Genomic DNA, 57,671 nt, shown 5'->3' with positions numbered 1-57,671 from the left:
AGAAGTCGGTAGCATTAAAACCCCTGTCGTTGATGGTTATGCCGCTGGTGATCTGGTTGGCTATAGTATCAGTGATGATGGCTCAATTTATGGCGTCTATTCTAACCAACAAACGATGTTATTAGGCCAAATTGCCATGGCTGATTTTGCCAATGTTAATGGCTTAGAATCAGCCGGTAACAATAACTGGCGGGCGACCCTTAAATCTGGTGGTGAAGTATTAGGCTCAGCTAATACTGGTACTTTTGGTTTACTAACCAGTGGTGCAGTTGAATCATCCAATGTCGATATGAGCCAAGAGTTAGTCAATATGATTGTTGCCCAACGTAATTATCAATCTAATTCACAAACCATCAAAACTCAGGATCAAATTCTTAATACATTGGTTAATTTAAGATAATTTAAGGAGTATTTATGGATCGCGTTATTTATACTGCTATGTCTGGCGCAAGCCAAACATTAAATCAACAGTCCATAACTAGTCATAATTTAGCTAATGTATCGACAGTTGGCTTTCGGGCGCAATTAACAGCAATGAAAGCCGTTCCCATTGTCGGTAGTAGTATGCCGACAAGAACTATGGTAACGGCAACTACGCCAACCTATGATTCAACAATCGGTGCCTTTAATTACACTGGACGCAATTTAGATGTTGCTTTATCCCAAGACGATTGGCTAGCAGTACAGTTAGCTGATGGCAGTGAAGGATATACCCGTAATGGTGCGATTCAAATCGATGAAAACGGCACACTTAACATTCAAGGCTTTCCGTTACTTGGTGATAATGGCGTATTAACAGTACCTCAGCGTTCACAAGTTAGTGTCAGTACTGATGGGACTTTATCAGCTTTAGGTGCTGGCGATAAACGCACCACCATTGCCCAAGTAGGAAAAATAAAAAAAGTTCACCTTGAACGCAATGAATTGGTACGTGGTGATGATGGATTTTTCCATGCAACTGAGACAACCATAAATAATCGTGGTGCCGTGTTACAAGATAACCCTAATGCAAAATTGATGTCTGGAGTACTCGAAGGCAGTAATGTTAATCCGGTAACGGCAATGGTGAATCTAATTAGCCATTCACGTCAATTTGAAATGCAGATGAAACAAATTACCACTGCCGACGAAAATGCCCAAAAAGCCAACCAAATATTATCGTTAACTTAACTAAAATAGGAAACAGCAATGATTAAATCATTATGGATTGCAAAAACCGGTTTAACTGCGCAACAAATGAATATGGATATTATTTCCAATAATTTAGCCAACGTTAGTACAGGGGGTTTTAAACGCCAACGCGCCGTTTTTGAAGATCTGTTATACCAAACAGTTCGCCAACCAGGAGCGCAATCTTCAGAACAAACAACATTACCATCAGGATTACAAATTGGTACTGGTGTAAGGCCAGTTGCAACCGAACGAATTCATAGCCAAGGTAATTTAGAATTAACCGATAACAGTAGTGATATTGCCATTAATGGACAAGGATTTTTCCAAGTTCTTATGCCTGATGGAACGCAAGCCTATACCCGCAGTGGCGCTTTTCAAGTTAATCAAAATGGTCAGTTAGTAACAGCTGCTGGTTATGAAATTCAACCAACAATCAACATTCCATCCAATGCTATAAAAATGACCGTAGCACGTGATGGCATCGTCAATGTCACCTTAGCTAATCAATCAACTCAAGTACAAGTTGGTCAATTAACATTACACACTTTTATCAATGACACCGGATTAGAAAGCGTTGGTGAAAATCTATATCTAGAAACCGAAAGTTCTGGTGCACCAACTGAAAATACACCGGGACTGAATGGTGCTGGACTGCTATACCAAGGTTATATTGAAACGTCGAATGTGAATGTGGCCGAAGAGTTGGTTAATATGATTCAAGTACAACGTGCTTACGAAATTAATAGTAAAGCAATATCGGCATCTGACCAAATGTTGCAACGTTTAAATCAATTATAAATCTAACAAAATGATAGCGGTAATGAGATATCTTTATATTTTAATAACTTTGTCGTTAGTTGGTTGTAGTCAATTACCTAAAAAAGCATTAGTTGAAGGCGACACCAGTATTGTTCCAAAAATGCCAGAAATTGTGAACAGCAGTGGTTCCATTTATCAAGCTTCACAACCAAGTAGTTTTGGTTATCAACCGATGTTTGAAGATCGTCGACCACGCAATATTGGTGATGTATTAACGATTGTTTTACAAGAAAACGTTAGCGCAAGTAAAAGTTCATCCATTAATGCCGGCCGTAATGGTGGAGTCAATTTAGGGGTAAAAACCGTACCGCACTTTTTAGATGGGCTGGTTGGTCGAGGCAAAGTAGATACAGATATCTCAGGTAGCAATGATTTTAAAGGTTCTGGTGGTGCTAATGCTAAAAATACCTTTAGCGGTACCATTACCGTCACCGTTCAAGATGTCATGATTAATGGTAATTTAAAAGTGATTGGTGAAAAACAAATTGCAATAAATCAGGGCACAGAATTTATTCGATTTTCAGGTGTTGTTAACCCTCGGACAATAAGTGGTAGTAATACCGTTATATCAACTCAGGTCGCTGATGCTCGTATTGAATATGTAGGTAATGGCTACATCGATGAAGCACAAACAATGGGTTGGTTACAGCGCCTGTTTTTTAATCTTTCGCCATTTTAATGAGTATCATTATGCTAAATAAATTACGTACTTTTATCTGTTTTGTTTTGCTAATAGTGATTGTCCCTTCTAGTTATGCCGAGCGAATAAGAGATTTGGTGACAATACAAGGCGTTCGCGAAAATGCCTTAGTCGGCTATGGTATCGTGGTAGGGCTTGACGGTACCGGTGACCAAACTTCACAGACACCATTTACGATACAAAGTATCACCAATATGCTCTCACAATTAGGTATTACCGTGCCATCAGGAAGCAACATGCAGTTAAAAAATGTGGCAGCGGTAATGGTCACGGCTAAATTACCGTCTTATGCGCGTGTTGGCCAACAAATTGATGTGGTTGTTTCGTCATTAGGCAACGCCAAAAGCCTGCGTGGTGGTACATTGATTATGACACCATTAAAAGGCGCCGATAACCAAGTTTATGCGATTGCACAAGGTAATCTTTTTGTTGGTGGTATGGGGGCAAGCAGTAGAAGCAGTAGTGTAACGGTTAACCAAATGGCTGGTGCCACCATTCCTAGCGGTGCAACCATCGAAAGAGAATTAGTTACACGCTTAGATGAAAACAGCACTATTCATTTACATCTTAACTATTTTGATTTTACTGTGGCTACAAAAATTGCTGATGCTATTAACAAAGTGCAAAAAAATATCGCCATTGCTTTAGATGGCATGACCGTAAAATTGACTATGCCACAAGACAGTCAAGCAAGAGTTAAATTATTATCTACAATTCAAAATCTCCAAATTAGTGCTAGCCCTATTTCCGCTAAAGTGGTGATTAATACACGTACTGGTGTCGTGGTCATGAATCAAAAAGTACAATTAGACAATTGTGCCGTTGCACATGGCAATTTATCCGTGGTGGTAAATAACAAATTGAAAGTTAGCCAACCCAATACACCACTCGCCGGTGGCAACACAGCAGTGGTTCCAGATGATGAAGTAACTATCGAGCAAGATGGTGGCGCACTACAGAATTTAGCGTCTGGCGCCGATTTAAATCGAGTTATTCATTCACTTAACTTATTAGGTGCCAATCCTACTGAGTTAATGTCAATACTAGAAGCATTAAAAACCGCGGGTTGTTTGCATGCCGCATTGGAAACTATTTAAAGCAGAACTATTGAAATGAAAAACCTAATAAATCAGTCTATAAATCGTTTTGCTTATGATTTTTCTAGCATTAATCAATTGAAACGTAATGCTGTTAGTGGATCAACTGACAGCATCAAACAAGTTGCCGATCAGTTTGAAACACTATTTGTAAATATGATGATGCAATCTATGCGCAAAGCGGTACCCAATGGCGGTTTATTTAATCAATCAGCAATGCAATTATTTACCTCTATGTTTGATCAACAAATTGCTCAACAAGCGGCAGGTAAAGGTTTGGGGCTATCTAATGTTATTGTTAAACAATTAACTAATCAGCCACATTCTACGCTTAATATTCATTCACAAGCTCAAGCGAATAATAATCAAACTAATATGCGATTGGCACAATCTTTATTTAGTGATAATTCATCCAATTTATCGCCAGCAGCATTAGGGCAAATGCTTTATCAACAGCATAAAGCCAACAATTTAACCAAAGCCAATGTTAATGAATCAACCTTGCCAACTTCGCTCAACAAAGTTGATAAAGACCATATTAGCCAATTTGTCGTCGAATGGTTTGAGCCAGCAAAGCAGGCATCGAAAATATCTGGCATCCCTTATGAAGTCATTATTGCTCAAGCAGCTTTAGAAACCGGTTGGGGTAAAAAACAGATAAAAACGGCTGATAATAAGCCGAGTTATAACTATTTCGGTATAAAAGCAACCTCATCATGGCAAGGTAATTCAACTCGGTTAACGACTCAAGAATTCCTAAATAACAATATGGTTAAAATTAAAGATGAATTTAGGGTGTACAACAGTAAACAACATGCATTAACTGATTACCTTAATTTATTAACCAAAAGCCCACGTTATCGTGCCGTGGTTAATGCTCCCGATGCTAGAACAGCAGCCAAAGCACTACAAGACGCACACTATGCAACTGATCCTAACTATAGCGAGAAACTGATCCAAATTATTGGTCGGATCGAGCAAATTGCCAAAAATACACCGCAAAAATCAATATCTGGATTTAGACAAATTGCCTTTAAATAGTGCTTAAATAAATATAGCTGTTAAATAAATTACATTATCATCACAGCCAAAAAGTAGACCAAACTCTACGCTATAGTCAATAAATAACCAATAATGCGTTAGTTGCACATATCGAGATCACCTATAATCACGTTTCTCACCCTTTGGCAAATAGCTGGTCATCAGCATAGCAATATAAAAAACAGTATGACAATAAAATGATAATAGTAAGAAATTTGATAATCAGGAGGTTGTAACCCCCTGTTTGTTAGATGAATAGTCATGTTTAGGATGTGTAAAAATTAATAATAGATTATTTCATTTGAAATAATGACATGTTTTGCATGTTCATAAATGTATATTGTGCTGCTTGTAAATTTGCTTGTAGCATCACATAATCTGAAATCGCTTCATACCAATCAACATCTTCAATTTGACTAATTTGCGTTTCAAAATCAATATCTAAGGTTTTACCCAGTGCGGTTAATCTTTCGACTTCAGCCAATACATTTCCGCCTGCAGCTCTAACAGTCGAGATATTTTCAAATGAGTTATCAACACCTTGACTGGCTTTAGATAAACCTAATCGAAACTGTTCAATAGCTTCAGGATCATTATCATCTAAACCAATTTGCAATGCCGCTATGGCATAATCGATACTCGCAAAGACATCACTTTCTACTTCTGTATTGGCGCCTGTCATAAAAATCTGTTGACCAGTAAAACTTAGCGATACTTCACGGGTATCATCGATGAAAACATTAATCGTAGTTGAACCACCAACATAATTCACTTTACCGCTTTCATCGACCACAAAAGGAGGGGTATCATTTTTATTACCAGCAAACAGATAATTACCATTGGTATCCTTAGCATTGGCTAACGAAATTAACTGATCTTTTAATCCTTGTAGCTTATTGGCTAAATCTTGTCTGTTTTCATCATTTAACGTCTCATTACCGGCATAAACTAAAGTTTCTTGGATTGATTGAATCACAGTATTCGCTTCTTTTAATACTGTATCTTGCCGACTTAATGATTTATCAACACTATCTCGTGCTGCTTGAAATTGGTTATTTCTTGATTGAGCTTGCTTTAAAATTAATGTTTGTGAAGCACCCATTGGATCATCTGAAGGTGATAATATTTTCTTGCCAGTTGCCAAATGTAATCCTGACTTTTGCCACTTGGTATTGGTATTTAAAATACTATTTAGATTTTTTTGATACATTGAATGAGTACTAAGTCGCATGTTTAAATCCTTTTATTATTTGGCCAAACCTAAAATGGTATCAAATATTGTCGTTGCTGCATCAATAACCTTGGCATTTGCTTGGTAATATTGCATATAAACTTGCATAGAAATATATTCTTCTTCGATATTCACACCAGAGATAGATTGATTCTGCTCATAAATTTCTTGAGTGATATTTTGACTCGATTGCGCTGAAATTTTAGCTGTCTGCGTCTCACTACCTATATAACTAACTAATGATGTATACGCACTATTTAAGGTTTTAGTACCATTAACTAGTTTTTCATTTTGTATATCAAGTAGTTTTGCCACATTTCGATTATCACCACTACCATTTTCATCATCGTTAATACCGGTAGCGAGTTTATTCACATCTTTAACCAGTAACTGTAATGATGAGGCTACATCGGCAACAGGTTTAAGTAAAAAGCTATCACCAGCAACCGCATTGCCAGTAATTTCAATCGATAAGCCGTCAAAAACTAACTTACCATCGCTAACTTGTGGGGTAATTTGTTGATTATCAGATAATCTGGTTACTACCCAATCGCTGCCATTGAACTCTATTTTATAATCAGAAGCGTTGACTTCAGTTACTGAGTTATAATCCATTTTAACGGTAGCATTACCTTGATTTTGGCTATTAGCAATACTAGTCGGTTTATGATAATCAAATAGTTTTTCGCCAGGATCGCCATTAATATCAACGCCAGACGTATGAACTTCATTAAAGCGCTCAGCTAAATTTAACGCCAGCAACCCTAATTGATTGCGAGCTTCAAGGAGTGGTCCATCACGAAAAGCTAATAATCCATTTAATCGACCTGATGCGATATTTTGACTTGTCAGTTCTTGTGTCGCACCAGAATTATGGGTGTAAATAATCGTATTTAAGGCAGGATCAGAGGCCGAAGGCTGCACCGCTAACTGATTTGTCGATGCGCCTTGTACTAAGCTTAAACCATTGCTAAGCGAAATATTATATTGGCCATTTTGCTCGGTAACAGTTATACCAATCAGTTCGCTTAATTCAGTTACCAATTGATCTCGTTCATCTAGTAAAGAATTAGGTTCATGACCACCACTGACAGCCTGTAATTTGGCAATTTTTTGATTAAGATCGGCAATTTGTTGGGTATAAGTATTAACTTTATCTATGTTATTTGTCAGTTCAGTATTGATATTGGCAATCTGATTTTTTAAATTCAATTCCGTTTTATTGAACTGGCTGACTAAAGAGGTAAGATCGCTAATCACTGTCTGTTTCGTTGCTGCATCACCCGCATTGGAAGAGAGCTTATTTAAGCTAGCAAACAGATTATTTAATTGTGAGGAAATACTGTTTTCGTTTTCAGCTAGTAAATTATCGACTTTTGATAACTCATTGTAATAGGCTTTTATCGAACCATTTTGCGATTGTGATTGACGTAATTGACCAACCACAAAACTGTTATATGCGCGGTTAACTGATGATACCGCAACACCATTACCTACAAAGCCAAAATTATACTTAGTACCGTTTGCTTGACGCAAAATTTGCTGCTGGCGGTTATAACCAACTGTATGTGCATTACTAATATTATTACTAATCACATTAAGCATATTTTGTGCTGTATTTAATCCACTAATACCGGTATTCATCAATGAATTTGACATAAAGGCTCCTAAATATAATCTCAGTTAATAATAAAATTATTAAACTAAAGTGTTATTATTTATATCGGCCTACAATTTAAAAACTTTAGTTATTTTTAGATAAAAATGGATTTTTTTTGATTTTAATTTTTTAACCAGCTTAATCTGAGTATTTATGTTGATATTATTCTGATTTAATTTGTTTGGCCTGTTTTAAAAAATCGATGCCAGTCATGGTATTTTCATCTTCAATATACTGCTGTGCTGATTTGTTCAAAATTAAAATACTAATACGACGATTAGCATCTTTGCTGTAATTTGGGTTATTTAATCCCACCGTATCGGCTAAACCAATAATACGAATGATTTTATTGGAATCTAATCCACCAGCGATCAACTCTCTTCTTGATGAATTTGCTCTATCTGCGGATAACTCCCAGTTACTATAACCACGATCGCCGGTTATATACTGACGCTCATCAGTATGACCAGATAACGTCATTTTATTAGGTAACGAATTTATGATTGGTGCTAAAGCATACAAAATTTCTTGCATATTAGGATGAATAACCGCACTACCAACATCAAACATCGGTTTATCATCGGTGGCTAAAATCTGAATTCTTAGCCCCATTTCTGTTAGTTCAACAATAAGATTAGCGGCTAATTTTTGCAGTCGAGGATCTAGTTCAAATACTTCATATATTTTATTCGCTGTATCAATTAATTGCTTTTTTTCATCTTGATTCAAATCAGACTCGACAGGATGATCATTCAATATGGTATTTTTATCTTCACCTACATTTTTAGATACATCATCGCCACCACCCGGTATCGGACTTTCACTATCACTGATATTTTTGCCACCATTTTGACCTAATATCAATGGTGTTCTAAAGTATTCAGCAATGCCTTGTAACTCTTGTGGACTGGACTTAGCAATTAACCACATGACGAGAAATAGCGCCATCATCGCCGTCATAAAGTCAGCATAAGCAATCTTCCATGATCCACCATGATGGCCACCGCCATGACCGGATTTCTTTTTAGAAATAATTATTCTTACTGACTTCTTTTTCATTATTCATTATTTTCTGTTGGGTTAGCGTTTTTATCTTTCACTTCTTGAATATATTTTTCTAATTCAAAGAAAGATGGCCGTTCGTGGGAAAAAATTGTTTTGCGACCAAACTCAATACAAATTTGCGGAGCATAATCATGCATACTGGCAATAAGAATCACTTTAGTACATTCTAAAATTTTTACTGTATCGGCATTTTTTTGCCTTAATAAGGCTGCTAAAGGCGACACAAAACCATAAGCAAGTAAAATACCTAAAAAGGTACCAACCATAGCATGGGCAATAAGCTCACCCAATTCGCTAGCTGGGCGGTCAGCTTGTGCTAAGGTGTTAATTACCCCCATAACTGCTGCCACAATACCAAAAGCAGGTAAACCATCACCGACGCTAGCAATAGCATCAGCTGGTTTTTCAAGTTCATGAGTATAGGTTTCTATTTCCTCATTCATTAGTGCTTCGATTTCATATACTTCCATATTGCCACTGATCATCAAACGTAAATAATCAGTGATAAAATCACAAACTTGCGGATTGGCTAAAATAAGTGGGTATTTTTTAAATAACTCACTCTCCTTGGGATTATCGATATCTTCTTCAATCGATAAGCCACCACTTTGACGCACTTTAGTTAATATGGTGTACATTAAATTAATTAATGTTAAATAAAGTGTTTTATTATATTTTGAGGTTTTAAATAAATTACCTAGCGATTTAAGTGTCGCTTTGATAACTTTCTTTTCATTACTGACAATGAAAGCACCAATAGCTGTCCCACCAATAATGAGAAACTCTAATGGCTGAAAAAGTACCGCCAAATACCCGCCACTTAGCACATAGCCTACTAAGGCTGAAGCGATAACCACAATATATCCTATAATTATTAGCATTGGCTTTCCTTTATCTCCATAAAATATAACTAACTCTGTTTTACAGCTTAATGTTTACTTAAATTGTTACCTGATTTGCTGTGACTAAATTAAATGCATTTGGTATTGATAAAACTTGTAAACATTTGGCATGACTCTCTTTATGTGTTTTATTATTTTTTTCTGCTCTTGATGGTGGCTGGCATAAACTGCACACAAAGCTATTATGCGGTTGATAAGCATGGGTAATAAATCGCCCTTTGCACTCCTTGCAACTTGACTGCTGCATAACATTACTTTCAACAAATTTAACTAAAATCCATGCTCGGGTTAATCCTAAAATAGGCTCTTCATCTTGAGGAAAGGAACACTGTTCTAAATAGAGTTGATAGGCTTTTAAAATGGCCTGAACACCAGGTTTAATGCCATGTTTAACTAAAAAATGGTAAGCATTATAAAACATACTTGAGTGAATATTGGGCTCCCAAGTCATAAACCACGTAGTTGAAAAGGGAAGTAAACCTTTAGGAGGAGGACATCCTTGAATTTCTTTATATAATTTAATTAATTTACCACGGCTTAAATTGGTTTCACTTTCTAACATTTGGATTCTAGCGCCGAGTGAAATTAATCGAATAGCTAATTGAACTTCTTTATACTTTTGAATAATACTTGTGCTACTCATCTTTATCATCTACCTACTTATTAATTGAATCTAAAAGTAAGCTTGATAGAAGGATCCCTGTATGCATCTGCTTTATATCACTAACGCGAGATTCCTCAGTTAATTTTTCCATCATTGCCGAATTTTTAAATCTAAATTGAAATGTTAATTGATTGGTTTCAGATAGAACCAACATTTGAGAAGCACTTAAATTACTCAAGATATCAGCTGTTTTTTCATCAATTCCTAATCGATACATCGCCATCACTTTATCTTTTTCAATCATCTTTTGACTTAATAAAAGCGTTGAAAGATTTAAATGATGAATACATTTCAAAATATCGTCATCTTGTATATTTCCCAATTTAACCACCACAATCCATATCTGCTTGCGTTCGTATAAAAAAACGCAAAATTAATAAAATACAACTAACACCACTTTTTTAAACTTAAAGTTACATTTTTAAATTCGAAAGGTCAATAAAAAAATCATTTCAATTTATTTTCGATTTATTTTTCCATGTTTTACTGTTTTAACTCTTTTTTTTATAAAACAATTTTACTTTGTATTCGTTTAATTGCTTGGCTATGTAATTGACTTACTCGAGATTCGCTAATATCCAACACTTTTCCAATCTCTTTTAAATTTAATTCTTCTTGATAATAGAGAGCTAAAACCATTTTTTCTTTTTCTGGTAAGTTACTAATTTGTTGAACAATAATATTGCGAATTTCATCATTAATAATGGAAGCAAAAGGATTGTTATCTGCGTCAGGCTCAATTAACGCATCCAAATTATCGCCGAGTTTTTTGTGAATCTCATCATAAGAACAGATTTGGCTATAATTTGAATCTAATAATACTTTGTGATATTCAGTAAGAGATAATTGCAGATGTGCAGCTATCTGCTGATCATTGGGAGGTATGCCTAATTTTTGTTCTAATTCATTAATAGCATTAGTGACATCTTTAATTTTTTTCCGTGTTTGCCGTGGTAACCAATCTCGACTACGCAATTCATCTAGCATAGCCCCTTTTATTCTCGGAGTAGCAAAGGTAGTAAAAGTATAACCTTGAGATGCATCATAGCGTTTTATAGACTCTAATAAACCTATATAACCAACTTGCAGTAAGTCATCAAGTTCAATCGTTGTTGGCAATCGAACAGCTAATTTCAACGCTTCATTACGAACTAAATATAGATATTGTTGCCAATCGATTTGATTCACTACACCTTGAGAGTTATACAGGCTATCACTCATTTTTCTGAACCAATGTAAAAAAATGCTAATGATTATTATGACGATAATTGATTGAATTAATGGCAAGAATAAGATATTAAAAAATAGGTAATTAACATTATTAACAATAGTGGTATTAAAAAATACCACTATTGTTATCGTACAAAATTAGAGTGACCGAAATTCTAGTTATGTACTTGTATTGTTTTATTGTAATAAAGACAATACTGATTGTGGTACTTGGTTAGCTTGTGCTAATACTGAAGTACCTGCTTGTTGTAAGATTTGACCACGAGTCATATTTGATACTTCTTCAGCATAATCTGCATCTTCAATACGGCTACGTGCTGAACTTAAGTTATTTACAGTATTATTGATGTTAGTTACGGTTGATTCAAAACGATTTTGTACCGCACCAAGCTCACCACGTAATTCATCAATTTTTGATAATGCTTCATCGATTGTTTTTAATGGATCTGCGGTTGGCGCATCAGATACATTAAAACCAGATAAACCTAATTTATCACTGTCAATTTGTTTTAAATTGATAGCAATGATTTCACCATCATTTGCACCAACTTGAATGTTCAGTGTTTTGTCTTCTGATAATACTTTAGTACCATTGAAGTCGGTTTGTGCTGATACACGGTCGATCTCTTGTAAACGTTGATCGATTTCATTTTGGATTGATACAAGATCGCTTTCAGAGTTAGTACCGTTTGCTGCTTGAACAGTTAATTCACGAATACGTTGTACGTTATTATTGATTTCGTTTAATGCACCTTCTGTAGTTTGTGCAATTGAAATACCGTCATTGGCATTACGTGCAGCTTGAGTTAAACCACGAATACTAGAAGAAAAACGGTTAGCGATTGCTTGACCAGCCGCATCGTCTTTAGCACTGTTGATACGCATACCAGATGATAGACGCTCAATTGCAGTTCCAAGCACGCTTTGAGAATGATTAAGGTTGTTTCTTGCCATTAAAGACATAGTATTAGTATTAATTACTTGTGCCATTTTTATCTCCTTTAATATGATTAGTTAGATCAACGAGATATTGAAAAACAATTCAATATATATGCTGATGGTTTAGTTATCGGTATTAAAAAAGGAAACTTTAATATTTTTTTGAATTTTTATTTATTGAGGTTAAATAAAGCGGAATAACTAAGTTGTTTGATGAACATGATTAAAGGGCATCATAGATGTTTATATGTGTAGTAATTGAAGTTATGTATCGCTGAATCGACTGGTTGATAGCCTTCTTTAAGAAAATTTGTGGCAACAAAACTTAAGTTTGTCCCCTTTTAATTCATGGCAATATATTTTCTATATCAATCAATAGTAATAATATTGGATGTATCACTACACAATCTTAATGTTAGACAACATAAAGGAGAGGTGACATCACTATTGATTAAGAGAACTAACTCATTTTTTAATAGATAAAACCGATTATCAATATTCTCATTGCCAAAACCGACTTATTTATTAGTAAAGATAAAAAACTAAAAACAGCTAAACTTTTTACGGTATTGGTCGATAAAACAAGGGATGAAAGAATTTATATTAGGATAATCAATCATGGCAATGAGTATATTAGGAATTGGTTCTGGTATTGATTTAAATGAAGTATTAGATCAATTAGAAGCCGTTGAGAAAAATCGTCTTACACCGATAAAGGCCCAACAAAAAGCAGTTAATAACAAAATAAGCGGTTTTGGCAAATTAAAAAGTGCATTATCAACATTCAACAGCGCAACAGCAAAACTGCAAAAAAAAGAGCTGTTTCAAGCGCGTTTTGCATCTGGTAATGACAACTATTTTACTACTAATGTAAATAGCAAGGCCCAATTAGGTAATTATGCAGTTAGCGTCGAACAACTTGCCACTGCGCATAGTGTTGCTACGAATGCTATAAATGATAAAACATCAACGTTAGGTAATGATAATGAAACCCGTACCCTCACAATAGAACAAGCTAATGGCCAAAAATTAAATATCACGTTAGGCAAAGATGATACATCGCTCGAATCGATTGCCAATGCAATCAATCAAGCTAAGGTGATTAATGAAGATGGTTCAACCAGTGACACAACGGTAAATGCAACTATTGTCCGTTCTGGAACTGATAGCTATCAACTGGTTATCACATCGAAAGAAACTGGTGAACAACAAGCCATTACCTCTATATCATCCGATGATGATAAGCTTAATTCACTAATTGGCTTTAATGCTAATCAAGCTGATTCATCAGCTATGAGTGAAGTAGCTAAAGCGCAAGATGCTAAATTTAGCTTTAATGGTATAACGATTAATAGTTCATCAAATACCGTCAAAGAGGTTATTCCAGGTGTCGATATCACATTAAAAGCAGTCACTACAACAGCGCAAAATTTAACCATCAGTGCTGACAATGACAAAGCTCAAGAAGCCCTTAAAGAGTGGGTTGATGCCTTTAATCAATTACAATCAACCATATCAAGCTTAACGCAATTTACCGCTGGTGATGCCAATTCAGATGAATTAAATAATAGTAATGGCCCACTGATTGGTGATTCAACACTACGTAATATTGATCAAAGTATTCGCTCTATATTTTCTAAAGGTCAAACTGGAGAATTATCGGTACTAGCACAAATTGGTATCAATATGGATAGTAATGGCAAGCTAGTGATTAAAGAAAACGAATTAGAAAAAGCCCTTAAAGAAAACAGTGACGCAGTCGCCATTTTATTTACTGGTGATGGTGAAACAACTGGCATTGCCAACGAAGTCTTTGCCAAAGTAAGTAGCTTTATTGATAACGATGGCATGATTGATACGGCAACTAACGGTTTAAATTCTACCTTAAAATCATTAGATAAACGCTATGACCAAGTTAATAACTCTATTGACCAAACTATCGAGCGTTATCGGGTACAATTCACAAAACTAGATATCTTAATCAATGAATTAAATGGTATGAGTAATTACCTTACCACCCAATTTGAAATGATGGCGAATTTGAAAAAATAAGGCATAACAATGTATAAAATGGGATCTCAAGCTTATAAACAAGTTAATTTAGAAACCAGCGTTAGTCAGGCTTCACCTCATCAGCTTATTGTTTTGTTATTTGATGGCGCATTAAATGCTATTCGCTTAGCTGAGTTATATATACAAAAGGGTAATATTGCTGGTAAAGGAAAAGCCATTTCTAAAGCTATCAATATCATTGATAATGGGCTTAAAAGTTGCCTTGATTTAGAGCAAGGCGGTGAAATTGCTGAAAATTTAGATCAATTATATCAATACATCAGTCAGCAACTGGTTTTCGCTAATCTACATAATGATGCGCAAATACTGCAAACTTGTTTTGATCTGCTTAATAATATTGCCCAAGCTTGGCGAGAGATAGCATAGTTATGGATGTAGCAACATTGAATACCAGTCTAGTACTAGAACAATACGAGCAACTCAATTATGTTGTTGAGCAAATGCTAATTAATGCACAACAAGAAAATTGGGAATTATTAATTAGTTGGCAAACTCAGTATCAGCAGTTAGCACGTGATATTCAACTCAAAAATGGGTTAACTACTATTGATAATATACCATTATCACAACAAGATATTCTTCAAATGTATATCAATAATATTCTTAGTTATCATGAGCAATTAAAGCAATTAATCCATCTTCGACATAATGAATTAAGCCAATTAATTGGTGAGCAGGTTGATTATCAAGCCAAAATAGATAGCTACCAAACAATCGCCAATTTAGTTTAGATTATTCACAGAGTAGTTAAAAAAAAAAATAAAAATAATTGAGGAACGGGGTTTTTTAGCTATTTTTATCTGCCAAAAACCCCACTCCGCAAACTTTTTTTTATTAATTTTACATCGTTAATGTATACACTTTGCTTGTACTGGTGACTAGCTCACTTCGCAATAACTAAAGCATTTTTAACTTCAAAAATAATCTTATAGCGAGTATCTCGATAGTCGTTGTAATAACAATAGTGGTGAGGTTAAGCCAATTTAGGATAAAAATTGGTGATTAATTAATACTATTTTTTAAACCAAAATATTATCATCTAGTCGATAAGTAACCATCCGATAAAGGTTTAAACATTCATATTCATAATTTCTTGATATGCTGCGACTAATTTATTGCGAACTTGAATACCAAATTGTAAAGAAACTGAAGACTTTTGCATGCTAACCATCACCTCATTTAATGCGATATTGGCTTCACCCATCTCAAATGCTTTGGCTTGCTGGCTAGCGTCTATTTGTGTTTGACTGATTTTATCTAATGCCATTTTTAATTCAGCCATAAAATTTTGTTCACTATTATTAATAGATTGCTTATGTGAAAAATCAAGTTGGGTTAATGTTGTACTATTGAAGGCATCAATACTATTCATAATAAAGGTCACGGTTATTCGTCTTAATCAAGTTATAACGTAAATTATCATAAAGATAACAATCTAAAAGCGATAACTAAAGGGTAAAGCATATGCTTTTTTAGCTATTGATTTTTTTAAATACACAGATAATAAACCCTAGAATTAATCTAGTCAGTTTAGTGTTAGGATACATATGGATAGCCAGGCAGTTGGTAACAAAGGCGAATCAATATTGAGTAAGTTACCTTTTATTAATCAATTAAAAATAAATCGTAAAATGCTACTCCTTATTGTAGGAGTAATTGTAATAGCAATTAGTAGTATTACTTACTTATGGCTTAAAGACGATAATTATGGCGTATTATTTAGTAATTTGAATGATAAGGATGGCGGTGAAATCATTAGCCAACTTGATAAGTTAAATATTCCCTACAAATTTTCATCCTCTGGCACAACTATCTTAATTCCCCAAAATCAAATTTATCATACTCGTTTACGAATAGCACAGCAGGGTTTGCCTAAAGGTGGTGCAATTGGTTTTGAACTACTCGACAAAGAAAGTTTTGGCATGAGTCAGTTTAATGAACAAATCAACTATCAACGAGCATTAGAAGGCGAACTATCGAGAACCATTGCAATTATTAGTAGTGTAGATGATGCCAGAGTGCATTTAGCGATGCCTAAACCCTCTTTATTTGTTCGAGAAAGAAAATTCCCTTCCGCCTCTGTTGCACTAACTTTATTACCAGGTCGAGCTTTATCTCAAGGTCAAATTGACGCCATCATTCATTTAATTTCGAGTAGTGTTCCAGAATTACAAGCGGATAAGGTGACGATTATTGATCAAAAAGGCAATTTATTAACCGGTGAAAGATACCGTGACAGTAACGTTAATATTGCCCAATTAGAATATAGTGAACGCATTGAAAATCTAATTCGAGAACGAGTAGAAAAAATTATTATCCCTATTTTGGGACAACAAAATGTTAAGGTACAAGTGAATGCGGATATCGATTTTAGTCGGCAAGAGTCAACATCAGAAATTTATGATCCCAATAGCGATGCCAGCAACCAAACTATTCGTAGTAAGCAACAAATTGAAAATAGCCAATTAGCATCAAGCAATATTATCGGTGGTGTGCCGGGCGCATTATCTAATCAACCGGTACCAACGCCTAGTGCACCAATTGATGGTGAGAGCGATAGCAAAGATAAAGACGATAAACAAAAAATGTATCATTTACAGTCAAATAAAACATTGAACTTTGAAGTTAATCGTCAAGTTATTCATAGCAAAATCCCTGAAGGTCGTATCAAGCGTTTATCTGTCGCTGTTTTAGTTAATTATAAATTTATTTCAGCCGATGAAATCACATCGGCAAATGAAGAAAATTCAGAACAGGAAGCTGTTGAAAAATGGGTAAAACTAGATCAAGAGGAACTGACCCATATTGAAGCGCTTGCCCGTCAAGCAATGGGGTTTTCTGACTTGCGTGGTGATTCATTAACAGTGGCTAATTTGAAATTTACCGATCAAATTGAAGATGAAAATGCCGCCATGGTCTTTTTACAAAAACATGAAGTTTTCGACATGCTGAAAGTCGCAATTAAATATCTGATTTATATTTTAATAATCTGGTTTGCATGGCGCAAAGTATTACGCTCGATATGGATTAAAATTCAAAGACAATATCTTAATACTGATAACAGATCATCTGATGGCACAATGGCTAGTGAAGATAAGCTTGATTACAAAGCACACAGTAAACTGCAACAGAAGATTTTTGAAGATAATATGCAACAACAGCAATACATCCGCAAAATTGTCGAGAAAGATCCTCGTGTAATGGCTCTGATTATACGTGGTTGGATGAACAAAAAGGACACCGAGTAATGAATTTAACTGAAGCGCAAAAAGCAGCGACAATTTTAATGATTTTAGGTGAAGAATTAGCAGCCAAAGTAATGCAATTTTTAAACCACAAAGAGGTACAAAAAATTAGTAGTGCCATGATGGGATTGCCACAATTAACTCAAGAACAACTGAAAAATATTCTTAATGAGTGTCAAAATACTCTTGATGATTGTGCAGTATTAAATACAGATACCAATGGCTATTTAAGAAAAGTTCTAGAAAAATCAATTGGTAGTGATAAAGCTAACCGATTACTTGATGAACTATTAGATACCGATATCGAAGATACCACTGATGGTTTAAAAATGCTTAACTTTGTCGATGCTGCACGCGCGGTTGATTTAGTTAAAAAAGAACATCCACAAATTATCGCCACCATTTTAGTACATTTAAATCGCGATTTAGCTGCTGAGATTTTAAATTTATTTGATGACCAATTACGTAATGACGTCATGCTACGTATTGCAACTTTCGGTGGTGTAGAGCCATCAGCATTAGAAGTATTATCGACATCATTATCAACCTTACTACATGGACAAAATATTAAACTTAATAACATGGGTGGCATCCGCACCGCAGCAGAAATTATCAATCTGATGAAATCACAACAAGAAGAATTGGTTATCAATGCATTACGAGATTATGACAATGAGCTTGCTCAAAAAATCATTGATGAAATGTTCCTATTTGAAAATCTGATTGATGTCGATGATAGAAGTATCCAACGTCTACTCAAAGAGGTGGATAATGAAACCTTAATCATCGCTATGAAAGGGGCAACAGAAACGCTACGCGACAAGCTATTAGCAAATATGTCACAACGAGCTGCCTCAATATTACGAGAAGATTTAGAAAACAGACCACCAGTTCGCTTGTCGCAAGTCGAAACCGAACAGAAGAAAATTTTGGTTATTGCACGGCGCTTAGCAGAAACTGGTGAGATGATCTTAACGAGTGGTGATGATGAATATGTATAATCATACTAATAGTGTAAGTTGGAAACCATTGCATTTCCAAGATTTGGCACTTAGCGAATTGTCACCATTAACCAGCCAACAACAGCCAGAAGAGTTGGAAGAATTTGCGCCACCATTAGAGCCAGATAGCCAAGATGATCAAAATGAAGACTCTTTTGATATTAATAGCCCAGCAATATTGCTAGAACTCGAAAATATTAAACAACAAGCAAGAGATGAAGCATACCAAGAAGGCTTTAATTTAGGTAAAGAAGAAGGTTTTAATATTGGCAAACAGACTGGCTATGAGCAAGGATTCACTCTCGGTCACCAAGAAGGGCTGGACACAATGGAACAACAGTTAACGGCAGAAAAATTAACTAGCATAAATGCCATCAAAAATTTAGCAATCAGCTTTCAACAATCGATTAGCCAAATTGATGAGAAAATTGTACCAAAGCTATTTGACTTAGCTTTACTTGCTGCCGAAAAAACAGTTGGTTCATTATCAAAAGTAAAACAAAAACAATTATTACATATTATAAAATCATTAATTGAACAAAATACAATTGTTAACCCACCAATTGTGGTACGAATTAATCCAACAGACTTGTTATGGCTTGAACCACAACTAAATAATGAGTTGCAACCACAGCAATGGCAGTTTATAGCCGATGCCAATATCGAATTAGGGGGTTGCAAAATATTTACCCAAACCAATGAGATCGACGCCAGTGTAACCCATCATTGGCAAATCATCTCAGATAATGTACATGGAGTTGAACATTAAGGTGGACTTTTGTAGGCAATGGATGACTAAAATTGATTGTGCGCAACAAAAATTACAGTCAATATCGTTAATCCGTCAATATGGTCGCTTAGTTAAAGCTTCGGGCTTAGTTTTAGAGGCCGTGGGTTTAAAATTACCTTTAGGTTCTAACTGCTTTGTCGAACGGCAATTAGATGGAAAAGTACAAGCTGTTGAGTGTGAAGTTATTGGTTTTAATGGTAAAACCTTATATCTGATGCCATTTGAATCAACCGATGGCATATTACTTGATGCCAGAGTATATACCTCACAATATGATTTAACCCATTTTAGCCATAAAGTTTTACCTATTGGTACGGGCTTATTAGGACGAATAGTTGATGCAATGGGCAAACCATTGGATGGCAAACCTTTACCAGAAAATATTGAATATGAAGGATTAATCAATAAATCACTAAACCCTCTGACTCGCACACCTATTCATCAAGTATTAGATGTCGGTATTCGTGCTATCAATGCATTATTAACCGTTGGCCAAGGTCAACGAATGGGGCTTTTTGCCGGTTCTGGTGTTGGTAAAAGTGTCCTACTTGGCATGATGGCTAGGTATACCAAAGCTGATATTATTGTGGTTGGTCTGATTGGCGAACGAGGCAGGGAAGTAAAAGATTTTATCGAAAATATACTTGGTGAAGAAGGCTTAGCGCGTTCAGTAGTTGTCGCGGCACCAGCCGATGTATCGCCATTATTACGTCTACAAGGTGCAGCTTATGCCACAAAAATTGCCGAAAATTTTCGTGATCAAGGGTTTAATGTATTACTGATCATGGATTCACTAACCCGTTATGCCATGGCACAACGGGAAATAGCCTTAGCCATCGGTGAACCGCCGGCAACCAAAGGTTATCCACCATCAGTATTTGCAAAATTGCCAGCATTAGTTGAAAGAGCAGGTAATGATGCCAAAGGAAAAGGGGCAATTACTGCTTTTTATACTGTATTAACCGAAGGTGACGACCAACAAGATCCTATTGCGGATTCAGCAAGGGCAATTCTTGATGGTCATATAGTGTTATCACGTTCACTAGCTGAATCGGGGCATTATCCAGCCATTGATATCGAAGCGTCAATCAGTCGTGTAATGACCGATCTTACCCCACCAGAAGATGAAAAAAAATCACGGTTATTTAAACAATTATTTTCAAGTTTCCAGCGCAATCGGGACTTGATTAATGTTGGTGCTTACGTAGCTGGAACCGATCCATTATTAGATAAAGCTATCTCACTTTTTCCAGCTATGCAGCAATTTTTACAACAAGGAATCAATGAGCATTGTAGTTATCAAGACGCTTATCAACAATTAATCAATATTGTTGCTGCTTGCTGATAAATTAGGAAACAATTATGGCCAATCAACATCATGGTAAATTTGCATTTATAACGTTAAAAAAGCTCGCTGAAAAAGCAGTTGATGACAAATTGATTAAATTAAAACATGCACACGAAAATAAACGTAATGCACAATCACAACTAAATGTATTAAATGATTATTATCACGAGTACCAACAACGGCTAAATAATGCTTTATCCAGTGGCATTAAGGGAGCGGAATTAAATAATTTTAATGCTTTTATTACAGCGATTGAACAAGGTATAGCGCAACAAAAAAAACTACTATTAACTTTAGATATAAAACAAAAGCAGATCACCAATGAGCTTAATCAATCACAAAAAAGCCTAAATACTTATACTACATTATTAGATAAACAACATAAAAAACTGTTACTACAACAGAGTCGTTTACAACAAAAATTAACCGATGAATTTGCTCAGCAGCAGATAGCAAGGAGAACATTGAATGAATATTAATCAGTTTAGCGATATTCCATTAATCTCATCTCAACAATTTGAATTAAACGACAACCAGTTATCTATTCTTGATGATGATTTTTTCCAAAAATTATTACAACTTACCGAAAAACAACAATGGCTAAGTGATAATAATAATCACGTTAATGCTACAAACTTAAAAGACAATGAGTTAGAGCAGAAAGAACGAATGGAAAGTGAAGAGTTGTTCATACTATTTTCTATGCCATTCAATCAGCAAGAGGATATACAGCAAAATAGGCAATCGGATGCTCAACCAAAAAATCAACCAATATATGAAACTAAACTATTATTAGAAGCTAATCCAACCATGATTGATCCAAAGTTGGATACACAATGTACTGATGATATCAAACAGCGTATCAATATTGATGAAAAAGCTGCCGAAATTATTGCCTCAATTAATTACAGTGAGCAATTAATCAACAAAACCAATCAACCAAACCCTAGTCATTTATTGGCTTGGGAAAATAATCAGCCACAAACGACAAAAAATGCACATTTGAGTATTAATCAAACACAGTCAACAGATACGCTGATAAATAATCATAGCAATGATCATCAAACTGATTTAGCGTCAACTCTGACAGATAAATTGTTTACTACTAATTTGGCTAATACACCATCAGAAATGGCTTTATCAATAGATCTAAATGGCCAATCATCGTCATTTAATCCGCCAACCTCTACAGCAAATCCAACCACATTAAACTTAAATTTACCGATGCCCATGGATATTAGTAAGTGGCAAGCGTCTTTAAACGAACAAATTTGTTTGATCAGTAGACAAGGTATTCAAAATGCCGAAATAAAATTAAATCCACAAGAACTAGGCTCATTACATATTAAATTAGCCATGATTGATGACAAAATCGATCTGCACATGGCGGTTGCGCATAATATGGTTAAGGGTGTGTTAGAATCAGCTCTCCCCATGTTAAGAAGCTCATTAGAACAACAAGGTATCACTTTACAACACACTAACATTAGTGATTTTTCAATGATGAATGATTCTAAACAGTCATCTTCTTATCAACAACCACAACAATTCGAAACAGAACAACTATTAGATGATATCAATCCAATTCAACAAAAAATTGATCATCATGTTGAGGTTGTTCAATCAGGATTAAGTATTTTTGCCTAAATAACGGTTATGGCAATATTTATAAAATGATTGATATCTAAGCTTATCACTGTGTTTAACTTTGATAACTTAATATTAAAAAGGTTGAATAGATAATATTTTTATTGCCTATTCTTCCGATTAATTCTTACGGCATGATTTATTATTTTGGTAATTTTTGGTTATTTAAATAGCTACAAATCTTTCGTTAATTTTCATTGAGACAATAATAAATATGCAAACCACCAATAAAAAAGTAAGAATTTTAAACCTAATACTTATTCTAATTACCTTACTCGCAATAGGTTCAGCAGCTTATTTATGGTTCGAAAATCAAGCTAAAAATACGACGCACACTCATCAAGAACCTCAAGTTTCATCACCAGTTTTTTTAACCTTAAAACCATTTACCATTACATTACCACCTTCTGAAGATAATTTAGATATCAATAAAATTCTATATGTTGGTATGGTGTTACGTGTCGAAGATGAAGATCAAAAAACGGTATTATTAGAATATTTGCCTGAAGTAAGAAGTGATGTATTGCTGTTAACCTCAAAACAATATGTCAATAATTTGAAAAAAGAATCTGGCAAACTCGAATTACAAGAGCAAATAAAAACAGCATTATCACGTCAATACGATGCCAAACATTCAGTAAAAATTGATGAAGTGTTATTCACTGATTTCATTATAAGGTAATTATCATGTTTGATAAGCTTCAATCTACTAGCGATAAAAGTGAATCTTTAGCTAAACATTCACCGAATAATGCTGCCAGTATTGAAAAAAATATTGTGCAAAATTATCAATCACAGCAAAGTAAACGGACTGAAGTAAAACCTTATGATATATCAGTTAAACATAGTTTTATCCCTGAAAGACTAACAGCATTAGAAATCATTAATGAACGCTTTGCTCGTCAATTTCGAATTGGTTTATTTAATTTATTACGTCGTAACACGGATGTTATTACCTCGCCAATTGAGCCAAAAACATTTAAAGAGTTTTCGCATATTTCGGCAACTTACCATTTAAATTTAGTTCATCTTAATCCTTTACGAGGAAGCTGCTTATTTTCTTTTTCACCAGAACTGGTATTTATTGTTGTTGATACGCTTTTTGGCGGTGATGGACATACCTCCAATATGGAAAAGGAAGGACGTGAATTTACTCATACCGAACAAGAAATTATTAGACGAGTATTAGATCTTGCTTTAACTACATATCAAAATTCATGGATTGACGTATACAGTATTGAAACTGAATATATTCGTTCTGAAGTTGAGAGTAAATTTACCAATATCACCAGTTCTCCCGATGATGTTGTGTTAACGTCCACCTTTTTAATTGAAATTGGAAGCTTTAAAGCAACTTTCTGCATATGCATTCCATATACAATGGTTGAACCTATCAAAGAGCTATTAATTAAACCACCGATCGAAAGTCAAACCCATCAAGATGATAATGTCTGGATGAGTTCCCTCACTAGCGGTATTAAACAATCAACGGTTGAGTTAGTCGCTAATTTTACAAATATTCAAACAACTGTTGCCAAATTATTAGCATTAAAAGTAAACGACATTTTAGATATTGAAAAACCAACCAGCCTAGATGCCACTATTGGTGGCGTACCGGTTTTAAAAGGCCAATATGGTAGTGTAAATAAACAATATGCAATTCAAGTAGAGCAAATAAGCAACCCTGTATTAGAACAATTGAATGAAGGAGTGTTCAATGAGTGATATGCCAAATAACAGTGATGATAGCCAAGCAACTAACTTAACTGATGAAGAATCGGTAACGACAGAAGCTATTTTTGAAACCCTTTCTCCCCAACCGTCAAATGTAAAAGAACAAGATATTAATCTTATTTTAGATATTCCGGTTAATTTAAGTGTTGAACTTGGCCGCACCAAAATGGCCATTAAAGATCTATTAAATTTAACTCAAGGCTCAGTTATCGCCTTAGATGGTTTAGCTGGTGAGCCATTAGATATTTTAATTAACGGTTACTTAATTGCGCAAGGCGAGATAGTGGTGGTGGGTGACAATTATGGTGTACGAATTACCGATATTATTACCCCATCAGAACGGGTACGTAGATTAAGTCGTTAATAAACATTAATGAGATAACCATGAGCGAATCAACTATCAACTCCGGTATACAAAACTTTTCGTCTATTCCTGCTGAATCAAGTTTATATAGCCAAATAGGAATAGCCTTTTTTAGTGTCATCACCATTATTTTCGTTTTAATCTGGCTAATAAAACGGTTAGGTTGGCAAAAATCTACTAAGCAATTCATTGATGTTAAAGCAACTTACAATATAAATGCCAAAGATCGCATTATGCTGGTTTATGTTGATCATCAATTACTGGTGGTCGGGGTTACAGCACAACAAATGACTTTACTCCATACTATCAATGAACAACGTACTGAAATGTTATTCGCAGAGCCAGCTGACGTTGAACAACAGTCAAAAAATAATCTGTTCAATCAGATATTAAGATCTGTGTTAAACAGTAAAAAGGTGTGATTAATTGTGCGGTTAAAACTTGTTATTTTATTTAGCTTATTGCTGGCCAGCCAATATAGTTATGCTGAATTATCACCGTTAACAATTGTTACTCAAACCTCACTACCAGAAGGGCAAACTTGGTCATTACCAGTTGAAACTTTAGTTTTTTTAACCCTACTAACTTTTATCCCAATTATATTATTATTAATGACGAGTTTTACTCGTATTATTATTGTGTTAGGGCTATTACGTAGTGCTCTTGGTACCCAATCAGCACCACCTAATCAATTAATTTTGGGTATTGCACTATTTATGACATTTTTTATTATGTCACCAACATTGGATAAAATATATCAAGATGCTTATCTTCCCTATTCACAACAACAAATCACTATGCAACAAAGTTTGACGCAGGCAAGCAAACCACTGCGTGAATTTATGTTGAGTCAAACTCGTGAAAGTGATTTAACGCTATTTGTTAATATGTCCCATACTGATGATATTCAAACCCGTGAAGATACCCCGCTACGAGTTTTAGTCCCCGCTTTTGTGGTTAGTGAACTTAAAACCGCTTTTCAAATTGGCTTTACTCTGTTTATTCCTTTTTTAGTCATTGATTTAGTTGTTGCCAGTACATTAATGGCATTAGGGATGATGATGGTACCACCAGCAACAGTATCACTACCTTTTAAAATTATGTTGTTTGTATTAGCTGATGGCTGGCATTTATTGTTAGGTTCATTAGCACAAAGCTTTTTCAGTTAACACCAACAGTATAAGGGATTATATGCCTTCTGAATATATTAGCCATTTTGCCATTCAAGCAATCAAAGTTGCCGCATCACTTGCAGGTCCTTTACTACTCGCAGCATTAGTCACTGGGCTAATTATCAGTTTGTTACAAGCTGCAACCCAAATTAATGAAATGACCTTATCTTTTATTCCTAAGATTTTAGCGGTGGTGTTAGTATTAATCATTTTAGGCCCCTCAATGCTGACGACTATGATCGATTATATCCGTCTGGTTATTACTGATATTCCTAACTTAACTAGTTAACCTTAATGGACGCCACGATTCACGATCTGTTTAATATTGATTTTTTTGCTTGGGTTCGATCAAGTTTTCTGCCTTTTACCCGTATTTTAGCGCTAATTATGGTCGCACCTATTGTCGGTGAAAAAGAGGTGCCAAATCGGTTAAAGATTGGTTTAGCAATGCTGATCGTCATTTTATTACCTTTACCAAAGTTAGACGACAACCTTACCCTTTATTCATTACTCGGTATCTGGGTTATTGCCCAGCAAATCATGATTGGCATCATAATCGGTTTTACCGTACAACTTACTTTTTTAACGGTAAGATTTGCAGGTGAATTAATTGGTATGCAAATGGGGTTAGGCATGGCGACCTTTTATGATCCTATTGGTGGACCATCTACTTCTGTACTGTCACGTTTCATTAACATTATTGCCTTGTTGATATTTCTCAGCTTAGATGGCCATCTATGGCTACTATATGGGTTAGCTAACAGCTTTGAGATTATCCCTATTAGCGTTTCACCTTTAAAAGCCAACGGTCACTTAGCCTTAATCGAAACAACCAGTCTATTATTTAGTAATGGCGTTATGTTGGCATTACCATTAATGACGTTATTGCTGATTATTAATTTGTCGTTAGGGCTATTAAATAGAATTACCCCTCAGTTATCAATTTTTGTAGTGGGCTATCCACTTACCTTATTATGTGGCTTGATGATGTTAAGTTATTTATTTTCCACCTTGCCTTCATTTGTGGAATTTATTTTAGAACAGATATTTTCAACTACTTCGCAAATTTTAATCTATCTTGCTGCCACCAATAATTAAGCCAATTAAGCTTAATAAAATTCAGGGGTATTTTTTAACAAAAAATTTTGAGGAACGGGGTTTTTTAGCCTTAACATTAAAGGTTATTAACCATGTATATAACTAATGGTTGCTTATACGAGATAATAAAAAAAACCGCTGTGTAGCTTTGTGTTACACAACGGTTCAAGTTAATTATAAATTAAAAATTAATTAAATAATTTATGGAATTGTAAGCTTATCCAATCCCAAATATTTCCAAAGAAGCCTGCTTCTTCAACATTTTCAAGGGCAACTAAAGGTTGTTCGTTGATCACTTTATCATCTAATAAAAATTGAATTTTACCAACCGCAGCACCTTTGATAATTGGCGCATAGATGTAATCATCAATGGTGTATTGTACTTTAACATCAGCTGAACGGCCTTTTGGCACAGTAATATAAGCACCATTAATAGCCCCTAAATTTACTTTGTTTTGATCGCCATACCAAACTGACTCTGTCACTAATGGCGCATTAGGCTTAACTGGATTAGCCGTTTCAAAGAATCGGAATCCCCAAGTGAGTAATTTTTTACTCTCTTCTTCACGACCTTTAAAGGTTCGGCCACCAAGCACGGCTGAAATTAAACGGGTATTACCATCAACCGCTGATGCAACAAGGTTATAACCAGCAGCATTCGTATGACCAGTTTTAATACCATCTACATTTAAAGTTGTATCCCAAAGTAAACCATTACGATTTAATTGTGGTTTTGACAGGTTATAGGTGAACTCTTTTTCTTTATAGATAGCATATTCAGTTGGTAAGTCACGAATCAAAGCTTGACCTAATAGTGCCATATCTTTAGCTGTTGTATACTGTCCTGGCGCATCAAGACCATGTACCGTTTCAAAATGGGTATGTTGCAAACCTATTTTTTTTGCATATTCATTCATTAAATTAACGAAAGCACCTTGACTACCAGCAACATGTTCAGCCATAGCGATACATGCATCATTACCCGATTGAATAATGATACCTTTATTCAAATCAGCAACCGAAACTGTTTTACCAACCTCTAAAAACATCAATGATGAACCTTTTAAAACCGGATTACCGGTTGCCCATGCATCTTTACTCACCAGTACCATATCATCATTTTTAATACGGCCTGATTCTAATGCTTGACCAACAACATAACTTGTCATCATTTTAGTTAAGCTTGCTGGATCACGTTGTTGTTCAGCATTATATTGTGCTAGGATTTCGCCTGATTTGGCATCGATTAAAATATAGGCTTCCGCATCTAATTGAGGGATAGCAGGAATAGGAAATGCCATCTCTGCAGAGGCAGAAGAACATATTGCAAGCGCCAACAAGCCAAAAGATAATTTTAATTTCTTTTTCATTTATAAAAATTCCGTTAAATGTTTTTAGATAACATGTATCGATGAGTGTGAATAGACATCATAATGCCAAAACTTGCCATTAAAACGACCAGAGAAGAGCCACCATAACTTATTAGAGGTAATGGTACACCAACTACTGGTAAGATTCCACTGACCATACCGATATTAATAAATACATAGACAAAAAATACCAAAATCAAACCACCAGACAGTATTCGTCCAAACGTCGTTTGTGCCTGAGCAGCAATAATTAATCCACGTATAATTAAGCATAAAAACAAGACTAACAAAACAATAGAGCCAATAAAGCCAAACTCTTCAGCGATAACTGAAAAGATAAAGTCAGTATGTCTTTCCGGTAAAAATTCTAGCTGAGATTGCGTACCTTCAAGCCAACCTTTACCCCATATTCCCCCCGATCCTATCGCGGTTTTCGATTGCAAGATATGATAGCCAGCACCATTAGGATCACGCTCAGGATTAAATAATGTTAATACTCGTTCACGTTGATAATCATGCATTAAATAAAACCACATAATCGGTAAAAATATGGCTATCAATATCAAAGCAACAAGAATAAATCGCCAGTTAATCCCAGCTAAAAATATAATAAAAATACCCGACATAATAATTAAAATAGCCGTTCCTAAATCGGGTTGCATTGCTACTAATAAGGTAGGTACACCAATAATAGCTAAAGTTTGCAAAGTTGTTTTAACCGGTGGTGGGCAGCCGTCACGATGAATAAACTTAGCTACCATTAATGGTACAGCAATTTTAGCAATTTCTGACGGTTGAAAACGAATGACGCCTAAATCTAACCAACGTTGAGCGCCTTTACTGGTATAACCGAAAATATCAACTAATAGTAATATAATAATACAGGCAATATAGAGATAAGGTGCCCACTGTTCATAGCTTCGCGGTGAAATTTGGGCAAAAACAATCATCACAAAAAAACCAAGAATTATTTGGATTACTCGTTTTTGCATCATATCTACATTTTGGCCACTAGCACTCCATAAAATATAAAGGCTATAACCAAGTAGTAAGGTTATAAATAAGCAAAAAAGGGGATCGATATGTATCTTTTGCCAAAAAGATTTCTTAATATTGTTCATAATTAATCTTCATGTCCTGTCGTCGATGATGATGCATCATCTAATTCTGTTGAGTTATCACCCTCAAGATAATAATCCAATATTTTACGGGCTACTGCACCGCCATTGGAGCTACCACCGCCACCATTTTCAAGGACTATAGCTAGCGCTATTTTCGGTTTATCATAAGGTGCATAAGCGATAAATAAGGCATGGTCACGTAAATGTTCGGGTATTTTATGGGCATTATAAGTTTCGTTTTCTTTTAAACCATAAACTTGAGCGGTACCTGACTTACCTGCCGCTTGATATTTAGCACCAGCATAAACTTTACGTGCAGTACCTCGAGCACCAAACATAACTCGATGCATACCTTCTTTAGCTAATGCCCAATAAGCTGGATTAACATCAACTAGGCTATTAGGTTCAACATATTTTTCGGGATCAATAGTTGGCTGATTCTGATTAGTATTAATAATGTCACTTTTTTTATAGAGTAAAAAGTGCGGCGTAAAAGTTTTACCATTATTAATTAATGTGGTTAAGGCTTTAGCCATTTGCATAGGTGTGGCAGTCCAATAACCTTGACCTATACCAACTGGAATGGTGTCACCTTGTAACCAAGATTTTTTATGGCGCTTCAATTTCCATTCCCGACTTGGCATAACCGCACGAGTCTCTTCATTAGCCGAAATATCAATGCCGGTACGCTCACCATAACCAAACTTAGTCATCCATAAATTTAGGCGATCAATACCCATATCATAAGCAACTTGGTAAAAATAGGTATCTACCGATTCTTCAATTGCTCGTAATACATCAACATGGCCGTGCCCCCATTTTAGCCAATCTCGATAACGTCTTTCTGTACCGGGTAATTGCCACCAGCCAGGATCATTAACCACACTTTTCGGTGAAACGACACCTTCACTTAAAGCGGCTATCGAAATAAATGGTTTTACCGTTGAAGCAGGAGGGTAAGCACCAAGTAAAGCTCGGTTAAATAGTGGTTTACTTGGATCATTAAGTAACTCACTATATTTTTTACTGGAAATACCACCAACAAAATCATTTGAGTCATAACTAGGGCTAGACACCATTGCTAATACTTCACCATTATTGGGATCAATAGCAACAACTGATGCTTTTCGTCCAGTAAGTAGTGATTCAATATAGAGTTGTAATTTAAGGTTGATGGATAAATAGATATCTTCACCAGCTTGTGGTGGATGTTGTTCAAGTAAGCGAACAATACGACCTCGGCTATTTACTTCAACTTTTTCATTACCAGCCGTACCATGTAAGACATCTTCGTAATACCGTTCAATCCCCATTTTACCAATATTGAAAGTAGCCACATAATCGCTGGCTTTATTTTCTTCTTCTAAACGTTGTTTATCTTGAGTATTTATTTTAGAGATATAGCCAAGAATATGGGTAAGTGAAGCGCCATATGGATAATATCGATGTTGAATTTTAACAATCGACACAAATGGAAAACGATGCTGATCAACAATAAAACGTGCTATTTGTTTTTCTGTTAAATTTTCTTTTAGTGGCACAGGTCGATGAGCCCGATAATTACGGCGTTCCTTTTGGAAATTCTCAATATCTTCATCAGTTAAATCAACAATCATTTTTAACTGTTCAAACTGTTCATTAAGGTTTTTGGTTTTATCAGGAACAATATTAAGTTGATAGGTAATATTATTTATCGCCAATGGTGTACCATTACGATCATAAATCATACCGCGACTAGGAGGAATAGGGATAATTTCAATACGATTGTTGTTTGATTTGGTACTGTAATAACTAAAGTTTGAAATTTGTAGATCAGCTAAATTGGCTAATAACACAAAAATTAATAGAATAATTACCACAAATGCAAACAACGCCCTACGCAAAAATAAGTTTGTTTCTGCTGAGTGATCGCGAATATTGCCCTTTTTTGTTTTACCTGAAATAGAGATAATATAGCTCCTCTAAATTCTGTTTATGACTGTTGTTGCTTGTGTTCTTGTTGTTCCCATTTTTCATAAGCATTAACAATTCTAGCTACGACAGGATGGCGAACTACATCTTCACTCTTGAAAAAATTAAAACTAATATCATCAACTTCGCTTAATACTTCGATGGCATGGCGTAATCCTGATTTTTGGTGACGAGGTAAATCAATTTGCGTAATATCACCAGTGATGACCGCTTTAGAATTAAAACCAATACGCGTTAAAAACATCTTCATTTGCTCAATTGTGGTATTTTGGCTTTCATCAAGAATAATAAAGGCATCATTAAGAGTACGCCCACGCATATAGGCTAATGGAGCAACTTCAATAACACTTTTTTCGATTAGTTTTTCAACTTTTTCAAAACCAAGCATTTCAAACAATGCATCATAAAGTGGACGTAAATAAGGATCGACTTTTTGACTTAAATCACCAGGTAAAAAACCTAGTTTTTCGCCGGCTTCAACCGCAGGGCGAGTTAAAACGATACGTCTAATTTGCTGTTTTTCTAGTGCATCAACCGCTGCGGCTACCGCTAAATAGGTTTTTCCGGTACCAGCCGGACCAATACCAAAAGAAATATCATAATCTAATACATGAGCAATATATTGAGCCTGATTAGGTGTACGTGGTTTTATTACTCCACGTTTGGTTTTTATCATGACTTGCTTACTACCATGCAGATCAACATACGCAGGAAGATGCTCTTTAGCTTTTTCTAAAGCACCAGATTCTTTAATAGCTAAATGTATCTGCTCTGGCTCAATATCGATAATATTATCTTTTTGTTTAGTTTGCTTATAAAGCGATTGTAATATTTCTGATGCAGCTTTTACACAAATGGTATCACCAGTGATGGCAAAGAGATTACCACGGTGATTTATTTCAATCCCTAAACGACGTTCAAGTTGTTTAATATTGTCATCATAAGGACCACAAAGACTATTAAGTCGCTGATTATCTGCTGGCTCTAGCACGGTTTCATGGGTCGTAATATTCAATGATAAGTCCTCTAATTATTCAGGTTAATGATCAAATACGCTCTTCACATAAAGAACATTTTTCAACACCTTTTAAAAAATCCATATGGCAATGATGACAAGTCACTATGTTGTCACCAACTACATTATTCACAGCACTAGTTGCTTGATTATTATCGAGCCCTTGGCTTTTCAACTTATTGATAACCATCGTGATAGGTGTACCACTTTTTAACTCTTGCTCGACATAAGATGCTACTTGCTGTTCAAATGTAGGTGGAATATAAGTTAAAACATTTTCATTAAAATCAGAATTACAGTGTTGGCATTTAATATATCGACCTAAAGTTTGAAAACTAAAAATAGGAATAAAAAATAGCGTAAAATATTTGGCTACCTTTATTTGCGTATACTGATGTTGTTTTTTATCACCAGCAATATTTTGCTGTGCACAACAGTTCGGGCAATTAAATGGTCCTGTATGTTCATTAACTTCACGTCCTTTTGTACCAAATATAATAAACACTTAATATTCCTTATTTATAAATTACCATCTTTATTATTAATTAAATTACACCACTATTTGTATAATTATGGTTGATAAATACCAACGCCTAAATTATTTTCTTTACGAGTTCGGGAAATAACTGATATTGGTGATTCACTAACCCGTAGATCCATCTGATCTTCAGTTCTTACTACTTTACCACGCAATGAGTTAGGATAAACATCGGTAATTTCAACATCAACAAATTTACCAATCATATCTGGATGTCCAGCAAAATTAACAATTCGATTGTTTTCAGTTCGGCCGGTTAATTCCATAAGATCCTTTTTAGATGGACCTTCAACTAAAATACGTTGTACGGTATTTAACATGCGACGACTAAATTGCATAGCTTGTTGATTGATTCGCTCTTGAAGAATATAGAGCCGTTGTTTTTTCTCTTCTTCAGAAACATTATCTTCCATTTCTGCAGCAGGCGTACCTGGACGAGCTGAATAGACAAAACTATAACTTAAGTCAAAATTAACATCAGCGATTAATTTCATAGTTTGTTCAAAATCTTCTTGAGTTTCACCAGGGAAACCAACAATAAAATCAGAACTGATTTGAATATCTGGGCGAACTTTACGTAATTTACGAATAATTGATTTATATTCAATTGCAGTATGAGTTCGTTTCATCAAATTCAATACGCGATCAGAACCACTTTGTACAGGTAAATGTAAAAAATTAACCAGTTCAGGCGTATCACGATAAACATCGATAATGTCATCTGTAAATTCAATTGGATGGCTAGTGGTAAAACGAATACGATCAATACCATCAATAGCAGCAACTAAACGTAATAATTCAGCAAAAGAACAGATATCACCATCAAAGGTTGGTCCGCGATAGGCATTTACGTTTTGCCCTAATAAATTCACTTCACGAACACCTTGTTCTGCTAACTGAGCAATTTCATAAATTACATCATCACAAGGTCTACTTACCTCTTCACCACGAGTGTAAGGTACCACACAATAAGTACAGTATTTGTTACATCCTTCCATTATGGATACAAATGCCGTTGGGCCTTCACTACGTGGTTCAGGTAGACGGTCAAATTTTTCAATTTCAGGAAAACTAACATCAACAACATGCTGACCATTACCACTGCGGATCTGTTCAATCATATCTGGCAAACGGTGAAAAGTTTGTGGTCCAAAAATAATATCAACAAAAGGCGCTCGTTTACGAATATGGGCACCTTCTTGTGACGCTACACAACCACCAACACCAATAATAATATTAGGATTATGTTGTTTTAAATTTTTCCAACGACCTAGTTGGTGAAAAACTTTTTCTTGGGCTTTTTCTCGAATAGAACAGGTATTTAATAATAAAATATCTGCTTCTTCGGCATTTTCTGTTAAGGTTAAACCATGGGTGGATTCAAGGAGATCTGCCATTTTAGTTGAATCATATTCGTTCATTTGGCAGCCCCAAGTTTTGATATGTAATTTTTTGCTCATCAATAACTCAGCTATATTTAATTGTTAAAATGAAAACGGGTTTAAATCCGCGATTTTAGCGAGCCATATTGTAATCCTTTGTGATTGTAGGGTCTATAATAAATATAAAAAACTATATTTATTACTTTATATATAAAAAATAAACAATTAGTAATTAATTTATCGAAAAAACAACTAATTATAATAATCATTCTAATTATTTTATGTTATTATTCTTAGCCTATTAATATTATTAACAATATAAGTGTTTAGGTATGTCAAAAACATTTAGTCCAACAAAGCGCTTTTTGATTAAAGGCATTATGGCAACTTGTTTATTGTCGGTCACACGGGTTGGTTTTGCTGCATCAATGGCTCAGATTATTGCTGTGCGTGTTTGGCCATCATCAACTTATACACGAATAACGTTAGAATCGAACGCAAAACTTAACTATAAACATGCAAAGTTACACAACCCCGATCGTATTGTTATTGATATTGATAATCTCAATTTAAATCCAACGTTAAAAACGATTTCAACAAAAGTACTAAGTCGAGATCCTTTTATTAAATCTATTCGGACATTGCAGTTAGATCCCAAAACTGTTCGTTTGATGATTGAACTAAAACAAGGTATCGATCCAAATACATTTACATTACCACCGATTGCTGAATTCAAACATCGATTAGTCGTTGATCTTTATCCTTCTAAACCAACTGTAACTGATGATGATCCCCTTTTAGCACTCTTAGAAGAGTATCAAAAAGGCGAGCTAAATAAAAAACAATCACAAATAAAATCATCTAATAAGAAGAAAAATTCACCTATTATCGTTATGCTTGATCCTGGCCATGGAGGTGAAGATCCTGGCGCTATTGGTTATAAGAAAACTCGGGAAAAAGATATAGTGTTGCAAATTGCACGCCGTACTTACAATTTGCTCAAAAAAGAACCTAATGTAAAAGCCTATATGACCCGTAAGGAAGATGTGTTTATACCTTTAAATGTTCGTGTAGCGAAGGCAAGATCTTTACATGCAGATCTATTTATTTCTATCCATGCTGATGCTTTTGCTAATCGCTCAGTTAAAGGATCATCAGTATTTGCTTTATCAACCCGTGGAGCTAGTAGTTCAGCAGCCAGTTATTTAGCTCAAACCCAAAATGATGCCGACCAAATAGGTGGCGTAAGTAGAAGTGGTGATAAATATTTAGATAATACGATTTTAGATTTAGTACAAAAAACAACGTTGTCTAATGGGGTATTATTAGGTACAGCTATTTTAAACCGAATGAAGAAAGTAAATAAACTGCACAAACCATCTATTGAAAAAGCAGGTTTTGCAGTATTAAAAGCACCGGATATCCCATCAGTTTTAGTTGAAACAGCCTTTATTAGTAATATTAATGAAGAGCAAAAACTTAAGACTGCTTCCTTCCAAAATCAAGTATCTAAAGCAATTGTTGATGGTATTAAAGATTATTTAAAACGTCGTAAAAATTGATCTAATCATTTTTTAGATCAATTTTACCTTTACTGAATGATCATTAATCGTCGTTCAGCATTTAACTCCGGAATAGTCAGTTTAATATTTTGTTTAAGAGTAAACCCTTCAGGGATCACATCAAGATCGCTACCTTTTAATGCGTAAAATGATCCTTTCTGGTTAGGAAGATGTTTACACCAAGTTAGCATATCTTGCAAAGAAGCAAATGCTCGGCTAATAACTCCATCAAATTTTTTCTCATTATATTCTTCTATACGACTTTGAATAGGTTGAATATTAGTTAATTTTAATTCAAATTGAACTTGTTTTAAAAAACGAATTCTTTTACCTAAACTATCCACCAGATCAAATTGTTTATCAGGATTTATTATTGCTAAAGGGATCCCTGGTAATCCAGGGCCTGTTCCCACATCAATAAAAGTATTGCCAACTAAATAAGGCGAAACAACTAAACTATCCATAATATGTTTAATTAACATTTCACTAGGATCGCGCACTGCGGTTAAATTGTAAGCTTTATTCCATTTATTAAGCATTTCAACATAATCGATCAATAGATCAATTTGTTGAGAAGTGATCGAAAGATCCGTTTGATCAATAAGATTAATGAGTTTCTTTTTTAACATAGTTTTTCTTTTTTAAATAAACTAATAACATTGAAATTGCCGCAGGTGTAATGCCAGAAATACGTGAAGCTTGGCCAATTGAAACAGGTTTATGCTGTTTTAATTTAGCAACGACTTCATTAGATAACCCTGATATTTCAGCATAATCAATGTGCTCAGGAATAAGGGTTTCTTCATTTCTTTTTTGTCTTTCAATTTCTTCAATCTGTAATTTTATATAACCATCATATTTTACTTGTATCTCAACTTGTTCAGCAGCTTGAGTATCAGTTAAACCAGGCGCAAAAAGCGATAATGATTGTAGTGTTTTATAGCTCATTTCAGGGCGTTTAAGTAACTCTTCACCATTGGCCTCTTTGGTGAGATTAGCACTTAAAACAGCATTCACTTCGTCAATGGTTTCAATATGAGGATGAACCCAGATATCACGAAGACGGGCTCTTTCTTGTTCAATAGCTTCAAATTTTTCATTAAATCGTTGCCAACGATAATCATCAACCATGCCTAATTGTCGGCCTATTTCAGTCAAACGAATATCGGCATTATCTTCACGTAACATTAAGCGATATTCAGCACGCGAAGTAAACATACGGTAAGGTTCGTTGGTGCCTAAAGTACAAAGATCATCAACTAATACCCCTAAATAAGCTTGATCACGAGTAGGGAACCATTGATCTTGATCATATACAAATCTTGCTGCATTTAAACCTGCTAACAGACCTTGAGAAGCTGCTTCTTCATAGCCTGTAGTGCCATTTATTTGACCAGCTAAAAATAAACCTTTGATCACTTTACTTTCTAAAGTTGGTTTAAGATCACGCGGATCAAAATAATCATATTCAATCGCATAACCAGGTCTTACGATATTCGCGTTTTCTAGTCCTTTCATACTACGAACAAAAGCTAATTGTGTGTCAAAAGGTAAACTGGTCGAGATCCCATTAGGATAAATCTCATTACTATCTAACCCTTCTGGTTCTAAATAGATCTGATGAGAATTACGATCAGCAAAACGCATTATTTTATCTTCAATAGACGGACAATATCGCGGGCCAACACCTTCAATCACACCTGTGTACATAGGACTTCGATCTAAGCTATTGCGAATGATCTCATGGGTTGTTTCATTAGTATTTGTTATATAACAAGGGATCTGTCTAGGATGCTGTTTCGCATCGCCTAAAAATGAAAATACTGGCACTGGATCATCACCATATTGAGTGCCTAATTTAGAAAAGTCTATTGTTCTTGCATCAATACGTGGTGGTGTTCCTGTCTTTAATCGTCCCATTCTAAATGGATATTGATGTAAAGATTTAGACAAACCGATAGAAGCGGGATCGCCAGTTCTACCACCACTATAGTTATCTAAACCTATATGGATCTTACCATCTAAAAAGGTACCTGTTGTAAGTACTACAGCTTTTGCTTTAAAAGAGACACCCATTTGGGTAACAACACCGGTGATCTGATCGTTTTCAATGATCACATCTTCAACAGATTGTTGAAACAACATTAGGTTTTCTTGGTTTCCCAGTGTAGTTCTTATTACTTTACGATATAAGGATCGATCCGCTTGAGCACGTGTTGCTCTTACCGCTGGCCCCTTACTGCTATTTAAGATCCGAAACTGGATCCCTGCAAGATCTATAGCTTGCGCCATTAATCCGCCCATAGCATCAATCTCTTTTACTAAGTGACCTTTACCAATACCACCAATAGCTGGATTACAAGACATTTGTCCTAATGTATTGATATTATGCGTTAAAAGTAATGTTTTTCGGCCCATTCTTGCTGATGCCATTGCAGCTTCAGTTCCGGCATGACCTCCACCAACAATGATGACATCAAAAAGATCTGGATAAAACATATAAAGCCTCGTTTTTTATATTACTGATAGATGATCACTATTTTTGATCAGGTGATTTGGTTTTATTTAGTGTTACGAATTTTACGCATCTTTTTTATTACGTCAAATGATCTATTTTGATCGGGATCTAAATTAAATAAGATCTTTTATATGATCTTTTTATTTTTACTATTATTAGTTTGGATCATTTTTGTTGATAACTGGTTTTTATTTTTATTTTATATGATCTTATTGATCAGTTAATTCTGTTAATTGATCGGATCTTTTTTTAATTAAACTTGTTTATAACTCTCTTATTTATCCACAACATTGACTTCAATTAAGGTTATTAATGCGATCATAACAGCTTATGATCGTTGTTTGTCACAGAGTTATCCACAAAAAATAAATTTGTTTGCTTAAATTTTTATCTTTTATTGCTCATAAATTAAGCTAGCTAATTTAAGTTAATTAGAGGATTTTAGTTAAAAACAATTTATAATAGCAGAAGTTGTATAGATAAATATGTTGTTATGAGTATTAAACAGTTCTACAAAATTCAAAATAAGATCGTCAGTCGTTCTTGGCGCCATAAACCAACTTATCCTGTTCTACCGAGCTGGGAGACTGAATTTGTCTGCATTAAAGGAATAATTGAGCGTATAGATTTACAAGAAGAGTATAATTATTTTGAATTCGTACCTAAAAGCGAACTTAAAAATAGGATAATTAATACTTATATTAATGATTTATCTCCTGAGTATAATTTTGAGGAATTAAAAAAAGATTTCTTAGCAAAAGAAGTTAATTCTTCTATTGATACAGCATCTCTTGAGTTTGATTTTAAGGAATTTAAAAAAAGCTTATTAGCAAAAGAGCCTTCTATTAATGCTGCATCTCTTGAATTTGATTTTGAGAAATTTAAAAAAAGCTTCTTAGCAGAAAAAGTTAATCCTTTTTTAATTAAGGCTAATTTTGTTAATGTTCAAATTGATGGTGTTATTTATCGAGGTTGGATAGGTGATTGCCCTTTTCAAGCGGGTGAAAAAGTTGCTGTTATAGCGCAGTGGCAAGAAGATCATTATGAACTTTATGCTTTAACTAAACCTGACGAAAGGATTATTAGTATATGTCCTAATTGCAGTAAAGGACGAATAGCTTATTTAATACATCAAGCTAAAGCGACATTATTTCTGATCCTTTTTTTTATGATTCTTTTTAATGTTTTTTATATTTTAGTTTGGGGTAGTCTCTATCAATTACTTCATTTAACAGCTGAATATATCTCTTTTATGAAACCTATATTCTTTGGTAGTAGTATTTTTTGCAGTATTGGTATGATTATTGAATCTATACCTAATGTTAATAAAAAAGCAAAAATAGCCGAGAAAATTTTTAAAACTTTAAATCTGCCGAAAATAGCTAGAATGGATTTAAGACGTTTTACTAATAAAAAAGTCGCTAAATTAAAACAAAAAAAGCAGCATAATAGTGTGAAACCTTCTAAAAGGTTCTTTCTTGGAAAAAATGAAAATAATTTATTTTATTATTAATGAATAATAATAAGTTAAAGTTTATAACTAAATAGCATTTTAGTTATGTTATTATTTGTTTTTTTGTAGGTTAACTAGTTTTTGTATATCGATTTTTAATAGCTGCTTTTGCTAACTTATTTTGTTCTCTATAAAAGTAATTGATTTTTGTGAAAGCAAATTTATACTTAGTATGATTGTATTTTTATTGTGAGGTCATTTTATTACTCTTTCACAGTTGCCTTTACCTTTTATATTACCTAATAACGAAACATTTGATAGTTTCTATGTGGGTGATAATCAGCTATTGTTTGATTCTTTGCAAACCTTACTTGATAGGGAAGGTTTTAATGTCTTTTATATATGGTCAGCAAGCGCAGCTGGTCGTACGCATCTATTGCATGCTTCAAGCCAAAATAAATTAGCTAGTTATATTCCATTAAAGCAACATGTTTTATTGGTTCCTGAAATTTTACAAGGTTTAGATAATTATGATTTGGTTTGTTTAGATGACATTGATGCCATAGCTGGTCATCGAGATTGGGAAGAGGCAATATTTGATTTATTTAACCGTTTAACTGAAAAAAATGTTAGTAAACTTTTAATAACTGCTTGTGCTCCGCCTAAACAAATTCCTTTTATCTTGCCTGATTTAGCTTCAAGATTGACTTGGGGACAGGTTTATCAGCTAAAAGAATTAAGTGATGAAGATAAACTAAAAGCTCTGCAACTTAGAGCGCAATTAAGTGGCTTTGAGTTATCAACTGAAGTTGGTTTGTTTTTGTTAAAACGTGTTAATCGCGATATGCGAACATTGTTTTCTTTAATGGAAAAATTTGAGGTTGCAACATTAGCTCAACAACGCAAATTAACTATTCCTTTTATTAAAAATATTTTGGATTTGTAAAAATGACTAAAAAACCTGATGCTATCGTTTTTTTCGATTTAGATGGTACTTTATTTGATAGTAATATAGAAGTGTTGCCAAGTTCTTATGCTGCAATTGAAAGATTAAAGCAAAATAATATTATACCTATGCTCGCAACAGGCCGAACCCCTATGGAAGCCGCTAAATTGATGAAAGAGACGGGCATAAATTCGATTATAGCAATGAATGGCCAAGCTGTTATTTATGAAAAAGAAGTCGTATTTACCAATAATATTGATAAAAATGTTATTACTAGATTATATGAATTTTCAAGGGAAAAAATGAATATTCCTTTGTCTTTTTATAATTATAATAAGATGAGAGTCAGTGAAATTAATCAAGCTACCGAACAGTTTTATCGTTCTTTAAAACTAGAAATTCCTCCGGTTGATGATCAAATTTATTTAAAAGAACAGATTCAGATGTTGTTATTGCTTTGTGAGCAAGGCGAATCGCCTTATCGAGAAGCTTTTCCTGAATTAACTTTTATTCGTAATACTCATTATTGTGTTGATGTCTTTAACCATGGTGGATCGAAAGGTAACGGCATTAATGAATTATTAAAAACCAAAGGTTTTGATAATGTACCTACTTATGCATTTGGTGATGGTATGAATGATTTAGAAATGTTCTTAACCGTTGATCATCCAATTGCTATGGCTAATGCAGTTGATGATTTGAAAGATAAAGCTGAGTATATAACCGATAATAATGATAATGATGGTATTGCTAAAGCGTTGCAAAAATTTGGTTTAATTTAAATTTAGATATAAAAAAAATCATCTAATCTTATCAATTAGATGATTTTTTATTTAATTATAAATCGTTATTTTGGATTATGTTGTTTAAAACCAACATTATTGTTACCAAAACAGTTATCATAATCAAAGCCAGTTAGTTCTTTAACTAAGCTTCTTATTTCTGGTGTTGCATCTTCTTTTTTACCACCAGTTTTTAATCTATCAAGTTCTTGAATAATAAGTGCATGAGTAGATTTGTCTAATTTCATTCGGTAAGTAAAGAAAATACCTAATAATGCCATTCCACACACGCCAAAGATAAGAACTAAGTTAATTGCAGTCACTGCACTATCTGGTTGAACGGTATTTACACCAGAGACAAAACCTGAGTATTTCAATACAATTCCTAGAATAAATACAATGGTCGCTCGCATTAGTTTTCCAGCCATAGTCATTGCACCTGCATAGATACCTTCACGACGTCTTCCGGTTAATACTTCATCGATATCAGCTAAGAAGGTGTATACACTCCACGGAATGTAATAAACCCCACCAGTTCCTAAACCAAACCAAATTGTAATACCAATAACAATCCAAGTAACATGAGGCATGTTAAAATAATAGACTCCGATATAACCAATTACTGAAGATATTACGATTAGTATTGCAATAACAAATGGTCTTTTGAATCCTCGTTTTACACACCAAGCCATAAAGAATGCCGTTGAAATTAACTGACATATACTACTTAAACTATTCATTTGTGAAACAAAAGTTTTAGGTTGGCCTAAGTTAAATACTACAAAATAGGTAAATGTTGCCGCGAATAGCCATTCAGCACCAAAACCAAATAGATACATACCTAAATGGTTTCTAAATGTTTTTAAACGGAAGGTTGAAAACACATCTGAGAATAATTTAACAATGCTTTCCCAAAGACCAGAAGTTGTTTCATCTTCAATTTCATCAATTGATTTTTCCCAACTATTTAGGTAAAGCAAGATTAATGCAATAGCCATAATAGTTGCATAAGTAATACCTGTTAGTAAGAACGGTAATGGGGAGTCTTTACCATCAAATAGATAGAAAAATACCCCTGGAATTGCTGCAGCTAAGAAATTAGCAACTTTACCAAACATTGCTTTAGAACCGGCTAAGTAAGTTCTTTGATCAAAGTTTTTGGTCATCTCTACCGGTAAAGTATTATATGGAATCATAATCATGGTATAGATGAATTCAAATAAAATATAGGTAGTTAAGTAGTACCAAAAATTCATGCCATCAACCCAAAGTAATGGGTAAATAATCATACATGGAACAGCAAATAAAATGAAAAATCGGCGACGGCCAAATCGACGGCCAAGTTTTGTGTGGTTAAAATTATCAGTAATAAATCCCATTAATGGATTTAGAATGACATCTAAATAAGTAGCGATTGAAAAAATTAATGTTGCTTGAAATGCAGAAAGACCACAGAATGTTGTATAAAAATATAGTAACCAAGCAGCACTAATTGCTAGCGCCCCACTTCCTATCAAATTACCACTACCATACGAAAATCGAGTTAGTGTGGTTATTTTCTTTTGATTGTCAGCCATAAATTTATTTCCTTTAATAATTATGAAATACCGTTTTAAAAATATTATTAGAATAATACTAAATTTATACAAATTTATTTCAAAATTTTTTAAGAAATGTGACGTTGGTAACAATTTATTTAATTTGAAAAGTTAATATATTGATATTATTATAAATTAAATTGATAAATATCATAGAGTTATTGTTTTTCTGAAATTGTTTTCTGAAATTGTGATCTTATTAACAGAAAACATTAAAAAAATAATAAAAAATATAAAACAGTATTTCAAAAAATATATTAAAAATAGGAAAACAATAATGAGTCATTTTAAATTAAAAAAAATACCGCTTTTAATGTTTCTATCCACCTTTCCTATCTATTCTTTTGCTGGTTCAAGTCAAACAACCTTTCAATATGAACATAACTGGAAATCAATGGATCGAATTCACGGTGATACTATTAAGTTAATTCATAAAACTGATGATAATTGGCAGTATGAATTTAAATTTGGTGTCAATGAAGGAGGTGGAAATAAACGTGATGTTTTATATGATGATATGTATGGTGGTTCCGGTGGTGTAGTTATTCAAAAAACTTATACCCTTGATAACAACTGGGGAGCAATTATTCCGTCATTAGAATTAGGTTTTTCCAAAGATTCAACGCTTTACCAACCGGGTTTAAAATATAGTTATAAAATTAATAGTGATTGGGCAACTAGTTTACGTTATCGCTATGAATGGAAAAAAATATCTCATGCTGAACGTTATAAAACAGCTAAAGTATCTGGTGAACAAGTTAAATATGTTGCTAGCAGTAATGCTGGGCGGAACCGTATAGATTGGGCATTAATGTACTCAGGCATTAAGGCATTTAATTTTGCTTATACATTCAACTATTATATTGGTGATTTTACTAACAATTCTTATAAAGTAGAAAAAAAAGTTTTTGTTAAAAATAAATATAAAGTTTATAACAATAAAAAAACAGATTATGAGCAAGAATTTAAAATTACCTATAATTATTCAAAATTATTCCGTCCTTATTTTTCTATTTCTGATGTATCAAAAAATAAAACGACTGATACTAGACAAGCTAAGTTTAAAGTTGGTTTCAATTATGCTTTTGGTCAATCGAATAGTAAAAACTCTGATTTTGCTTACAACACCTATTTTAAATATGCACATCATTATGGTTTAAGTTCGCATTATCATGGTGATAGCTTTGGTTTATATACTGATTTTGATAAAAAAGGCTATGTTGGTCTTAGTGTAAATACCTATAACCAATTAAAAAATAGATTATTCTTTGATGATGTTGTTTCAAGCCATTATCAAATATATGGCGGTTACAATTTTTATTTAGCTGATCAGTGGGTACTGACTCCAAATATGGAAGTTAGGTTCTATTCTGGTGGTGGTTATAAAGCTAAAAGTAAAGAAAACTTACCTTATTATCAATTAGGTGATGTAAGTGACTCACAACGACCAGGTGTTCGTTATTCCCCTGCTTTAAAATTGACTTGGTTACAAAGTGATGATGTATCGTTTTATAGCCAATATCGGTTTGAATATCGAAAGGTTTCAAGAAGTAAACGTGAAGATAGTGTCCAAGGCTATGTTGATAACCGATCACGTAACCGTTTTGATATAGGTACCGATATCAACTTGTCTGATGATTGGAATATTGGCTATCGCTTTTCATACTTAAAAGGAAATTATGTACTACACAATGATAAACGGCACGATTATCAACAAGAATTGGATATAAACTGGCAAGCAACTAAAGCTTGGCAAGTGAATTTTGCTGCTGAAGACGTAGCAAAAAGTGTTCATTCTGACGCAAGGGAAGCTAAATTAGCACTAGGATTATCATATTTGTTTTAATTTTAGCTAGTTAATAAAGCGATGTGTTAAAAAAACGGTTAGTGGTGAAAAGATGATAAAGAAAACCTTTTTTGGACTGTTATTGATTACAACTTCAATCAGCCAAGTGTTAGCAAGTACTGAAATACAAGGTTATATTTATGTGAATAAACCAATTAGTTCATCGGTAATTATTCGTGATGCTAATAATAAAATTTTGCAAACAACCAGTAATAAAGCAGGATTTTATCAGCAGGATGTATCAAATCTAACGCCACCACTAATTGTTTTTACTAATGAAAACTCTCTTGCCCGAAAAGCGGATGACAACCTAATTTGTAGTGGTAATTGTTTAGTTTCATATGTCCATAGTTTACAAAAAGATCGGAAAAATACGGTTAATATTAATCCATTAACTGATTTTTTAGCTAGTGAATTAGCTAAAAAAGTAAATCTTTTAGGTTCAGAAGATTTGGTTAATAATCAATCATCTTTTCCAATAGATGATGCTGCATTAAGCTCTACTTATAATAAATTTAATCTATTATTTGATAAAGCATTACATCAAATAGGTATTGAAGATAAATCTTTTGATCCTATTACGAATATAAATCAAGATATTACTAAACTACTGGATGTGCTGTTATTTAATCGAGGATATAGTTCGGCAACAGGTAAAGTAACTGAAACAATATTGTTCGATATGCGTTTAGTACCAATTAGCCAAGATGCCCCTTTAGATTACTATCAAGCAGCTAAGCAAAAAGAAAAAAATATAAATGCTAAAAAGCGTATTTTTATCTTAGGTGACTCGACAGCTTCTAATTATGATAAAAAAGTTTATCCGCGAATGGGGTGGGGACAAGTTTTTGATCAGTATATTGATGATAAAACAGATACCATTGTTATTAATGGCGCACAATCCGGTCGTTCAAGTCGTAGTTTTAAAACCGAAGGTTGGTTTGATTTAATTAAACCTTTTATGAAAAACGGTGATTATATGATCATCGTTTTTGGTCATAATGATGAAAAATGTGACAGTAGCAACCCTAAACGAGGTAAAGTGGATGTTGCTAATTTGTGTACTTATCCTAATGATGCTAATAACCAAAAACAGTATCCATCAAATCAAGAAAATATGTCGTTTCAAGCTTCATTAGAAAGTTACCTTGCTGTGGCGAAAGAGTTAGATATGACGCCAATTTTAATGACTCCTGTCACTCGTTATAAAGATAAAAATAATAAAATAGCTTATCAAGATCAGAATAAAAATCCTGTTAGTCATCTGCATTACACCACCAATAAATCAGGTTTTGCTTATTGGGGAGATTATTCTAGTACCATTAAACATACAGCTAAAGTTAACCAAGTCGCTTTAATTGATTTGGAATCATTAAGTATTGATTTCGCTAATCAACATAAAGATGACTGGCAGTCTTATTGGTTGGTAGTTGATCCTAATGATCCTAACTATCCCTATTACAAAACCCAATCATCTGGTGTGATTGGCAATCCTGATGCTACGCATTTTCAAGAAAAGGGTGCGCATGCGATAGCTAAAATTATTGCGACAGCAATTAGCAACCATCCGCAATTAAAACAGAATCTTGTTGATGTAAAAAAATTTATCAATAAAAATTAAGGTATTAAATTAAAATGAAAAAATTACTAATCGCAATGTTAATTCCACTGACTATTAACTCATATAGTTTAACTTGTCATGCTTTATCGCCTGCTCCGGTGAAAGTTTCACAGGCTCTGGATGTTGCTCCACAAAATGGTTTTGCTGGAGTTGATATAGCTAATAATAGTGGTACAACGGGGGGATCTAAAGCTAAAAAAAACATGATCTTTTTGGTTAACAATAAGAAGGATCTTTTAGATGCCATTGCGATCAATAAAGATCAACCGCGGATTATTCAAATATCAGGGATAATTGATATTAGTGAAAATAAACCTTATAAAAATTTTGATGACCAGAAAGCTCGCTCCTTGATCAAAATTCCTAGTAACACAACGTTAATTGGTGTTGGTGATAACGCAGGTTTTATCAATGGCTCAATTATGTTATCGAAAGTAAATAATGTCATTATTCGAAATTTAAAAATTGAAGCCCCGATAGATGTTGAACCTAAATTTGAGGATGGTGATGGTTGGAATGCTGAATGGGATGGTATAAATATTATTTCCTCTACTTATGTTTGGGTTGATCATGTTACTTTAACTGATGGTAATTTTACCGATGATATGTACCATGAAAAAGATGGCTGGAAATATGTACAACATGATGGTTTGTTAGACATTAAGCGTGGTAGTGATTTTATTACTATCTCTTATTGTTTATTTGAAAACCATGATAAAACTATGTTAATTGGTCATAGTGATAAAAATGCTGAGCAAGATGAAGGTAAGTTGAATATCACGCTTCATCATAATGTTTTTAGTGATATTACTCAACGGGCTCCGCGTGTAAGATTTGGTAAAATCCACCTCTATAACAACCTTTTTAAAGGGTCAGTTAATAAATCTAAAACAGTATATCCATATCAATATTCTATTGGCTTAGGCTATAAAGGTAGTGTTCTTTCAGAAAATAACCTATTTATGATTGATGGTCTGAAAGATAACTGCAAAGTGGCAAAACAATTTAAAGGATCTAGTCTACAAGATAACAACTCTCTATTTAATCAATCTAAATTGAAATTATCCTCTTGTGGTTTTGATGAGCATTTGAATTGGTCAGTACCTTATCAATACAGCATGGATGATATTAAGCAGTTTAGCAAAAATTATAGCCGACTAGTCGGTGCTGGAAATCTTTAAAATTATTGAATTAAACAAATATGTTAGGATCCATAATGAAAAAAATATTAACTTCAATACTTTGTTTGTCTACGCTTTATGTTAATGCTGCTTCAGCACAAGAATGGAAAGCGATAGCTTTTGGTCAATCAACAGATTTAAATTTTGCTTCACTGATTAAGCCGGAGAAAGTAGGGACCAATAATGCTTGGATTGCTGGTCAAAAAGATTATTTAGTTCCAAATCAACCTTATCAATTACCATCAGATTTTTACCTAGAAAGTCGTGGAGGTAAAATCGCTAACTCTCATGATGGAATGGTGGTGTTTTATACCCAATTACCGGTAAATCAGACTTTTACTTTAGAAAGTGATGTTACTTTGGAACAAATAGGGCCGGAAGTCGACGGTAAAACACCTGCAGCTCAAGAAGCTGTTGGTTTATTTGCTCGCGATACTATAGGTGTTGCTAGAAGTGAACCTCAGCCAGCTGGTTATGAAGAATTTCCAAATGCTTCCAACGTTATTATGAATGCGTTAATTACTCAAAATCAGAAAAATGATAATTTAGTAAAAGTAACTGGCTTAGTACGTGATGGGGTTAACAAGGCATGGGGTAATGAAGGCATTTCAATAGAAAAAGTTGGTTATGTTGAAAATGTTAATTATGTAGATGTTAAAAGTATGCATTTGACAATGACAAGAACAGCCAATCAATTTATTTTATCGATGAAAAATAATGCAACAGGTGAAGAGAAACAGTGGACAACCAATGATTATGCCGGTTTTTTAAATCAACAAGATAGCAAAAATATTTATGTTGGTTTTTTTGCTTCTAGAAATGCAAAAGTTGAATTTAAAAATTCTATATTAACTCTCAATGATGAAAAAGTTAATTATGATAAATTACCTACTAAACCAGTAGTAGTTATTGATATTAAGCCAACGTTAATTTTATCATCACCACAAGATGCTTATAGTAAAAATTATACATTACAATTTTTCCCAAATACTTCAGGTACTGTTTTAGTTAAGGAAATTAATAAAACATTGAAGGCGGAAGTAGGTAAATTATTACAGTTTTCAACTCAATTAAAAGATGGAAGTAATACTTTTACTGTTGAGTTTAAAGATAAGGCAAAAACTAATACCCAAACGTTTACCGTTAATCTAAATAAATCATCGATTGAAAATTTATCTAATATTGTCGTTTCACCAGAAGGTAAAAAGGATAATAAAGGTACTAATCAATCCCCTGTTGATTTTATAACCGCAATTAATAGTGTTGAGCCGGGTGGTGTTATTTATTTAATGGATGGCTATTATAATGGTGTTACACTTCCTGCTCAATTAAGTGGATTACCTGATAAATTAAAAACGATACAAGCCATTAATAAGCATAAAGCAATTTTTATCAATAGTACCTTTAATTTGGATAGCCATTATTGGTCTATTAAACATGTTATCTTTGATGGAAATATTGATAATAAAGATAATAAGCCCGCTTATTTAAGAATTTCAGGTAGTCATAATGTGATTGATCAAGTGATTACTCGTAATAATAGTGATACTGGACTAGCAATATCAGCAAAAACCAAAAATCAAAACAGAATTTATTGGCCATCCTATAACTTAATCATTAATTCTGATTCTTATAATAATATGGATAAATCAGGAAAAAATGCAGATGGATTTGCCGCTAAGTTAGGTGTAGGTAAAGGTAATGTCTTTAGAGGATGTATTGCTCATAATAATACTGATGATGGATTTGATCTTTATAATAAAATTGAAGATGGTCCAAACGATCCAGTATTAATTGATAGTTCTGTTACTTATTCGAATGGGTTTCCTTTCTCAAAGCCAAATATTGCTAAAGGTAGTATTGGTAACGGCTTTAAATTAGGTGCTGAAGGCCAGCCAGTAAATCATAAAATTATTAATTCAATTTCGTTAAATAACAATATGGATGGGTTTACTGATAATTTTAATACTGGTTCTTATATTATGAACAATAATATTTCAATTAACAGTGCCAGATATAATTATATTCTACGAGCTAACCCTTATGAATTTCTTAAACCAGAGGTCACGTTTGAACATAATTACTCTATTCGTGATAGTTGGCAAGCCGCAATAAAAGACTCATTTGGACCACAGATTAAAAGTAAAGATTTTAAATCTGTGACCAGCAGTGAATTATGGAAAGACAATGTTGATTTTAAAATAATTCGTGATCAAAATGGTAATATAGTTTTACCAAAAGAGTTAAAAATCTTAATTGAAAAGAATAAAGCTAAATAATTAAAGAGTTATCAATCTATAAGAACGCTAAGTCTAATAATCAGATTTAGCGTTTTTATTCTTTTTATTATCAATTCAATTTTACTTATTTCTATTCGTCAGTTAGTTTTTAATCTTGTTCAATAAGCTATTATTAATAAGGATATTTAAGTTTATTGCTAACCTTAGCTTAAATATTAATTTAATTGTTATGAAGAAATGTAGAAATAAAAAAGTGTCATTTCATCAATTGAGTTGAAATGACACTGACATTATAGGATGTAGTAATTAATTAATATCAATTAAGCTAATAGGCTTTTGATATAAGCTGTTATTTCAGGATCTTGGCTGTTTTCAAATAAACATTTTTGGAAACGTTCGCCTTTGATTGCATCTTTAAGTAATGATTGATCAATTGATTTCAATGCTTCGATTAAACTTTTTCCTGCAGCATTTTTCATATCATTTAAAATTACCGCATTAGCATTTTGAGATTCTCGGCGTTCAGGTGGATAACCTAAACCTTTTTCACCATCAAATGCTTTTTCAAAAATATAACGAGCATTAAGTTCTGCACCCCAACCAAAGCCTTTAGCAAAAGCAAGTGATAATGCATTACCATTATTCACTTGTGCAAATAAATAAGCATCAGTAGGTTCGATACAATAACCACAATTAACACCAGGAAATGCATTTAATGCCATTAATGCGCCTTGGCCTGTGCCACATCCGGTGATAACAAAATCAACTGCTTTACTGTTTAATAAAATAGCGCTAATTATACCTAAATGAACATAAGTTAATTTTTTATCATTGTCGCCATCCATGCCAACATTAAAAACAGTATGTCCATATTTCTCAGTTGCATTTTTTAATTCATTTAAAATAATTGGATTTTTAGCTGCTTGGCTAAACTCGTTCATTAGTGCTATTTTCATGATTTCCCTCTATTTTCATTGAAATAATAACAAACCATCTAACAATTTTGTCATTTGTTATTAGTACTTACGCTTTAATTATAAGCTCGCAAAAAAATATATCAATTTTTTTAACTAAAATAAAACGATGTTTTAATAAATTTATTGCAATGTGATGAAAGTCACAAAACCATCATAGTTTTTATATTACTATATTTTACAAATCATAATATTTTGAACTTTTTATTATACTTATATTCAGGGAGTTTATATGGCTAAGGGAAATATCGTAAAGCTATCATATTCATCATTTACTGATGAAGATTCAAAAAATGAAATTATCCGGTTAACGCCAGAAGGTGTTTTATGCCATCGTAACTATTTTTATCAAAAATGCTTTACCAATGATGGTCAAAAGTTACTCTTTGCCGGTGAATTTGACTCTAATCGCAACTACTATTTGCTTGATATTGAAAATCAAACAGCAAAACAACTTACTGAAGGACCTGGCGATAATACCTTTGGTGGTTTTTTATCACCAGATGATAAATTTTTATACTATGTCAAAAATGAACGTAACTTACAACAAGTCAATCTTGAAACTTTAGAAGAAAAAAATGTTTATACAGTACCCGATGAATGGGTTGGTTATGGTACATGGGTTGCTAATAGCGATTGTAATGAAATTGTTGGCATTGAAATTGATAAAAAAGATTGGACACCACTCACTGACTGGACAATATTTAAAGCGTTTTACGATAAAAACCCACACTGCCGTTTAATCAAAATTAATATTGAAACTGGTGTTGCTAAAACGGTTATTGATCAAAATGTATGGTTGGGCCATCCAATCTTTAGACCTTTTGATGATAAAACTATCGCATTTTGTCATGAAGGGCCGCATGATTTAGTTGATGCACGAATTTGGTTAGTTGATCGTGATGGTAAAAATGAACGAAAAGCTCATGATAATTTACCTGGTGAAAGTTGTACGCATGAGTTTTGGGTACCAGATGGTTCAGGATTAGCTTATGTATCTTATATGAAAGGACAACAAGAGCGCTATATTCGTCTTTATAATCCAGTAACCAATGAAGATAAAGAGATTATGGAAATGCCAGCCTGTTCACATTTAATGAGCAATTTTGATGGCACGCTTTATATCGGTGATGGAACAGGAAGCCCTGTTGATGTTATTGATACTAGTGGTTATAAAATTGAAAATGATCCATGGCTTTATATTTTAGCGCCTAAAACCAAAACAGCACATAAACTCGTTAAACATAATAGTACATGGCGAGTTTTAGATGGTGACCGTCAAGTTACTCACCCTCATCCATCGTTTTCACCTGATAATAAATACGTTTTATATTCTTGTGATGCACAAGATGAACCTGCACTTTATTTAACCAAAGTGCCAGCTAACATATTAGAAGAAATGTGATAGAGCGATTTTGTCTGTCACAACTATAACGGAGAATATAATTATGTCGATTTTAAATAAATTTTCACTCAACAATAAAATAGCGCTGGTTACCGGCGCTTCTTATGGTATCGGTTTTGAAATAGCAAAATCATTAGCTGGTGCCGGAGCGAAAATCGTATTTAATGATGTGGTACCTGAAAATTTACAAAAAGGTCTTGAAGCTTATAAAGAAGCAGGCATTGATGCACATGGCTATTTATTTGATATAACCGATGAAGCTGCGGTTGAAAAATCAATTGCGCAAATTGAAAAAGAACATGGTGTGATTGATATTTTAGTGAATAATGCCGGCATTATTCAACGCAAATCAATGCTTGAAACAAGTGCTGCCGATTATCGAAAAATTATCGATATTGATCTTACAGGTCAATTCATTATGGCAAAAGCAGTGCTTCCTTCTATGATCAAAAAAGGCAGTGGTAAAATTATTAACATCTGCTCAATGATGAGTGAGCTTGGCCGTGAAACCGTTGTTGGTTATGCATCAGCTAAGGGCGGCTTAAAAATGTTAACTAAAAATATTTGTTCTGAATTTGGTCATGCCAATATTCAATGTAATGGTATTGGTCCTGGTTATATTGCAACTCCACAAACGGCACCATTACGCGAAAAACAGGCTGATGGTTCTCGTCATCCTTTTGATCAGTTTATTATTGCTAAAACACCAGCTGGACGCTGGGGAACTCCAGATGATTTAGCGGGTGCAGCAGTATTTTTAGCATCGGAAGCTTCAAACTTTGTAAATGGTCATATTCTTTATGTTGATGGTGGTATCTTAGCCTATATTGGTAAACAACCTTAATGCCATAACATTGAAAATTAATTGATTTAAGAGATAATAAATTAAAGGGAAGTTTTTATTATCTCTGTTTATTTTATAAATTTAGGAGTAATGCGATGTTTTGTTTTAATTCAGATATTGAATTAATTGATTTAGGAAATGGCGTTAAGCGTAAAGTTTTAGCTCATGATGGTAATATGATGGCTGTTGAAGTTCATTTTGAAACTGGCGCTATTGGAGCCATGCATCATCACCCACATGAACAATTAACTTATGTTTTATCGGGTGAATTTGAATTTACTATTGGCACTGAGACCAAAATTGTTCGTGCTGGTGATACTTTGTATAAAAAACCAAATATTGAACATGGTTGTATTTGTAAACAAGCTGGTGTGCTACTTGATATGTTTACTCCGCAGAGATTGGACTTTTTATAAAATAGCTAGTAACTAGTCATTATTAATTATGATATACTTTCGATAATTTTGTGTTGTTCTAATTGATCATTAAATAATAGAATAATGACTATTTTTTAGTAAGGAGATGTGCTAATCATGAATGATAGCTCACCAGAATCGGTTGCTTCGGTTTTAAAAGTTTTCGGAATTTTAGAAGCTTTATCTGAATCTAAAGACATTGCTATTTCGGAATTATCGCAAAAAGTAATGATGCCAAAAAGCACTGCTTATCGCTTTTTACAAACCATGAAATCATTAGGTTATGTTAATCAAGAAGAAGATTCAGATAAATATTCTCTTAATTTAAAATTACTTGATTTAGGTAATCGAGTGCTTTATCACCAAAACTTTTTGGCTATTGCTGATTTAGAAATGAGAAAGCTAAGGGACAAAACGAAAGAAACAATCCATTTAGCTGTTCGTGAAGGTGATCAAATTATCTATATTAATAAAGTGGCATCAGAACAATATAGTCTTTGTTTGACATCTAAAATAGGTAATCAAGCGACGGTTCATGCTAGCGGTCTAGGTAAAGTTTTATTGGCATGGTTAGATGATGAAAGCAAAAAAAGCTTAATAAACAACATCGATTTTGTTCAATATACAGCTAACACCATTACTAATAAAGACGCATTTTTAGCTGAACTTGATGAAGTAAAACGTGTTGGTTATGGTAAAGATGATGAAGAGTCTGAACTAGGTTTACGTTGCTTTGCTGTACCAATTTACAATCGTTTAGGTAATATTATTGCTGCTTTAAGTTTATCAACTTCTATCTTTAGATGTAGTACAGCTGAAGATGAAGCTAATTTAGTCAGTGAAATTAGCCAATGTGCAGCTAAAATATCTGAATTAATTGGTTATGTTAAGCAATCAAAATCAACGGACTAAAGGTGGTTATTGATAAATAACCCCTAAACATACAGATTGGCTTGCTCCAGTAACTTCTGGAATATTAGAAGGAATATTATTCATTCTACAATAAGCAAGCCAAGCAAAAGCGATCGCTTCCATATCATCACTGTTTACTCCTTTTTCATCTGTAGCAGAAACTTGCCATTTCGGTAGTAATGCTGATAATTGTTGCATAATAAGTGGATTTTTGGCGCCACCACCACAGACTAATAACTGGCATGGTAAGTTATTTTTTATCGGTAATTTATCAATTTCATTGGCAATTGTAATGGCGGTAAATTCAACCAATGTCGCTTGAATATCTTGGCCATTTAAAGCAAAGTCAGTTAATTTTTGCATCAGCCAAGCTAAATTAAATAATTCTCTGCCAGTACTTTTTGGCGCTGGTAATTGGAAATAATCTTCATTACATAACGCACTTAATAAGTTTTGATTTACTTTACCTGATTTTGCCCATAAACCATCTTTATCATAGCTTGTTCCGAGGCTTTTATTTATCCAGCCATCAAGCAATACATTACCAGGGCCGGTATCGTAGCCAATTACTGGTTGGTCAGGTATTAACACAGAAATATTACTGATACCGCCAATATTTAAGACTACACAGTTAATTGCCGAGTTTAAAAATATTGCTTTATGAAAAGCAGGAACTAATGGCGCACCTTGACCACCATAAGCCATATCTTTACGACGAAAATCGGCAATAGTTGTAATGCCTGTTTGGGCGGCGATGATATTGGCATCACCTATTTGCATAGTAAATGGATTATCACCATTCGGCGAATGATAAATAGTCTGTCCATGACAGCCAATCGCTTTAACTTGTTTGTTATCAATATTATTTTGTTTTATAAATTGATTAATACTTTTAGCGTAAAGTATGCCAAGTTGATGATCAAGTTCGCCTAAATCTTGTAATGTTGTTTGTTTGCTATTACAAAGCGTTAATAATCGAGTTTTAATTTCGTTTGGCATTGGATAACAATCACTAGCAATAGCGGTAATTTTTCCATTGCTGATATCAACTAATGCGATATCTACTCCATCCATACTGGTACCCGACATGACACCAATATATAAATTTTGCATAATATTACCCCTGCCGAATGATAGTGCCAGTTTGCACATCGCGAATGATTGATGGTTGTGAACGATTGCCTGTTTGACCAGCTAAAATGGGGAAATTATTACCGAATTGGTTCGCCACTTCTAACGCTGTTTTACAAGCTGGATGGCCAGAAAGGTTGGCACTGGTTGAAACTAATGGCTTAGCAAATAAATCACACAATTTACAAACTAAAGGATGATTGGTAACACGAACAGCAATGGACTGATATTTTCCACTTAAAAAATCAGGGGTATTAGCATTCTTGGGAAAAATCCAAGTATTTGGTCCTGGCCAACTGTTAAACGCCATTTGTATCTGTTCTTTCGTTACTGCCGATTGATCAATATAAGGGATCAGTTGTTGATAATGACTGGCAATTAAAATCAATCCTTTATCAACTGAACGTTGTTTTAGATTTAACAGTTTATACACTGCTGATTCACTGTCAGGATCACAACCTAAACCAAAAACGGCTTCAGTTGGATAAGCAACAACTTCACCTTTTTGTAACAGTTGATTAATTTCTAGTAGAGTTAATAAGTTTGCCATCAAATTTTTATGTTTACCCAATATCATTAAAATTTATATTAAACTGAGGTAAGACTATTTGCAAATTGGCAACAAAAGAATTAATAATGTTATTACAATGAATATCGCTTATTTGCTGTGATAGATAAATTAGCATTTATCGAAAATAGCAAAATTATTCCCAATTCATTTGCGGAAAATAGTTAACTGTTAAATCAATAACCTGTTGCAGGTTGATAATTTTAACTCTTGAATCGATTAAGTCGCCTAAGCCTCGAGCATTAATGTCGTTATCAAGTACATAACAATGATGGGTGTTTTGCAAAATAGCATTTAATGTAGAGTTATCTTGACAACACATAATTACACCATTTTGCCAAAATAGTACGGCATCTTGCGCTGAAATTAACGTTGGATCGATTGTTGATTGGTTCGGTGTTGCAATGGTATGTAACATTTTTCCTCTTTTAGCGTTAAATTTACCCTCAAAAAACCCCGTTCCTCAAAATTTTTTTGGTAAAAATTCAACTTAATCTTAGTTGGTACATCTTTAATGGTTATTAGTATATAATAAGGGCTATTTATTGAGCAAAGAATTCGTTATGAAACCCATTATTTTAGCTAACGAGCAAGAGACAATATTGTTTGGTAAACAGTTGGCAAAACAGTGTTTAAATTATTTATCTAATCATGATAGTACAATTGTCATTTATCTGATTGGTGATCTTGGCGCTGGTAAAACCACTTTTAGTCGTGGTTTTTTGCAACAATTAGGTCATCAAGGTAATGTTAAAAGTCCAACTTATACATTAGTTGAACCTTATCAATTTGATACATTTTCAGTTTATCATTTTGACTTATATCGCCTTGGTGATCCAGAAGAGTTAGAATTTATGGGCATTCGCGAATATTTTTCCTCAAGATCTATTTGTTTAATTGAATGGCCTATGCAGGCAAGAGGTATGTTACCTGCTGCCGATATTGAAATTCATTTGGCATATTTAGCGCTTGAACGTACGGTTTGTGTGCAAGCTAATAGTGAAAAAGGTCAAGCTATTATCAACCCATTACTATAAAAATTAGTGAAAAAACAATGAAGAAAATATTAACTTTTTTTATATTATTACTACTATGTAGTTCAGCTTATGCTGCAAAAGTTGTTATTGCCGTCGATGCTGGACATGGTGGTAAGGATTCTGGTGCTATTGGTAAGAATAAGTTATATGAAAAAAATGTAACTTTATCGATAGCTAAAAAATTAACAAATTTATTAAATAAAGATCCTAATTTTAAAGGGGTATTAACCCGTAATACCGACAATTT

At 33.9% G+C, this 57,671-nt stretch carries 57 protein-coding genes and 1 pseudogene (2 of these 58 running past the window's edge); 36 read left to right on the top strand and 22 right to left on the bottom strand.

The window, feature by feature from the left end; translation table 11 throughout:
• The 6 genes in view from flgE to flgJ are tightly spaced (at most 22 nt apart) and all read left to right on the top strand, a layout consistent with a single transcriptional unit that may run on beyond the window.
• Positions 1-400, top strand: partial view of a flagellar hook protein FlgE gene (flgE, locus tag AC5LWZ_RS01405; RefSeq protein ID WP_065579054.1) — the final stretch only. 812 nt of this gene lie to the left of the window's left edge; the window shows 400 of its 1,212 coding nt (coding positions 813-1,212); its start codon lies off the left edge, out of view; it ends in the stop codon at positions 398-400.
• A 14-nt stretch (positions 401-414) separates the two neighbouring features.
• The gene (locus tag AC5LWZ_RS01400; RefSeq protein ID WP_493457926.1) at positions 415-1,170 is read left to right on the top strand and encodes a flagellar basal body rod protein FlgF; all 756 of its coding nucleotides are present in this window, start codon (positions 415-417) and stop codon (positions 1,168-1,170) included.
• 18 nt (positions 1,171-1,188) lie between these two features.
• Positions 1,189-1,971: a flagellar basal-body rod protein FlgG gene (gene flgG, locus AC5LWZ_RS01395; protein ID WP_110448818.1), complete on the top strand. Its 783-nt coding sequence runs from the start codon at positions 1,189-1,191 to the stop codon at positions 1,969-1,971.
• Positions 1,972-1,993: 22 nt separating this feature from the next.
• The gene (locus AC5LWZ_RS01390) at positions 1,994-2,671 is read left to right on the top strand and encodes a flagellar basal body L-ring protein FlgH (RefSeq protein WP_110448819.1); all 678 of its coding nucleotides are present in this window, start codon (positions 1,994-1,996) and stop codon (positions 2,669-2,671) included.
• An 11-nt stretch (positions 2,672-2,682) separates the two neighbouring features.
• Positions 2,683-3,789 (top strand): flagellar basal body P-ring protein FlgI, encoded by a 1,107-nt coding sequence (locus AC5LWZ_RS01385; RefSeq protein ID WP_294884551.1) that lies wholly within the window; start codon positions 2,683-2,685, stop codon positions 3,787-3,789.
• 15 nt (positions 3,790-3,804) lie between these two features.
• Positions 3,805-4,830, top strand: a complete 1,026-nt coding sequence (gene flgJ, locus AC5LWZ_RS01380; protein ID WP_493463852.1) for a flagellar assembly peptidoglycan hydrolase FlgJ — start codon at positions 3,805-3,807, stop codon at positions 4,828-4,830.
• Positions 4,831-5,122: 292 nt separating this feature from the next.
• Here flgJ and flgL read toward each other — a convergent pair whose 3' ends face one another.
• From flgL to AC5LWZ_RS01340, 8 genes are all read right to left on the bottom strand, one after another.
• Entirely contained in the window at positions 5,123-6,061 is a 939-nt protein-coding gene (gene flgL, locus AC5LWZ_RS01375; RefSeq protein WP_086358406.1) for a flagellar hook-associated protein FlgL, read from the bottom strand.
• A gap of 15 nt (positions 6,062-6,076) precedes the next feature.
• Positions 6,077-7,720 carry a flagellar hook-associated protein FlgK gene (flgK, locus tag AC5LWZ_RS01370; protein ID WP_493463851.1) on the bottom strand — a complete coding sequence of 548 codons (1,644 nt, stop codon included), beginning with the start codon at positions 7,718-7,720 and terminating at the stop codon, positions 6,077-6,079.
• Between the two features lie 163 nt (positions 7,721-7,883).
• Positions 7,884-8,780, bottom strand: a complete 897-nt coding sequence (gene motB / locus AC5LWZ_RS01365) for a flagellar motor protein MotB (protein WP_294910818.1) — start codon at positions 8,778-8,780, stop codon at positions 7,884-7,886.
• On the bottom strand, positions 8,780-9,667 hold the full coding sequence (gene motA, locus AC5LWZ_RS01360) for a flagellar motor stator protein MotA (protein ID WP_034900975.1): 888 nt from the start codon (positions 9,665-9,667) through the stop codon (positions 8,780-8,782). The genes motB and motA overlap by 1 nt, the downstream gene beginning before the upstream one ends.
• Positions 9,668-9,725: 58 nt before the next feature.
• Positions 9,726-10,331: a flagellar transcriptional regulator FlhC gene (gene flhC / locus AC5LWZ_RS01355; RefSeq protein ID WP_086358409.1), complete on the bottom strand. Its 606-nt coding sequence runs from the start codon at positions 10,329-10,331 to the stop codon at positions 9,726-9,728.
• A gap of 13 nt (positions 10,332-10,344) precedes the next feature.
• Positions 10,345-10,665, bottom strand: coding sequence for a flagellar transcriptional regulator FlhD (gene flhD, locus AC5LWZ_RS01350; RefSeq protein ID WP_086357028.1), 321 nt, complete (start codon positions 10,663-10,665; stop codon positions 10,345-10,347).
• Between the two features lie 191 nt (positions 10,666-10,856).
• On the bottom strand, positions 10,857-11,573 hold the full coding sequence (locus AC5LWZ_RS01345; RefSeq protein ID WP_086357009.1) for an RNA polymerase sigma factor FliA: 717 nt from the start codon (positions 11,571-11,573) through the stop codon (positions 10,857-10,859).
• Positions 11,574-11,759: 186 nt separating this feature from the next.
• Positions 11,760-12,572 (bottom strand): flagellin N-terminal helical domain-containing protein, encoded by an 813-nt coding sequence (locus AC5LWZ_RS01340; RefSeq protein WP_086363624.1) that lies wholly within the window; start codon positions 12,570-12,572, stop codon positions 11,760-11,762.
• Positions 12,573-13,139: 567 nt separating this feature from the next.
• On the opposite strand from AC5LWZ_RS01340, the gene fliD reads away from it, so the two are divergent.
• The 3 genes from fliD to fliT are packed head-to-tail and all read left to right on the top strand — an operon-like array spanning position 13,140 to position 15,325.
• Positions 13,140-14,573: a flagellar filament capping protein FliD gene (gene fliD, locus AC5LWZ_RS01335; RefSeq protein ID WP_493463850.1), complete on the top strand. Its 1,434-nt coding sequence runs from the start codon at positions 13,140-13,142 to the stop codon at positions 14,571-14,573.
• A 9-nt stretch (positions 14,574-14,582) separates the two neighbouring features.
• A complete protein-coding gene (fliS, locus tag AC5LWZ_RS01330) occupies positions 14,583-14,960 on the top strand; it encodes a flagellar export chaperone FliS (RefSeq protein WP_294892879.1) in 378 nt (125 codons plus the stop codon).
• A 2-nt stretch (positions 14,961-14,962) separates the two neighbouring features.
• Positions 14,963-15,325 (top strand): flagellar protein FliT, encoded by a 363-nt coding sequence (fliT, locus tag AC5LWZ_RS01325; protein ID WP_294892878.1) that lies wholly within the window; start codon positions 14,963-14,965, stop codon positions 15,323-15,325.
• Positions 15,326-15,663: 338 nt separating this feature from the next.
• On the opposite strand, the gene fliE is transcribed toward fliT, so the two are convergent.
• Entirely contained in the window at positions 15,664-15,966 is a 303-nt protein-coding gene (fliE, locus tag AC5LWZ_RS01320; protein ID WP_493463849.1) for a flagellar hook-basal body complex protein FliE, read from the bottom strand.
• Positions 15,967-16,141: 175 nt separating this feature from the next.
• Between fliE and fliF the strand changes: the two genes are divergently transcribed.
• The 13 genes from fliF to fliR all read left to right on the top strand — a co-directional run bounded on the left by fliF (position 16,142) and on the right by fliR (position 26,993).
• Positions 16,142-17,842 (top strand): flagellar basal-body MS-ring/collar protein FliF, encoded by a 1,701-nt coding sequence (gene fliF / locus AC5LWZ_RS01315; RefSeq protein ID WP_493463848.1) that lies wholly within the window; start codon positions 16,142-16,144, stop codon positions 17,840-17,842.
• Positions 17,842-18,840, top strand: a complete 999-nt coding sequence (gene fliG / locus AC5LWZ_RS01310; protein WP_086358416.1) for a flagellar motor switch protein FliG — start codon at positions 17,842-17,844, stop codon at positions 18,838-18,840. The genes fliF and fliG overlap by 1 nt, the downstream gene beginning before the upstream one ends.
• Positions 18,833-19,609 carry a flagellar assembly protein FliH gene (locus tag AC5LWZ_RS01305; RefSeq protein WP_493463847.1) on the top strand — a complete coding sequence of 259 codons (777 nt, stop codon included), beginning with the start codon at positions 18,833-18,835 and terminating at the stop codon, positions 19,607-19,609. Before fliG ends, AC5LWZ_RS01305 begins: the two co-directional genes overlap by 8 nt.
• A gap of 22 nt (positions 19,610-19,631) precedes the next feature.
• The gene (gene fliI / locus AC5LWZ_RS01300; protein ID WP_493463846.1) at positions 19,632-20,975 is read left to right on the top strand and encodes a flagellar protein export ATPase FliI; all 1,344 of its coding nucleotides are present in this window, start codon (positions 19,632-19,634) and stop codon (positions 20,973-20,975) included.
• Positions 20,976-20,992: 17 nt separating this feature from the next.
• Positions 20,993-21,457: a flagellar export protein FliJ gene (fliJ, locus tag AC5LWZ_RS01295; protein ID WP_493457932.1), complete on the top strand. Its 465-nt coding sequence runs from the start codon at positions 20,993-20,995 to the stop codon at positions 21,455-21,457.
• Positions 21,447-22,625, top strand: coding sequence for a flagellar hook-length control protein FliK (locus AC5LWZ_RS01290; protein WP_493463845.1), 1,179 nt, complete (start codon positions 21,447-21,449; stop codon positions 22,623-22,625). Before fliJ ends, AC5LWZ_RS01290 begins: the two co-directional genes overlap by 11 nt.
• 214 nt (positions 22,626-22,839) lie before the next feature.
• A complete protein-coding gene (locus AC5LWZ_RS01285; RefSeq protein WP_034900941.1) occupies positions 22,840-23,307 on the top strand; it encodes a flagellar basal body-associated FliL family protein in 468 nt (155 codons plus the stop codon).
• A 5-nt stretch (positions 23,308-23,312) separates the two neighbouring features.
• Complete coding sequence (fliM, locus tag AC5LWZ_RS01280; RefSeq protein ID WP_294912775.1) at positions 23,313-24,350, top strand: flagellar motor switch protein FliM; 1,038 nt, start codon at positions 23,313-23,315, stop codon at positions 24,348-24,350.
• A complete protein-coding gene (gene fliN / locus AC5LWZ_RS01275; RefSeq protein ID WP_034900937.1) occupies positions 24,343-24,723 on the top strand; it encodes a flagellar motor switch protein FliN in 381 nt (126 codons plus the stop codon). Before fliM ends, fliN begins: the two co-directional genes overlap by 8 nt.
• 20 nt (positions 24,724-24,743) lie before the next feature.
• Positions 24,744-25,145 (top strand): FliO/MopB family protein, encoded by a 402-nt coding sequence (locus AC5LWZ_RS01270; RefSeq protein ID WP_110448832.1) that lies wholly within the window; start codon positions 24,744-24,746, stop codon positions 25,143-25,145.
• 6 nt (positions 25,146-25,151) lie between these two features.
• On the top strand, positions 25,152-25,892 hold the full coding sequence (fliP, locus tag AC5LWZ_RS01265) for a flagellar type III secretion system pore protein FliP (protein ID WP_493463844.1): 741 nt from the start codon (positions 25,152-25,154) through the stop codon (positions 25,890-25,892).
• Between the two features lie 22 nt (positions 25,893-25,914).
• Positions 25,915-26,184, top strand: coding sequence for a flagellar biosynthesis protein FliQ (fliQ, locus tag AC5LWZ_RS01260; RefSeq protein WP_034900933.1), 270 nt, complete (start codon positions 25,915-25,917; stop codon positions 26,182-26,184).
• 5 nt (positions 26,185-26,189) lie between these two features.
• Complete coding sequence (gene fliR, locus AC5LWZ_RS01255) at positions 26,190-26,993, top strand: flagellar biosynthetic protein FliR (RefSeq protein ID WP_493463843.1); 804 nt, start codon at positions 26,190-26,192, stop codon at positions 26,991-26,993.
• A 188-nt stretch (positions 26,994-27,181) separates the two neighbouring features.
• On the opposite strand, the gene AC5LWZ_RS01250 is transcribed toward fliR, so the two are convergent.
• The 6 genes from AC5LWZ_RS01250 to miaB all read right to left on the bottom strand — a co-directional run bounded on the left by AC5LWZ_RS01250 (position 27,182) and on the right by miaB (position 34,468).
• Positions 27,182-28,363, bottom strand: a complete 1,182-nt coding sequence (locus tag AC5LWZ_RS01250) for a serine hydrolase (RefSeq protein ID WP_198201488.1) — start codon at positions 28,361-28,363, stop codon at positions 27,182-27,184.
• Positions 28,364-28,377: 14 nt separating this feature from the next.
• Positions 28,378-29,484 (bottom strand): peptidoglycan glycosyltransferase MrdB, encoded by a 1,107-nt coding sequence (gene mrdB / locus AC5LWZ_RS01245; RefSeq protein ID WP_493463842.1) that lies wholly within the window; start codon positions 29,482-29,484, stop codon positions 28,378-28,380.
• A gap of 2 nt (positions 29,485-29,486) precedes the next feature.
• Positions 29,487-31,427 carry a penicillin-binding protein 2 gene (gene mrdA / locus AC5LWZ_RS01240; protein ID WP_198201611.1) on the bottom strand — a complete coding sequence of 647 codons (1,941 nt, stop codon included), beginning with the start codon at positions 31,425-31,427 and terminating at the stop codon, positions 29,487-29,489.
• Between the two features lie 29 nt (positions 31,428-31,456).
• The gene (locus AC5LWZ_RS01235; protein ID WP_232350170.1) at positions 31,457-32,470 is read right to left on the bottom strand and encodes a PhoH family protein; all 1,014 of its coding nucleotides are present in this window, start codon (positions 32,468-32,470) and stop codon (positions 31,457-31,459) included.
• 31 nt (positions 32,471-32,501) lie between these two features.
• Complete coding sequence (locus tag AC5LWZ_RS01230) at positions 32,502-32,975, bottom strand: zinc ribbon domain-containing protein (protein ID WP_110448839.1); 474 nt, start codon at positions 32,973-32,975, stop codon at positions 32,502-32,504.
• A 65-nt stretch (positions 32,976-33,040) separates the two neighbouring features.
• On the bottom strand, positions 33,041-34,468 hold the full coding sequence (gene miaB / locus AC5LWZ_RS01225) for a tRNA (N6-isopentenyl adenosine(37)-C2)-methylthiotransferase MiaB (protein WP_110448840.1): 1,428 nt from the start codon (positions 34,466-34,468) through the stop codon (positions 33,041-33,043).
• A 254-nt stretch (positions 34,469-34,722) separates the two neighbouring features.
• Here miaB and AC5LWZ_RS01220 point away from each other — a divergent pair, with 254 nt between their 5' ends.
• Positions 34,723-35,952: an N-acetylmuramoyl-L-alanine amidase gene (locus AC5LWZ_RS01220; protein WP_493463841.1), complete on the top strand. Its 1,230-nt coding sequence runs from the start codon at positions 34,723-34,725 to the stop codon at positions 35,950-35,952.
• Between the two features lie 29 nt (positions 35,953-35,981).
• Here AC5LWZ_RS01220 and rsmG read toward each other — a convergent pair whose 3' ends face one another.
• Both rsmG and mnmG read right to left on the bottom strand, forming a co-directional pair.
• A complete protein-coding gene (gene rsmG / locus AC5LWZ_RS01215) occupies positions 35,982-36,581 on the bottom strand; it encodes a 16S rRNA (guanine(527)-N(7))-methyltransferase RsmG (protein WP_493463840.1) in 600 nt (199 codons plus the stop codon).
• Complete coding sequence (mnmG, locus tag AC5LWZ_RS01210; RefSeq protein ID WP_493463839.1) at positions 36,559-38,451, bottom strand: tRNA uridine-5-carboxymethylaminomethyl(34) synthesis enzyme MnmG; 1,893 nt, start codon at positions 38,449-38,451, stop codon at positions 36,559-36,561. Before mnmG ends, rsmG begins: the two co-directional genes overlap by 23 nt.
• Before the next feature lie 512 nt (positions 38,452-38,963).
• On the opposite strand from mnmG, the gene AC5LWZ_RS01205 reads away from it, so the two are divergent.
• The 3 genes from AC5LWZ_RS01205 to AC5LWZ_RS01195 all read left to right on the top strand — a co-directional run bounded on the left by AC5LWZ_RS01205 (position 38,964) and on the right by AC5LWZ_RS01195 (position 41,651).
• Positions 38,964-39,983: a putative type VI secretion system effector gene (locus tag AC5LWZ_RS01205; protein WP_198222512.1), complete on the top strand. Its 1,020-nt coding sequence runs from the start codon at positions 38,964-38,966 to the stop codon at positions 39,981-39,983.
• A 202-nt stretch (positions 39,984-40,185) separates the two neighbouring features.
• Positions 40,186-40,869 (top strand): DnaA inactivator Hda, encoded by a 684-nt coding sequence (gene hda, locus AC5LWZ_RS01200; RefSeq protein ID WP_065651976.1) that lies wholly within the window; start codon positions 40,186-40,188, stop codon positions 40,867-40,869.
• Between the two features lie 2 nt (positions 40,870-40,871).
• Positions 40,872-41,651, top strand: coding sequence for a Cof-type HAD-IIB family hydrolase (locus AC5LWZ_RS01195; RefSeq protein ID WP_198201482.1), 780 nt, complete (start codon positions 40,872-40,874; stop codon positions 41,649-41,651).
• A gap of 65 nt (positions 41,652-41,716) precedes the next feature.
• Here AC5LWZ_RS01195 and AC5LWZ_RS01190 read toward each other — a convergent pair whose 3' ends face one another.
• On the bottom strand, positions 41,717-43,228 hold the full coding sequence (locus AC5LWZ_RS01190; RefSeq protein ID WP_493463838.1) for an MFS transporter: 1,512 nt from the start codon (positions 43,226-43,228) through the stop codon (positions 41,717-41,719).
• Between the two features lie 298 nt (positions 43,229-43,526).
• Between AC5LWZ_RS01190 and AC5LWZ_RS01185 the strand changes: the two genes are divergently transcribed.
• The 4 genes from AC5LWZ_RS01185 to AC5LWZ_RS01170 are packed head-to-tail and all read left to right on the top strand — an operon-like array spanning position 43,527 to position 50,176.
• Positions 43,527-45,095, top strand: coding sequence for an oligogalacturonate-specific porin KdgM family protein (locus AC5LWZ_RS01185; RefSeq protein WP_294882697.1), 1,569 nt, complete (start codon positions 43,527-43,529; stop codon positions 45,093-45,095).
• A gap of 52 nt (positions 45,096-45,147) precedes the next feature.
• Positions 45,148-46,716, top strand: a complete 1,569-nt coding sequence (locus AC5LWZ_RS01180) for an SGNH/GDSL hydrolase family protein (protein ID WP_493463837.1) — start codon at positions 45,148-45,150, stop codon at positions 46,714-46,716.
• 14 nt (positions 46,717-46,730) lie between these two features.
• On the top strand, positions 46,731-47,897 hold the full coding sequence (locus tag AC5LWZ_RS01175) for a pectate lyase family protein (protein ID WP_294882700.1): 1,167 nt from the start codon (positions 46,731-46,733) through the stop codon (positions 47,895-47,897).
• 35 nt (positions 47,898-47,932) lie between these two features.
• Positions 47,933-50,176: a right-handed parallel beta-helix repeat-containing protein gene (locus tag AC5LWZ_RS01170; protein ID WP_493463836.1), complete on the top strand. Its 2,244-nt coding sequence runs from the start codon at positions 47,933-47,935 to the stop codon at positions 50,174-50,176.
• A gap of 281 nt (positions 50,177-50,457) precedes the next feature.
• On the opposite strand, the gene AC5LWZ_RS01165 is transcribed toward AC5LWZ_RS01170, so the two are convergent.
• Positions 50,458-51,093: an RpiB/LacA/LacB family sugar-phosphate isomerase gene (locus AC5LWZ_RS01165; protein ID WP_110446869.1), complete on the bottom strand. Its 636-nt coding sequence runs from the start codon at positions 51,091-51,093 to the stop codon at positions 50,458-50,460.
• A 250-nt stretch (positions 51,094-51,343) separates the two neighbouring features.
• On the opposite strand from AC5LWZ_RS01165, the gene AC5LWZ_RS01160 reads away from it, so the two are divergent.
• From AC5LWZ_RS01160 to kdgR, 4 genes are all read left to right on the top strand, one after another.
• Positions 51,344-52,516, top strand: a complete 1,173-nt coding sequence (locus AC5LWZ_RS01160; protein ID WP_493463835.1) for an oligogalacturonate lyase family protein — start codon at positions 51,344-51,346, stop codon at positions 52,514-52,516.
• A 49-nt stretch (positions 52,517-52,565) separates the two neighbouring features.
• A complete protein-coding gene (locus tag AC5LWZ_RS01155; RefSeq protein ID WP_110446884.1) occupies positions 52,566-53,360 on the top strand; it encodes a gluconate 5-dehydrogenase in 795 nt (264 codons plus the stop codon).
• 95 nt (positions 53,361-53,455) lie between these two features.
• Positions 53,456-53,776 carry a cupin domain-containing protein gene (locus AC5LWZ_RS01150; RefSeq protein ID WP_110446871.1) on the top strand — a complete coding sequence of 107 codons (321 nt, stop codon included), beginning with the start codon at positions 53,456-53,458 and terminating at the stop codon, positions 53,774-53,776.
• 117 nt (positions 53,777-53,893) lie between these two features.
• Entirely contained in the window at positions 53,894-54,688 is a 795-nt protein-coding gene (gene kdgR / locus AC5LWZ_RS01145) for a DNA-binding transcriptional regulator KdgR (protein ID WP_110446872.1), read from the top strand.
• A 6-nt stretch (positions 54,689-54,694) separates the two neighbouring features.
• Here kdgR and AC5LWZ_RS01140 read toward each other — a convergent pair whose 3' ends face one another.
• From AC5LWZ_RS01140 to tusB, 3 genes are all read right to left on the bottom strand, one after another.
• Positions 54,695-55,801, bottom strand: coding sequence for an anhydro-N-acetylmuramic acid kinase (locus AC5LWZ_RS01140; protein ID WP_294882711.1), 1,107 nt, complete (start codon positions 55,799-55,801; stop codon positions 54,695-54,697).
• A 4-nt stretch (positions 55,802-55,805) separates the two neighbouring features.
• A complete protein-coding gene (tsaC, locus tag AC5LWZ_RS01135; RefSeq protein ID WP_198201479.1) occupies positions 55,806-56,369 on the bottom strand; it encodes an L-threonylcarbamoyladenylate synthase type 1 TsaC in 564 nt (187 codons plus the stop codon).
• Between the two features lie 154 nt (positions 56,370-56,523).
• On the bottom strand, positions 56,524-56,805 hold the full coding sequence (gene tusB / locus AC5LWZ_RS01130; protein ID WP_110446875.1) for a sulfurtransferase complex subunit TusB: 282 nt from the start codon (positions 56,803-56,805) through the stop codon (positions 56,524-56,526).
• 145 nt (positions 56,806-56,950) lie between these two features.
• Here tusB and tsaE point away from each other — a divergent pair, with 145 nt between their 5' ends.
• Positions 56,951-57,424: a tRNA (adenosine(37)-N6)-threonylcarbamoyltransferase complex ATPase subunit type 1 TsaE gene (tsaE, locus tag AC5LWZ_RS01125; RefSeq protein WP_198222520.1), complete on the top strand. Its 474-nt coding sequence runs from the start codon at positions 56,951-56,953 to the stop codon at positions 57,422-57,424.
• 59 nt (positions 57,425-57,483) lie between these two features.
• Positions 57,484-57,671, top strand: a pseudogene (locus AC5LWZ_RS01120) (N-acetylmuramoyl-L-alanine amidase) (its annotated part continues 514 nt past the right edge of the window); the annotation flags it as partial.

The sequence above is a fragment of the Gilliamella sp. LMG 34362 genome (assembly GCF_984569125.1).
Note: the sequence above shows the minus strand (reverse complement) of the source record. Positions and strands in the feature narration are given on the sequence as shown.

Coding starts and splice junctions, on each gene's coding strand:
- AC5LWZ_RS01400 (WP_493457926.1), top strand. CDS start 415: ATGGATCGCGTTATTTATACTGCTATGTCTGGCGCAAGCCAAACATTA.
- flgG (WP_110448818.1), top strand. CDS start 1,189: ATGATTAAATCATTATGGATTGCAAAAACCGGTTTAACTGCGCAACAA.
- AC5LWZ_RS01390 (WP_110448819.1), top strand. CDS start 1,994: ATGAGATATCTTTATATTTTAATAACTTTGTCGTTAGTTGGTTGTAGT.
- AC5LWZ_RS01385 (WP_294884551.1), top strand. CDS start 2,683: ATGCTAAATAAATTACGTACTTTTATCTGTTTTGTTTTGCTAATAGTG.
- flgJ (WP_493463852.1), top strand. CDS start 3,805: ATGAAAAACCTAATAAATCAGTCTATAAATCGTTTTGCTTATGATTTT.
- flgL (WP_086358406.1), bottom strand. CDS start 6,061: ATGCGACTTAGTACTCATTCAATGTATCAAAAAAATCTAAATAGTATT.
- flgK (WP_493463851.1), bottom strand. CDS start 7,720: ATGTCAAATTCATTGATGAATACCGGTATTAGTGGATTAAATACAGCA.
- motB (WP_294910818.1), bottom strand. CDS start 8,780: ATGAAAAAGAAGTCAGTAAGAATAATTATTTCTAAAAAGAAATCCGGT.
- motA (WP_034900975.1), bottom strand. CDS start 9,667: ATGCTAATAATTATAGGATATATTGTGGTTATCGCTTCAGCCTTAGTA.
- flhC (WP_086358409.1), bottom strand. CDS start 10,331: ATGAGTAGCACAAGTATTATTCAAAAGTATAAAGAAGTTCAATTAGCT.
- AC5LWZ_RS01345 (WP_086357009.1), bottom strand. CDS start 11,573: ATGAGTGATAGCCTGTATAACTCTCAAGGTGTAGTGAATCAAATCGAT.
- AC5LWZ_RS01340 (WP_086363624.1), bottom strand. CDS start 12,572: ATGGCACAAGTAATTAATACTAATACTATGTCTTTAATGGCAAGAAAC.
- fliD (WP_493463850.1), top strand. CDS start 13,140: ATGGCAATGAGTATATTAGGAATTGGTTCTGGTATTGATTTAAATGAA.
- fliS (WP_294892879.1), top strand. CDS start 14,583: ATGTATAAAATGGGATCTCAAGCTTATAAACAAGTTAATTTAGAAACC.
- fliT (WP_294892878.1), top strand. CDS start 14,963: ATGGATGTAGCAACATTGAATACCAGTCTAGTACTAGAACAATACGAG.
- fliE (WP_493463849.1), bottom strand. CDS start 15,966: ATGAATAGTATTGATGCCTTCAATAGTACAACATTAACCCAACTTGAT.
- fliF (WP_493463848.1), top strand. CDS start 16,142: ATGGATAGCCAGGCAGTTGGTAACAAAGGCGAATCAATATTGAGTAAG.
- fliG (WP_086358416.1), top strand. CDS start 17,842: ATGAATTTAACTGAAGCGCAAAAAGCAGCGACAATTTTAATGATTTTA.
- AC5LWZ_RS01305 (WP_493463847.1), top strand. CDS start 18,833: ATGTATAATCATACTAATAGTGTAAGTTGGAAACCATTGCATTTCCAA.
- fliI (WP_493463846.1), top strand. CDS start 19,632: ATGACTAAAATTGATTGTGCGCAACAAAAATTACAGTCAATATCGTTA.
- fliJ (WP_493457932.1), top strand. CDS start 20,993: ATGGCCAATCAACATCATGGTAAATTTGCATTTATAACGTTAAAAAAG.
- AC5LWZ_RS01290 (WP_493463845.1), top strand. CDS start 21,447: ATGAATATTAATCAGTTTAGCGATATTCCATTAATCTCATCTCAACAA.
- AC5LWZ_RS01285 (WP_034900941.1), top strand. CDS start 22,840: ATGCAAACCACCAATAAAAAAGTAAGAATTTTAAACCTAATACTTATT.
- fliM (WP_294912775.1), top strand. CDS start 23,313: ATGTTTGATAAGCTTCAATCTACTAGCGATAAAAGTGAATCTTTAGCT.
- fliN (WP_034900937.1), top strand. CDS start 24,343: ATGAGTGATATGCCAAATAACAGTGATGATAGCCAAGCAACTAACTTA.
- AC5LWZ_RS01270 (WP_110448832.1), top strand. CDS start 24,744: ATGAGCGAATCAACTATCAACTCCGGTATACAAAACTTTTCGTCTATT.
- fliQ (WP_034900933.1), top strand. CDS start 25,915: ATGCCTTCTGAATATATTAGCCATTTTGCCATTCAAGCAATCAAAGTT.
- fliR (WP_493463843.1), top strand. CDS start 26,190: ATGGACGCCACGATTCACGATCTGTTTAATATTGATTTTTTTGCTTGG.
- AC5LWZ_RS01250 (WP_198201488.1), bottom strand. CDS start 28,363: ATGAAAAAGAAATTAAAATTATCTTTTGGCTTGTTGGCGCTTGCAATA.
- mrdB (WP_493463842.1), bottom strand. CDS start 29,484: ATGAACAATATTAAGAAATCTTTTTGGCAAAAGATACATATCGATCCC.
- miaB (WP_110448840.1), bottom strand. CDS start 34,468: ATGAGCAAAAAATTACATATCAAAACTTGGGGCTGCCAAATGAACGAA.
- AC5LWZ_RS01220 (WP_493463841.1), top strand. CDS start 34,723: ATGTCAAAAACATTTAGTCCAACAAAGCGCTTTTTGATTAAAGGCATT.
- rsmG (WP_493463840.1), bottom strand. CDS start 36,581: ATGTTAAAAAAGAAACTCATTAATCTTATTGATCAAACGGATCTTTCG.
- mnmG (WP_493463839.1), bottom strand. CDS start 38,451: ATGTTTTATCCAGATCTTTTTGATGTCATCATTGTTGGTGGAGGTCAT.
- AC5LWZ_RS01205 (WP_198222512.1), top strand. CDS start 38,964: ATGAGTATTAAACAGTTCTACAAAATTCAAAATAAGATCGTCAGTCGT.
- AC5LWZ_RS01195 (WP_198201482.1), top strand. CDS start 40,872: ATGACTAAAAAACCTGATGCTATCGTTTTTTTCGATTTAGATGGTACT.
- AC5LWZ_RS01190 (WP_493463838.1), bottom strand. CDS start 43,228: ATGGCTGACAATCAAAAGAAAATAACCACACTAACTCGATTTTCGTAT.
- AC5LWZ_RS01185 (WP_294882697.1), top strand. CDS start 43,527: ATGAGTCATTTTAAATTAAAAAAAATACCGCTTTTAATGTTTCTATCC.
- AC5LWZ_RS01180 (WP_493463837.1), top strand. CDS start 45,148: ATGATAAAGAAAACCTTTTTTGGACTGTTATTGATTACAACTTCAATC.
- AC5LWZ_RS01175 (WP_294882700.1), top strand. CDS start 46,731: ATGAAAAAATTACTAATCGCAATGTTAATTCCACTGACTATTAACTCA.
- AC5LWZ_RS01170 (WP_493463836.1), top strand. CDS start 47,933: ATGAAAAAAATATTAACTTCAATACTTTGTTTGTCTACGCTTTATGTT.
- AC5LWZ_RS01165 (WP_110446869.1), bottom strand. CDS start 51,093: ATGAAAATAGCACTAATGAACGAGTTTAGCCAAGCAGCTAAAAATCCA.
- AC5LWZ_RS01160 (WP_493463835.1), top strand. CDS start 51,344: ATGGCTAAGGGAAATATCGTAAAGCTATCATATTCATCATTTACTGAT.
- AC5LWZ_RS01150 (WP_110446871.1), top strand. CDS start 53,456: ATGTTTTGTTTTAATTCAGATATTGAATTAATTGATTTAGGAAATGGC.
- kdgR (WP_110446872.1), top strand. CDS start 53,894: ATGAATGATAGCTCACCAGAATCGGTTGCTTCGGTTTTAAAAGTTTTC.
- AC5LWZ_RS01140 (WP_294882711.1), bottom strand. CDS start 55,801: ATGCAAAATTTATATATTGGTGTCATGTCGGGTACCAGTATGGATGGA.
- tsaC (WP_198201479.1), bottom strand. CDS start 56,369: ATGGCAAACTTATTAACTCTACTAGAAATTAATCAACTGTTACAAAAA.
- tusB (WP_110446875.1), bottom strand. CDS start 56,805: ATGTTACATACCATTGCAACACCGAACCAATCAACAATCGATCCAACG.
- tsaE (WP_198222520.1), top strand. CDS start 56,951: ATGAAACCCATTATTTTAGCTAACGAGCAAGAGACAATATTGTTTGGT.